The organism is Bacillus sp. ME78 (assembly GCF_903970865.1).
Classification (GTDB): Bacteria; Bacillota; Bacilli; order Bacillales; family Bacillaceae_G; genus Bacillus_A; species Bacillus_A cereus.
Window position 1 is genome coordinate 1 of sequence record NZ_CAJCKK010000002.1, and the last position, 57,671, is coordinate 57,671.

Sequence of the window (57,671 nt, forward strand, 5' to 3'; positions counted from 1 at the left end):
AGAAGAACAGAAGAAAGCAGAAGAACAGAAGAAAGCAGAAGAACAGAAGAAAGCAGAAGAACAGAAGAAAGCAGAAGAACAGAAGAAAGCAGAAGAACAGAAGAAAGCAGAAGAACAGAAGAAAGTAGAAGAACAGAAGAAAGTAGAAGAACAGAAGAAAGCAGAAGAACAAAAGAAAGTAGAAGAGCAGAAGAAAGTAGAAGAACAGAAGAAAGCAGAAGAACAAAAGAAAGTAGAAGAGCAGAAGAAAGCGGAGTAACTGCTTTAGTGAAACAGCCAGAAAACAAGAATGTGTTGTAAGAGAGTGTGAACGAATAAGCAAGACTAGTAATATTTATACGAGTGTGAGGGAAAGTTAGCCCTCACCTCTTTGTTTTGCTTTTTCTTATAGTATTAAATGATTTGAGTGTGAAAAAAGATATAAATTATCATTCTTTTTTCTGAAAAGTCTAAATAATATTGAGAAATAAAAATAACTGAAAATATTAATAAATATGTGTTGTGTTTATATAGGATTGTTCGTTATAATGAACATAAGGTTTTTAAAAAAGAACATATATTAGCTAAGCTAATATAGTTTTCTTTACATCTCTTATTGAAAAATAAGTGATAAAAATATAAAAAAAAGCTAGGGGGAATTGATTGTGAGTCTGAAAAAGAAATTAGGTATGGGAGTTGCATCAGCAGCATTGGGGTTAGCTTTAATTGGTGGAGGAACATTTGCATTCTTTAGCGATAAAGAAGTATCAAACAATACATTTGCAGCTGGGACGTTAGACCTTACATTAAACCCTAAGACGCTTGTAGATATTAAAGATTTAAAACCAGGGGATTCTGTTAAGAAAGAGTTCTTATTACAAAACAGCGGTTCGTTAACTATTAAAGACGTTAAATTAGCAACAAAGTATACTGTTAAAGATGCAAAAGGTGATAATGCTGGTGAAGACTTTGGTAAGCACGTTAAAGTAAAATTCCTTTGGAACTGGGATAAACAAAGTGAGCCTGTATACGAAACAACTTTAGCAGACTTACAAAATGTGGATCCAGATCTTTTAGCTAAAGACATCTTTGCTCCTGAGTGGGGAGAAAAGGGTGGATTAGCAGCTGGTACAGAGGATTATCTATGGGTGCAATTTGAATTTGTAGATGATGGAAAAGACCAAAATATCTTCCAAGGTGATACATTGAATTTAGAATGGACATTCAATGCTAACCAAGAAGCTGGGGAAGAAAAATAATAAAAAAGCGGGTATTCCCGCTTTTTTTTATAAAGAAAAAGAAGTGCTGGTTGTAAGCACTTCTTTCTATTATTATTTTTGATTTTGCTTCCACTTTGTAAATTCAAGAAATTCACGAAATTGTTCTTTGGAGACACCAGAGTTCATTGCATCTTTAACGAGTTGTGTCCATTCGGAGTCTAGGTTAGTTTCCTTTGTTGTTTCATCATGAAGTAAAGTATCAACTGGAATTTGTAGAACTGCTGCGATTTTTTCAAGAAACTGAATGGAAGGGTTTTTTTGTAAATTTCGTTCTATAGAACTAATGTAAGATTTAGCAACGCCAGCTTTTTCGGCAAGTTCAGTTAATGAAATCCCTTTTTGTAAACGAAGGCGTTTTATACGTTCTCCAATCATATTTGCGCACCTTTCTATCAATATGTAGTTGTCTTATGATGTCATTATTATAACATAAACTTCGTTAAAAAGAACAAACCTATTGAGCCTGACTGGACGGCTTCATACGTTGGAAAAATTGCTCAATGTCTTGCATGGCGATACCAGCATCTAGAGCTTCAAGTATTAAATCAATCCATTCTTGATCCAGTGCGTCTGTCTTATCTTTGTACAAATGTAATTCCTCCCTAATTATCGGTCATAATTGCTGCTACAGAATACATGATAATGCAATCGGATTTTGTGTTTTATATAGTGAATTATCAAATATTTTGTAGATGAAACAAAGATAAAATCCCCATTAAACTCCCTCTATGGAAATTATAAATTGTTCGATAAAAACTTTCAATATTTTCAGAAAACATTGTTGAATTGTGATATATTCGTATGCTAACTATGAAATTTTTACAAATATATTAAAAACATTACATAATATGACTAAATATTGAAAAAATATTGAATTTTTAATAAAATTCAATTTGTAATACATATTATTTATTAGGGGAGGAAATATGGGATGAACAAGAAACCGTTCAAAGTTTTGTCATCAATCGCTTTAACAGCTGTATTAGGCCTTTCATTCGGAGCTGGCACTCAATCTGCATATGCTGAAACACCTGTGAATAAGACAGCTACGAGCCCAGTCGATGATCATTTAATTCCAGAAGAACGTTTAGCAGATGCACTGAAAAAACGTGGGGTAATTGATTCTTCAGCTTCAGAGAAAGAAACAAAGAAAGCTGTTGAAAAGTATGTAGAGAACAAAAAGGGTGAAAATCCTGGGAAAGAAGCAACAAATGGGGATCAACTTACGAAAGAAGCATCTGACTTTTTAAAGAAAGTGAAAGATGCGAAAGCAGACACGAAAGAAAAACTAAATCAGCCAGCAACAGGGACACCTGCAGCGACAGGCCCAGTTAAGGGTGGTCTAAATGGTAAAGTACCAACTTCTCCAGCAAAGGGAAAAGAATATAACGGTGAAGTTCGTAAAGATAAAGTACTCGTTTTACTTGTAGAGTACGCTGACTTTAAACATAACAATATTGATAAAGAACCTGGTTATATGTATACTGACGATTTTAACAAAGAACATTATGAAAAAATGTTATTTGGTAATGAGCCATTCGCATTAGAGGATGGTAGCAAAATCGAAACGTTTAAACAATATTACGAAGAGCAATCCGGTGGTAGTTACACAGTGGATGGAACAGTTACAAAATGGTTAACAGTTCCTGGTAAAGCTGCTGATTACGGTGCAGATGCTGCTACAGGTCATGATAATAAAGGACCAAAAGGACCACGTGATCTAGTAAAAGATGCATTAAAGGCAGCTGTAGATAGCGGTCTTGATTTATCACAGTTTGATCAGTTCGATCAATACGATGTAAATGGTGATGGAAATCAAAATCAACCTGACGGTTTAATCGATCATTTAATGATTATTCATGCGGGTGTTGGACAAGAAGCTGGCGGTGGTAAATTAGGTGATGATGCAATTTGGTCACATCGCTGGACAGTTGGACCAAAACCATTCGCAATTGAAGGTACACAAGCGAAAGTTCCATATTGGGGCGGAAAGATGGCAGCATTCGACTACACAATTGAACCAGAAGATGGCGCAGTTGGTGTATTCGCGCATGAATATGGTCATGATTTAGGTCTTCCAGATGAGTATGATACAGACTATACGGGTCATGGTGAGCCAATTCAAGCTTGGTCTGTTATGAGTGGCGGCAGCTGGGCGGGTAAAATCGCTGGAACAACACCGACGAGTTTTTCACCACAAAATAAAGAGTTTTTCCAAAAAACAATCGGTGGTAACTGGGCAAATATCGTAGAAGTAGATTACGAGAAATTAAATAAAGGTATCGGTCTAGCAACATATTTAGATCAAAGTGTTACGAAATCTAACCGTCCAGGTATGATTCGTGTTAACTTACCAGATAAAGATGTAAAAACAATTGCACCAGCATTTGGTAAACAGTATTACTACAGTACAAAAGGTGACAATCTTCATACAACGTTAGAAACACCACTGTTCGATTTAACGAATGCAACGAATGCGAAATTTGATTTCAAATCGTTATATGAAATCGAAGCAGAGTATGATTTCCTTGAAGTACATGCTGTAACAGAAGATGGTCAAAAAACGTTAATTGAAAGACTTGGCGAGAAAGCAAATAATGGAAATGCAGATTCGACAAATGGAAAATGGATTGACAAATCATATGATTTAAGTCAATTCAAAGGTAAAAAAGTAAAATTAACGTTTGAGTACATTACGGATGGTGGTTTAGCATTAAATGGTTTCCTACTTGATAATGCTTCATTAACAGTGGATGGTAAAGTAGTATTCTCTGATGATGCAGAAGGTACACCACAATTAAAATTAGATGGTTTCGTTGTATCTAGCGGAACAGAGAAGAAAAAACATAATTACTACGTAGAGTGGAGAAACCATACTGGATCAGATAGCGCATTGAAATTTGCTCGCGGTCCAGAATATAACTCAGGTATGGTTGTATGGTATGCAGACTCAGCTTACGCAGATAACTGGGTTGGTTTACATCCAGGACATGGTTTCCTTGGTGTAGTTGATTCTCATCCAGAAGCAATTGTAGGGACTTTAAATGGTAAACCGACAATTGAAAGTAGTACACGATTCCAAATCGCTGATGCTGCATTCTCATTCGATAAAACGCCAGCTTGGAAAGTTGTATCTCCAACGCGTGGAACGTATACGTATGATGGCTTAGCGGGTGTACCGAAATTTGATGATTCGAAAACGTATATTAATCAACAGATTCCAGATGCAGGACGTATTTTACCGAAGCTTGGTCTGAAGTTTGAAGTAGTAGGACAAGCTGATGATAATTCTGCAGGTGCTGTTCGTTTATATCGTTAATACTGTGAAACTACCGAGAGATTTTCTTTCGGTAGTTTTTTTGTGAGCAATGAATTTTATATAGCTGAAAAAGTCATATATAATGTAACTTTAAGAATAGAAATTTGTTATATATGAAGTCTATATAAATAATGAAAGAATTGGATAAAAATAGTGGGAGAAGGTGAGTGAATGAGTATTACCTCTATTGTAAGTAGGCAAAAGGAATATTTTTTAAAAGGGCATACGAGAAGCATCGAAATGAGAAAGAATAATTTGAAGAAGCTTTATGAAGGCATTCAGCGTTTTGAAGAAGAAATATTTCAGGCATTGAAATTAGATTTAAATAAGTCAGTTCACGAGTCGTTTACAACGGAAGTTGGATATGTATTAAAAGAAATTTCCTTTCAATTGAAACATATGTCATCGTGGAGTAAACCGAAGCGAGTTCGAACAGCACTCACTCATTTTGGATCAAAAGGAAAAGTAGTGCCAGAGCCGTATGGTGTGACGCTTATTATTGCACCGTGGAACTATCCTTTTCAATTAGCAATTGCACCACTTGTAGGAGCACTTGCAGCTGGAAATACAATCGTTTTAAAGCCATCAGAGTTAACGCCAAGCGTTTCAAAAGTGCTTAAGAGAATGTTAGGTGAATTATTCCCAGAAGAGCTTGTAGCGGTAGTAGAAGGTGGCGTTGAAGAGAGTACATCTTTGCTGAGGGAACCAATTGATTATATTTTCTTTACTGGTAGTGTTGGCGTTGGAAAAGTTGTAATGGAAGCAGCAGCGAAACAGTTGACGCCGCTTACGTTAGAACTTGGCGGGAAAAGTCCTTGTATTGTACATAAAGATGCAAAGATAGAGATGACAGCAAGAAGAATTGTTTGGGGTAAGTTTTTAAATGCAGGGCAGACATGTGTAGCGCCTGATTATATGTACGTGCATTCTTCCGTGAAAGAACAGCTAGTTGAGGCACTGCGACATGAAATCACAGAGCAGTATAGTAAAGAACCTTTGCAAAATGAAAATTACGTGCGTATTGTAAGTGAGCGTCATTTTGAACGATTATGTGGATTTTTACAAGATGGTCAAGTCGTAATTGGTGGAAACTATAAGAAAGATACATTACATATTGAACCGACAGTGCTAGCGGATATTACATGGCAAGATGCTGTTATGGAAGATGAAATTTTTGGTCCGATTTTACCAATCATAGAGTACGACAATATAGAAGATGTAATTGGCACAATCCAGCAACATCCGAAGCCGTTAGCGTTATATGTATTTTCGGAAGATAAAGAAGTACAAAAGAAAGTGACGAGTAATATTTCATATGGTGGAGGCTGTATTAATGATGTTGTCTACCATCTTGCCACGCCATATTTACCTTTTGGGGGTGTTGGAAGTAGTGGATTAGGGGGTTATCATGGGGAAGAAAGTTTTCGGACTTTTTCACATTATAAAAGCATTTTAGCCCAATCTACAGCATTCGACATGAAAATTCGTTACTCTTCTACAAAAAGTGCTTTAAAATTCATACGAAAGTTGTTAAAATGATGATGGTGTTTATCAGTAGGCGTAGCCGTATGATAATAGCCCCTTCGCGATGGAAGGGGTTTTTCTGTTCGACGTTATGTATCATGCGAAAATGAATCAAACATACTACATAAAGAATAGAAACGAACGCTTGCTAAATAACCATTTTTGTTTGGATCGAAACAAAAAATAGTCTATAGAACATAAATATTTATTCATGAATATAAAAATTTAAAATTTAAGGTAGATAGGACGGGAAAATGAAAAAGATTATTAAAGTTGAAGCAGTTGAAAAACATTTTGGAAATCAAGTGATTATCCCACCTCTTTCTTTAGATATTAAAGAGGGAGAGTTTTTAACAATTTTAGGGCCGAGTGGCTGCGGGAAAACGACTTTACTTCGTATGATCGCAGGATTTGAAACTCCAACTAAAGGGAATCTTTTATTAGATGATGAAAGAATTAACGATTTGCCACCATATAAGCGTCATATGAACCTAGTGTTCCAACATTACGCACTATTCCCACATATGACAGTAGAGAAGAATATTTGTTTTGGTATGAAAATGCAGAAAGTATCAGCAGCAGAGCAGAAAGAGCGTGCTGAAGAGGCAATGCGTTTAACGCAGTTACTTGAGTTCCGTAATCGTAAACCTGCTAAGCTTTCTGGTGGACAACAGCAGCGTGTTGCAATTGCAAGAGCGATTGTAAATAATCCGCGTGTATTACTATTAGATGAGCCACTTGGAGCGCTTGACTTTAAGTTACGAAAAGACTTGCAACGTGAATTGAAAAACTTACAACGTAATTTAGGAATTACGTTTATATACGTAACGCACGATCAAGAAGAAGCAATGAGCATGAGCGATCGTATCGTCGTTATGAATAAAGGACATATCGAACAAATTGGAACGCCGAAAGAAATTTATAATAAGCCGAAAACATTGTTCGTTGCGACATTCATCGGTGAAAATAATATTGTGAAAAATGGGGAAGGCTATGTAGCAATTCGCCCTGAAAATGTGAAAGTACGTTCGGTTGAAGAACCAATTTTAAAAGAATACCATCTTGGACATATTGAAGATATCGAGTTTGTCGGAAATATGGAGAAGCTTTATGTACGTGATGAGAAAACATCAGAATTACTAATGGCATATCAAACTGCTGAAGAGGCAGCGCAGTGGAGCATTGGAGATAATGTATATGTAGGCTGGGAGCAAGAGGACGAGGTGACCTTAAATTGAAAAAAGGGAAATTACTCGCACTACCTACAGTCGCGTGGCTGTTAATTTTCTTCCTAATCCCGCTCGTATTCGTATTAGGATTTGCCTTCATGCAGCGCGGAGCTTACGGGACAGTAGAAATGCAATTTACGCTAGAGAATATATCCCGTGTGTTTGATCCATTGTACTTAGGAACGTTATGGGAAACTGTTAAGATTGCAGTTATTACTACAGTAATATGTTTATTAATTGGTTATCCATTTGCGTATACAATTACAATTGTTGACCGCAAATATCGTTCTATTCTTTTATTATTGGCAACGATCCCGTTTTGGATTAACTTTCTTGTTCGTTCATACGCATGGATTGTTATTTTACGTTCACAAGGTCTTGTGAATACGTTGTTATTAAAACTCGGCATTATTAGTGAACCGTTAAATTTATTATATAATACGCCTTCTGTAATACTCGGAATGGTCTATTCTTTATTACCATTTATGATTTTACCAGTGTATGCAGCAATTGAGCAGCTGGATAAGCGTAAGCTAGAAGCGGCTTATGATTTAGGAGCAACACCAATAAAGGCATTTTGGAATATAACAGTGCCGATGACAATGTCAGGAATTGCGACTGGTTCTATTTTAGTATTCGTTTCTTCTATCGGAATGTTTGTTGTATCAGACGTGATGGGCGGATCGAAAGTAGCATTAATCGGAAACGTTATTCAAAACCAATTCTTAGGTGCACGTGACTGGCCGTTTGGATCTGCGTTATCGATTATCGTTGTTCTATTCTCTGTTCTGTTAATTTACTTATATTATCGTGCAACGAAAGTATATAAATATAATGAGAACGGAGGGGAATAGGCAAAGATGAAGAAGTTTTTAGTTTCTTATTCTTGGTTAATTTTGTTATTCTTGTATTTTCCAATGATGGTTTTAATGGTCTATTCTTTCAACGACTCTCGCATTAATGCGGAGTGGGAAGGTTTTACATTCCATTGGTATACAGATTTATTTCAAAAACAAGATGTTATTGATGCATTTGTAAATAGTATTACGATTGCAGTTATAACAACGATTGTGACAACGGTACTTGGTGTATTCTTTGCGATTGCTTTACATCGTTATAAATATCGTTTCGAAGGGGCTATTAATGGCCTTGTATATTTACCAATTTTAATTCCTGATATTTTAATGGGATTATCTTTACTAATTCTTTTCAGTCAGCTAGGAATGGAACTTGGACAAACAACGATTATTATTGCACATATTACATTTAGTATTTCGTTTGTTGTTGTTATTTTAGCTGCGCGTCTTTCAAGTATGGGACGTGACTTAGAAGAAGCTGCAAATGATTTAGGAGCAACGCCTTGGCAAACGTTTCGTTTTGTAACGTTCCCAGCAATTGCACCGGGAGTTATTTCAGCAGCATTATTAACATTCACATTATCAATTGATGATTTTGTAATTAGTTTCTTCGTATCAGGACCAGGATCAACAACATTGCCATTATACATTTACAGTATGGTTAAGCGCGGAGTATCACCAGAAATTAATGCTCTTTCTACAATTTTAATTGTTGCTATCGTAGGATTAATGGTTCTATCTGAAATCTTCCGTAACAAAGGTGCAGATGGTGAAGAAAACTCTGGAGGACACCTTCCTTTATAATACGAACGATATAGAAAGTACGAGGGGGTAATAAACCGATGAAATTAATGAAAAGAATAGCTGGCGCAGCAATTAGCTTTAGCCTTGTTGCTGGTGTGCTTGCTGGTTGTGGTGAAAAGAAAGAAGAATTAAATATTTATAGCTGGGCTGACAATTTTGATGAGCAAGTGCTAAGAGATTTTGAAAAGAAGTATAATGTGAAAATTAACTATGATAAGTACGCAAGTAACGAAGAAATGCTTGCGAAATTACAAGCTGGTGGCGCAAAGTATGATTTAATTCAACCATCTGATTACATGGTTAAAACAATGGCAAAAATGGATTTATTAGCGCCGTTAGATAAAAAGAATATCCCAAATATCGAAAACATGGTTTCTAATTTCAAAACACCTGCGTTTGATCCAGATAATAAATATTCTTTAGTGTACACTTGGGGTGTAACAGGGATTGCATACAATAAAAAGTATGTGAAAGAAGCACCTACAAGCTGGGCTGACTTATGGAATGAGAAATATAAAGGACATGTAACGTTATTAAACGATTCTCGTGAAGTATTAGGAGTGGGTCTTAAGAAGCACGGGTTCTCAAACAGTACAAAAGAAGATGCAGAGTTAAAGACAGCAGCAGATGATTTAAAGAAGCTGCTTCCAAACTTATTAGCATTTGATACAGATAACATTAAACAAAAATTCATTACAGAAGATGCTTGGATCGGAACAGTTTGGTCTGGAGATGCAGCATTTATCGCAAAAGATAATAAAGATGTAGAATACGTTGTACCAAAAGAAGGCGGCACAATTTGGGCTGATACGTTAGCAATTCCAAAAGGTGCAAAACATAAAGAGCTTGCTGAGAAGTTTATGAACTACTTACTTGATGAAAAAGTAAGTGTGAAAAACTACGAGTCAATAGGTTACAGTAATCCAAATGAAAAAGCTCATCCTCTTCATAGTAAAGAATACCGTGATAATCACATGATTTTCTTAACGAAAGAAGAGTTAGATCGTACAGAATGGCTTGTTGATGTAGACGATAAGTTAAAAGACTATGATCGTTACTGGACAGAGCTAAAAACAAAAGGTAAATAAGTAAGAAAATGCGGTTTCTAAAGTAGAAATCGCATTTTTTCATAGTAGGAGGAAATCGTTTGAAGAAGAAGTTACATCAGTATGAGGTAATATGTATCGGTTTATTATTTGCTGTATTTAGTATTGTTGCTTGGCGCGTACATGCAGGTGGCGTTACAGTAATGGATACATATGTCCGCGGATTAGTAAAAGGGCTACAAACGGAAAGTTCCCTTACATTTTTCTCGTACTTTACAAAATTGGGGTCAGCAATTGGGATAGCTGCTACGCTCGTTATAAGTTTGCTTGTTTTTTGGAAGAAGCGTTATTATGCTGCGATGATTGTGTATCCAATGGGAATTTTAATAACCCATCTTGTGAATAAAGGGATAAAAGAGATTGTAAAGAGAGAACGTCCGTCATTAAATGAAGCGTTAGATGCACTTGGATATAGTTTTCCTAGTGGACATGCAATGCTATCGATTATGACATTTGGATTTCTTGCTTATATCATTGCTGCTAATTTGAAAAGCATAGCTGGGAAATGTGTCATAACGATTTTGATGGGTATAGTAATCCTATCGATTGGATTAAGTAGAGTCATTTTAGATGTACATTACCCAACTGATATTTTAGCTGGTTACTGCGTAGGTGGTATTTTGTTAGTTATCGCTATTTACTATCATCGTTTACTTACTGAGAGATTGGGGCTTAATAAAGAGAGATAGAAAAAACGCCTGGAAAAACTATCATTATAGTGTTCCTAGGCGTTTTTTGTTTGTATAAAGATATGATACAGTATAAGTGACAATTGAATTATTTAAAGTAGGTGAAAATGTGTGAAGACAAATGTTCATAAAGTTGATAAGTGGGGGAAGTTAGGAGCTTTTTTGTATCAATTTCGTTATACAGTAATTGTAGCGTTACTGTTGCTTGCAATCGCACTTGGGATTTTTGCTCCAAAGCTACCGGGAGTATTAGGTGGTGACGGTTTCCAAACGGAAGGAGACTATCAAAAAACAAAAGAAATTTTAGATAAAGATTTTAAGAAGTCTCAAGATACGCTTCTGCTCGTTTTTGAGAAAAATAAAGATGCTTCGCATGAGGAATTTAAAAAGCGAATAGATGAAATTGTAAAGAATGTTCAAGAGAAAGAGAACTATGAATCTTTCCATCACCCAATCCAAAATAAAGAAATGCTACAAGATGACATCGGTTATGCAACAATTTTATTTTCCGGGAAAACAAATAAAGAAAGAATGGAAAAGACATTACAATTTGCTAATGAGATTGAGAAAGAAAGTAATGTAGCATTAAAAGTAACACCTACAGGATTTCCGAAAATTAATCAAGAGATTAATGAAAGAACGCAAAATGATTTAAAAGTAGCAGAAATGATTGGATTACCAATTGCGTTTCTTGTATTACTATTTTCGTTTGGTAGCCTTTTGGCATCAATTTTACCGATTTTGAATGGAGCGCTTAGTGTTATTAGCACGATGGGTATATTGTATTTCATCGGTGTGGATAAAGAACTATCTATTTTCGTGTTAAACGTTGCACCGATGATTGGACTTGCACTATCTATTGATTTTGCGCTATTATTTGTGAACCGTTTTCGAGAGGAAGTTGCTAAACGAACGGTAAAAGAAGCGATAGCAATTACATATCAGACGGCAGGACGTGCAATTGTATTTTCAGGATTATGCGTATTTGTTGGGTTATCCGGTTTGTTTTTCTTTAAGATAGATTATATTCAATCTGTCGCAATTAGCGGAATGATTGTTGTGATTATGAGTATTTTATTCTCACTCACACTTCTTCCAGCGTTATTATCGTTAATCGGTAAAAAAATATTAAAAAAGAATCAAGTAGCACATACGCCGGCAAAAGCATGGCGTAAATTTGCACAATTTGTGATGAAACATCCAATTGCAATGATTGTTGTTGTTACAACATTTATTGTTATTTGCTTATTACCGTTACGTACAGCTAATTTGCAGTTCCCTAGTGTTGAAGCTTTACCTGAAAAGAGTGATACAAGGATTGCATATGAAAAGTATGAAGAAGCATTTAATAAAACTGTCAAAACACACGCTGATGTTACGTTAGTTGTAGAGACGAAAAAAGATATGAAAGAAAAAGAAAGTCTACAAAAGATAGAAGAAGTCGTTCAAAAGTTAAAAGATGATAAAAAAGTACATGAAGTAAGAAGTTTATACGACGGGTTAACTGGAATGAAAGCAGATCAAGTTGCTGGAATATTGCAGTCGCCAGAAGTAGCAAAACTAACTCCTGTATTTGAAGCATACACAAAAGGGAATAAGACGAAGATAGAAGCTTTTTTGAAAACAAAACCACGTACAGAGACTGCAAAACAGTGGGTGCGTGACTTTAAAAAGAACTATAAAGAAACAAATGTTACGTATTATCTAGGCGGAATGACGACGTTTCAACAAGAATTAGAAGATGAAATTAAAGATAAAGTTGTAATTGGTATGTCTGTTATATTTGGATCGACCTTTGTTATATTATTATTTGCATTCCGATCTATACTCATTCCAATTAAGGCAATTATTATGAATATACTTAGTTTGAGTGCAACCATTGGAATTGTTGTTTGGTTATTTGAAGGTGGTCATTTCGGTTTAGAAGCGAGTCCGGTTCTGTTTGTCTTACCAATCTTCATTTTTGGCCTCGTATTTGGGCTTAGTATGGATTATGAAGTATTTCTTATTTCACGTATTCACGAGCTCTATGAAGAAACAGGAGATAACGATCAAGCAACGTTAGAAGGGCTCGTTTCAACAAGTAGAATCATTACATCAGCTGCATTAATTATGATTGTTGTAACGGGTGCATTCGCATTTACTGATATTTTACCAGTAAAGCAGATGGGGCTTGGCGTGGCATTAGCAATATTTCTTGATGCAACAATTATTCGTCTTATGCTCGTTCCAAGCTTAATGAAGTTATTTGGAGACTGGAATTGGTGGTTACCATTTCGAAAAAAACGAGAAAAATCATCGTAAAAAAATGCTCATCATATTGATGAGCATTTTTTTATGAATAGCAAGACCTACATTTTGCAAATAGTATGTGATAAGAACATTACATACAAGTAGGTGAAGGCAATGTTTCGTTATTTTAAGTTTAAGTTAAATGATACAGTACAGTTTGCAGAAAACGATGGGCATATGTATCGCATTGTCGGTTATCGGTTAGAAAAGGGATTTTATCCAAAAGATGAATGGACTCATATCATTTATGAACTACTTAGAGAATTTGACGGGTATACGATGGATGCAGAGGAGGAAGAACTTGTAAAGGTCGTTCAAGTAGAGGATGAGTATTACAAAATACAAGAAGTATCAGGTTATCGTTATCCAGTAAAAATGAAACAAAAACAACAAGTGATGAAAATAGAAAGGATGGACGATTTATTAGATGCTTACAATGACTATAAAAGGTTGGCGGATTTCTTTAAAGATTTATCGTATGAACAAAAAGCTGAAGAAGTATTGTTAGAAATGAAAAGACTTAGAGCTTGAGGGGCAGTCTATTATAAGACTGTCCTCTATTTTTGACGGTGCACCAAAGTGTGTTTTCCGTTACAATGAGAGAATCAATAGAAATAAGGTGATAAACAGTATGGAAACAAAGAAAAAGGGCGAATGGTGTGAAATTACCGTTCCAACTAAATGGAATGGTATAAGTATTGAATCGGTATTAAAAGTAGAATGGGAAATACCGAAAAAGCTATTACATCAGCTTCGTATGGAAAAAGGTGTTACGGTTAACGGAGAACAAAGAAGATGGAATGAGCTTTTAAAAGAGAACGATAAGTTACAAGTTCATATGTTTGCGGAGGAAGAGTACGGTGTGGATCCAGAATATGGTGAATTGCATGTAGTATACGAAGATGATCACGTACTCATCGTAAATAAACCAGAGAAAATGGACACACATCCTGCTGAAAAAGGTGGAACCGGGACGCTTGCAAATCTTGTTGCTTTTCATTTTCAAATGCAAGGTTTAGAGACGAAGGTGCGTCATATTCATCGTTTAGATAAAGATACGACAGGTGGTGTCGTATTTGCTAAGCATAGAATTGCTGGTGCAATTATGGATCGTTTATTAATGGAACGAAAAATTAAAAGGACGTACGCAGCGCTCGTTGAAGGGACAGTAAAGAAGAAACAAGGAACGATTGATGCTGCTATTGGAAGGGATCGCCATCATGCTACAAGGCGTCGTATTTCTCCAAAAGGTGACCAAGCTATCACATATTATAAAGTAGAAAAGTATTTTAAGAAGCAAAACACGACTTTCGTAACGTTACAATTAGAAACGGGTAGAACGCATCAAATTCGTGTTCATATGAGCCATAATGGTAATCCACTAGTTGGGGATGTATTATATGGTGGACAAACAAAATATATGTCCAGTCAAGCATTGCATGCGATGAAGATAAATTTCTTGCATCCAATTACGAAAGAAGCGATTAAAGTTGATGTGCCGTTTCCTACAAAGTTAGATAATAAAATAAGAGAATTTCAAAAAGAAAATGCGTAAAGTATAAGTTTTAATTTGAAAAAAGTAGATTTTTGCAGGGATTTCTCTAAAAGGAGCGAAGCCGTTAAGAGAAAAGAGAGGTGAGAATCACTTGATCAAATATAAGTATGTACTTGGAATATTTTTCGCTTGTCTTTTAGTTACTCTATGTCTCTATCCCTATTTACCAACTCGTATGGCAGTACATTGGAATGTAAATGGTGAGCCAAACGAGTTTATGAGTAAACAAGTTGTTGTAGCATTTATTCCTTGTTTTATTATTTTTTCATATGGATTTTTGTATATTATTTCACATAATATATTTAAGTTTAATGAAAGAGAGCATGGTATTATAGACGGATTTATAAAGAAAATCACGTTATTTATGTTGTTTATTCATATGCTTATCCTCTTTATTAATTTTGAGGATTTGATATCCTTTCAAACAGGATTAACGATTGGGATTAGTATGTTTCTTTTTATGCTGAGTAAAGAATTTAAGAAAATAAAAGGCAAAGAAAAAGACCCAATTAAATTACAAAAAATTCGTTTAGTAAGTAGACGGATTTTTCAAGTGATGGCATGTGGCATATTGTTTTCATTGTTTTTGAACTTAGAGTGGGGATTTTATGTATTGCTTAGTGTAATAAGCTGTGGATCTATGCTATTTATGTTATATATTTTCTATTCATACATAATAGAAAGTTATGAAACTTAAAAAAGAGTCTTCTCATTATGAGAAGACTCTTTTAATCTATTTACTTTGTAATAAATTGTTGTGTCCAGTAGTTGCCGCTTTCTACATAACCAACACCGATGTGAGTGAAGCCGTTATTTAAGATGTTTGCACGGTGTCCAGCGCTGTTCATCCAAGCTTGTACCACTTCTTCAGGTGTACGTTGGCCTTGAGCGATGTTTTCACCTGCAGATGTATAAGAAATACCAAATTTCTTCATCATGTCAAACGGAGACCCGTATGTAGGGCTGTTATGATCAAAGTAGTTGTTTTTTTGCATGTCTTCAGACTTAATACGTGCTACTTTGCTTAATTCAGTATCGATTTTTAGTGCTGGTAAACCTTGTTTTGCACGCTCAGCGTTTGTTAATTCAACAACACGTTGTTCGAACTCGCTTAAAGATTTTGCTTCTTCAGCAGGCTTTTGCTCAGCTGGTTTTTGTTCAGCAGGTTTTTGCGTATTGTTGTTTTCAGCAGGCTTTTGAGCTTCTGGTTTTTGAACTTCTTCAGCAGGCTTTTGCTCGGCAGGTTTTTGCTCAGCAGGCTTTTGAGTTTCTGGCTTAGCTGTTGGTTGCTCAGTTACAACATTTTCAGTAGGTTGTTGACCAGGAATGAAGCAATTTGGTTGGAAGTTTCCTTGTTGCCATTGTGCTAATGATTCAACTCCCATAGATTGTAAGAATGCTTGTAGTTCTTGTTGGCTCATTTGCTTCATCATCACTTTTGAATGCTGAATATTTTGAACCTTTACGTTAGATGGTTGTACTGTTGCAGCTTGTGCATCTAGAGAAGATACTCCTAAAGTAAGAGCTGTTGCAGCAGCTACAGATAATAAAACACGCTTTTTCATGATGTGTGTCCCCCTATATAAAGTTTTAATTTGTTTTCACACGATTTGTTTTTGACAGCCTGTCTGACTGACAAATTCATCGTAGCATATAATTTGCGAGAAAAAAGATGGAAAAAAATTCATAGACTTTAAAATTACCTAATTTATCCTAAGAGAAGAAGGGAGCAAAAATAAGAGAAATATAGAGTATAAAAGGAATTTATAGTGTTTTTATACTTGGTTTTAAGAGGGGGTTTTTGGATAAAGTTACCTAAATAGAAAATGAAGAATCCTATTGTATCAATGGTTTGAGCGATTTTTTGAGGAATATAATGGATTGATTTTTACAAAACTGTAATGTTTCTGTTGTTCTTTTTTATAATAAAGTAACATATTTTTAATGTTGTAGCAGACAAAAAAGCGGCTATCTCTTTACATAGACGAAGGAGATAGCCGTTTTCCTATTATTACGTATGTTACGAGTTATTACGAGTTAGTTTCAATTGCTTCTAATAATAAATCCACAATGTGAATTCCTCTCATTTTATGAGAAAGCCCTTCTCGCTCAATGCCCAATTTCATTTGTAATAAACAACCTGGATTTGCAGTAACAATGGTTGCTGCGTCTGTTTCATGCACACGGTCCATTTTGTAATCTAGAAATTCCATTGATAACTCTGAATGAACAATATTGTAAATACCAGCAGAGCCACAGCAGCGGTCGGCATCTTTCATTTCTCGATATGTTGCACCTTGGATAGCCTCTAGTAACATACGAGGTTCAGAAGATGTGCGCATAACATTGCGTAAATGACAAGAGTCTTGATACGTAATAACTTGCGGTGTGAGTCGTAAGTCAGTTCGCTTATGGAAGTCTAGTTCTACTAGTATAGCAGTAATATCTTTAATTTTAGAAACAAACTGCTTAGCACGTTCAGCCCAATCCGGATCATCCTTTAAAAGATAATCATAGTCTACGAGATAAGCCCCGCAACCACCTGCATTCGTAATAATATAGTCGATATTTAAATCTTCGAATGCTTTTATATTTCGCTTTGCTAATTCTTTTGCGCCACTCTTTTCACCAGCATGTCCATGCAATGCACCGCAGCAACTTTGTGTTTTCGGAATAACGATATCACAACCAGCTAATTGAAGAAGTTTCATCGTTGCGTTATTTGTTTCTAAAAACATCGTATCCATTAAACAGCCTGTGAAGAATGCAACTTGTTTTTTCTTTGTACTTTCTGCAGGTAAAAATGAAGGACGATCTTTCATGGCTTTCATTTTAGGGACTTTTGGTAAAACGAGATCCATCGTTGCAAGTGTTTCAGGGAATAACTTCATAATACCTGTTTTATGTGTTAGCGTTTGTAAACCAGAACGTTGATAAAATCCAATTAGTCCGGTTAATGTTCGCATTCGATTTTGATGGGGGAATAATCCTTCAAAAACGACTTTTCGAACAGCTTTCACTGGCATTGAGAATTTTTTATTTTGATTAATAATATCTCGAGCCTCTTCTAATAAATGTCCATAATTTACACCAGATGGACAAACAGGCTCACAAGCACGGCAACCAAGACAAACGTTTAATGTATTTTCAACATCTTCATCTGGTTCGATTAAACCATCAACGACTGCTTTCATTAATGCGATACGTCCGCGCGGTGAATGTGACTCTTTATATCCGGATTGAATGTAGGTAGGACAAGTAGGTAAACAAAAACCGCATCGCATACAGTTAAGTAGCTCATCTTCACTTAATCGTTCTTTAAATTCTTTTTGAATATTTTCTTTATTTAATGTGGTCATCGCTCAACCACCACTCTTTTTCGAGTGTCTTTCGCGAACATTTTTCCAGGGTTCATAATGTTGTTTGGATCGAAAGCTTGCTTTATTCCTTGCATAGCTGCAATACCTTCTTTACCTAATTTCATTTCTAAATATGGAGCTTTCATTGCACCAACACCATGTTCACCAGTAATTGTGCCACCAAGTTCAATTGCTTTCGCAAATATTTCAGCAAAAGCTTGTTCAGCTCGGTGCATTTCTTCTGCATTACGAGCATCTGTCATACAAGTTGGATGTAAGTTACCATCACCAGCGTGTCCAAACGTACAAATAGGAATATTATATTTTTTTGCAATGGCATTAATAGCTTCAACCATTGGAGCGATTTGTGAACGTGGTACAGTCGCATCTTCTAATATTGTAGTAGGTTTTAATCGTGCGAGCGCTGATAGAGCACTACGGCGAGCAGTACGAAGCGCATCTGCTTCTGTTTCATCTTTTGCAATGCGAACATCAACTGCATTCATAGAGCGGCAAACGTTAGCCATGTTTTCAATATCTCGATTGACTACTTCGGGCGGGCCGTCTTGTTCGATTAATAAAATTGCTTTTACGTCAGTTGGTAAACCGATTTGTGCAAACTCTTCTACAACTTCAATTGTCGGTTGGTCTAAAAACTCAAGGGTTGCTGGAATAATTTTATTTGCAATAATAGAAGAAACAGCACGTGCAGCTTCATTAATATCTTCATATAATGCAAGCATTGTTTTCTTTGTTTCAGGCATAGGAACAAGTTTTAATATAGCTTCTGTTACCACGCCAAGTGTTCCTTCAGAACCGATAAATAAACGAGTTAAATCGTAACCAGCTACATCTTTTGCTAATTTACCACCAGTGCGAATAATATCGCCATTTGGTAAGACAAGTTCAAGCCCCATTACATAATCACGTGTTACGCCATATTTCAAACCGCGTAATCCACCTGAGTTTTCATTAATATTGCCGCCGATTGTAGAAATTTTCATCGAGCTTGGATCTGGTGGATAAAATAAACCTTTTTCTTCTACCGCTTTAATAATATCAAGTGTAATGACACCAGCTTGTACAGTAATTGTTAAGTTTTCTTCATCAATTTCTAAAATATTGTTCATATGGCGGAAAATAAGGACGATACCGCCTTCAAGTGGACATGTTCCTGCGCAAAGATTTGTTCCAGACCCGCGCACATACACAGGAATTTTGTGAGTGTTACATACTTTTAACACTTCAGCTACTTCATTTGTATTACGAGGAGCAATGACTGCATCAGGCATTGCTTGGAAGTTTGGAGTGGCATCATAACTATAAGTTAAACGCCCCATATTGGATGTATCTACATTATCTTCGCCAACAATAGATACGAATGAATGAATAATTTGTTTTTCTAACATTGGAAATCCCCCTCAAACTGTTAACGTGTTTAGTTATAATAAACAACGTGGTAACAGTGCTTTCATTATAATGATAAAAAAGTCGAGGGATTCTTTCTATGTATAATCATCTAAAGATTAATCTGTTTTATCGTTCTTTTTTGTATGATCATCTAATAGGAGGAGTGCGAAGTATAAAACGTTTAAGTCTTTGAATTGTTTTGGATCAAGTCCTGTATGTTCTTCAATCTTTTTTAGCCTGTAATGTAATGTGTTAATGTGTATATGTAATTGTTTAGCCGTCTGTTTATAAGATTGGTTATAATCGATAAATAAGCGCAAAGTATGCATAAGCTCAGGAAATGATAATAACTTTTCGATGGTACGCTCTAGAAATTGTTCACGCGTTTCGGCAGAAATATCTTGTAAACACATTTCTAAACGTAAATCTTCATTAAATACAATTTTTTTCGTTTCCAATGATACAGAAAGAGCGCGTAATGCTTGTTCGTAACATATGTTCATATTGTTTGAGGTAACTGTTTGTCCAATCCCGATATATAAAGGAATAGAAAATAAAGTTTCGCAGTCTTGTTTTAACCGTTTTAAAAATTGATAAGTTTGCTCTTTGGAGCTCGTTGCTGTAAATAAAATAAAACGATCATTTCCCCAACGAACAAATAGATGCTCTTTTGTTAAAATATTACGTATGTGTTGCCATATTTTACGCTGGAGCATCGTGTCATTTTTGCCAATAGAAAACAAAATAAGTTGTTTTTTCTTATATAAATCAATGCCAAGTGTTTTGGCGCGATCAAGAAAACTCGGGGACCACTCTGTATTTTGAAGCCAATCAAAGACGAAAGCTTCATAAGAACGGTGCTCAAGTTCTAGTTGCTCTAAAAAGTAGTTTTCATGAATTAATAATTCGGTCATCTTACGCAATATTTCGCCGTAGCGTGAAATATTTTCAGGTTCTCCTGTAATTCCAATGACACCAATTACTTCATCATGAAATAATAAAGGAAGATTCATCCCAGCCTTTACACCTTGCAATCGCCTTTCATCTTCTTTTGTAATGATGACGGTTTTCTTTTGTTTGGCGCAGCGGAGTGCACCTTCATGAAATTGACCAATTCTTTCTGTATCTGTACTTGCGATAATAACGCCTTCTATATTAATGATAATAATATTTTCTGTAATTAGTCTGCGTACTTCTCGTACAATTTTATTCGCTAAATCAGGAAATAGCATAATTGACACACCTCAAATTCTATTTGTTGTACATTATATATGTAAATTGAGTAAGAAAGGAAAATTTCACACTTTCCACACATTTATTTGTTATTTTACAATTATAACGAAATCATCCGAAGATGGAGGGAATCTTTTGAGAAAGTATGTTTTTCTTCTCTGTTTTTTATTTCTATTAGTAGGGTGTCAAGGAAGTTCGTATACACCAATTGCTAAAGATAAAAATGTTATTATAACAACGAATATAAAAGAAGGCAGTATTAGTTTTATTGATAAAAAAGATAAAAAGTTAATCACGACATGGGAACTAAATGAGCCAATGGCCGGAATCACACTGCTTCCAAATGGTGAGGAAATACTTGTATACGGTAAGCAATTAGAATATATGTATGTATATTCACTAACGGAAGGAAGGCAAGTGGGAAAATATAAAACTGGAAAGGGCATTGTAAATGTGGTCGTATCAGAAGATAAAAAACAATTATTTGCTGCCGATCAAAATGTTCAAAAGGTAAGGTTCTTTACGATAAATGGGAAAGAGACAGGAAATGTTTCAACAGGCAAAGGACCTATAACGATGGTAGAGTATCATAATCGGTTATCTGTATTAAACTTTTATGATACGAAACTAACGACAATTGATACGAAGAAAAAAGAGGTTGTTCAATCCTTTATGATTCCACCAGCATCAGCAGGAGCAACGATTAGTCCTGATGGGAAAGAAATATGGATTGGCGGACATGGTGATGGAAATCAAGTAAATGAGAAAGTGTTAGTATATTCTTTGCAGGATGGAGAAATGGTACGTTCTTTACATGCTCCATTTATGCCTGTGAATATAACGAAGGATAGTAAGTACGTATATGCATTAAGTCATGGGTCGAATACACTTAGAAAGTTTGATATTAGCACATATAAAGAAATAGCTTCTGTAGAAGTAGGATCAAATCCATTTGCATTTTTGGAGAGCGGAGCAGAAGGATATGTAGCAAGTTATGATAGTGATGAAGTGTGCGTTATGGATATGAAGAATTTGAAAATAAAACAAACAATTAAAGTCGGAAAAGGACCGTTTCAACTCATAGAGAGGGAAGGGAAGGACAATGAATAAATATAGAGTACTAGTTGTAGATGATGAAAGTGATATGAGGCAGCTTGTTGGAATGTATTTGGATAACTTTGGATATGAGTGGGGAGAAGCTGAGAATGGAAAAGAGGCTCTTAAAAAACTAGAAACGGATCATTATGATTTCGTTGTATTAGATATAATGATGCCAGAAATGGATGGACTTTCAGTTTGTAAAGAAATTAGAAAAACGTCAGATGTGCCGATTATATTTTTAACCGCAAAAGGTGAAGAGTGGAATAGGGTGAACGGCTTACGTATGGGAGCAGATGACTATATTGTAAAACCGTTTAGTCCTGGTGAATTAGTCGCCCGTATGGAAGCTGTGCTAAGAAGATATACAAAGCAAGAACAGCAAGAAGAGATTCAATTTGGACCAATTCTTATCAATGAAAAAAGTAGAAGAATCGAGGCGGATGGTGAGTCGATTTCTCTTACTGTAAAAGAGTTTGATTTACTATATTTTCTTTGCCAGCATACAGGACAAGTATTTAGCCGGGAGCAATTACTTGAAAAGGTATGGGGATATGATTATGCCGGAAGTACAAGAACAGTAGATACGCACGTGAAAACGATGCGCTTGAAGCTTGGAGAAAGTGGAAACTACATTCAAACTGTTTGGGGTGTAGGCTATAAATTCGAGGTGTAACGCATGTTTACAATGGTACAAAAACTTTGGCTTACAGTAGTATGTGCAGTATGTGTAACAGTGTCCTTTCTTTATTTCGTATCTTTATACTCGTATGAAAAACTATACGTTGATAATTTAAAAGGTTCATTAGTAATGGAAGGAAAAAATCTTGCTGCTCAATATGATAAGCACGAAGGAATATCAACTTTTGAAGAGAAAGTAAGATCGTTTGATCAAATATCTAGTTCAGACGTTATTTTCGTGTCTAATCCGCGTGATTTAAGTGCATGTTTGCCTTTTGATGTGCATCATCATTCCCTTATAAGTGAAGGAGATAGGCAAACGCTATTAGATGGGAAAACTGTGACAAAAATAGGATATGAAGAACATTTTGACCGTAATATTATGGGGGTTGTCATCCCTGTATTAGAAAATAAAAAATTAGTCGGAATTGTCTATTCGTATATTCCTTTAAAAAGTATAAAAGATTTAATCTATGATATGGGTCTTATTTTAGCACCGTTAGCAATTGCTATGATTTTAATTACTATATGGGTTGGAAGAAAAATTATAATTGCAATTACGAAGCCACTTTCGCAAATGGAACGGGTTGCAAATCATTTGGCTACGGGAGATTTCTCGGAGCGGATTACAGTTTCTTCAGAGGATGAGATTGGACGACTAGGAAAAGCATTTAATAAAATGGCCAATTCATTAGAAACAGAAGATGTAAAGCGTAAGGAATTTTTAGCAAATGTTTCGCATGAACTTAGAACACCACTTAGTTATATAAAAGGGTATAGCGAGGCTATTTTAGATGGCGTTGCCAAGGGACCGCAGCAGGAAAAAGTAACGCAGCTAATTCATAAAGAAGCAGGTCGTATGCAGCGTCTCGTTCATGACTTGTTAGACTTAGCACAATTAGAAGGTGAGCACTTTCCGTTAAAGAAGCAACCTATCGTTTTTTCACAGCTGATTGAAGACGTATTAGATACGTATGAGATTAAGTTTATAGAAAAGGAACTTCATATTTCAACCAATTTAAATCCAGAGATCATTGTCATGATTGATGAGGATCGTATGCAACAAGTGCTTCATAATGTGTTAGATAATGCGATACGGTATACAAATCAAAACGGAAATATCGTTATAACTTTAGAGCAAATCGATGATTACTGTGAATTGAAAATAAAAGATACAGGAATTGGCATTGATATAGAGCATTTGGAGAATCTTGGGGAACGCTTTTACCGAGTTGATAAAGCGAGAAGTCGTCAACACGGTGGAACAGGTTTAGGCCTTGCTATTGTGAAACAAATTGTTCATATACATGGTGGACATTGGAAAATTGAAAGTGAAAAAGATAAGGGAACAACGGTTATTATTAAACTGAATGTACAGGATGAGGGGGGCATGTTCTAATTTTTAGGACATGTTCTTTATATTGAAGAAAATATTTATCCCGCTATTTGCCGGACAGTAAGACCTTCACCTCAAAATTCAACGGAAGCAAAGAAGTTAGGTGGAGGCCCTGCTGTCCGTAAAAGCCCGATTGGTGAGGGCTAATAATCAGTGGGGGATGAACAAAACCCCTACTGATTAAAGTTTCACTTTATACGTAAAAATATAAATTAATATGTAATAAATATCGAAAATTTGACTATTTTATGAACAAAACATTTGTACTTCTTATCAATTCGGTCTAAAATAGTTATGATGCAAAGTTCTTATAAATCGTTTCAATTGTTGTTTGGAAGATACTGAGGTGATTTAACTGGAGTACAAATCTATTAAACCGAAAAAAATTTACGAAGAAGTATCTGAAGCTATTTTAACAATGATTAAAAATGGTACGTTAAAACCTGGTGACAAACTACTCCCTGTGCATCAATTAGCTGAGCAGTTTCAAGTTGGTAGATCTGCTGTTCGTGAAGCGCTAAGTGCGCTAAGAGCGATGGGCTTAATTGAGATGAAACAAGGAGAAGGTACATATGTGAAGAACTTCGATTCTTCTTCATTAACGAAATCATTAAACAATAGATTATTAATGAAGAAAGAAGATATTTTGAATTTATTAGAAGTACGAAAGGTGCTTGAAGTGGGGGCAGTTCGAGTAGCGGCGGCAAAACGTACGGAAGATAATTTACAAAATATGAAACATTGGTTAGATGAAATGGCAAAGAGCATTGGAGATGAAAAGGCTGGCGAAAAAGCCGATTTTCAATTTCATATGGGAATTGCAGAGTCTTCGCATAATAGCATTTTGCTTGAACTCATGAATCATGTTTCAGAGATGATTGCTGAAACGATTGGTGAATCAAGACGCATTATTTTATATGGTGAACAAACGACATCAGAACGACTTATAGAAGAGCATCAAGTTATATATGATGCGGTGTTAAAACAAGATGTAGAATTAGCGCAGCAAGCAATGCTAGATCATTTAACAAATGTAGAACATATTGTCACAGGTAAAAACGATATAAATTCGTAATTTAATCTTTTAAAAATTTAATTTTCTGATAAAATAGAGAAAGATTAAGTAAGCGTTTTCTTTAGAAGAGGGAGAGGATAGGCCATGGTTGAGCCTATTTCTTCTCTACTCAATCATCTGATGACCATATGTTTGTTGGCGAAGTTGTAAAAAGGGGGAGTAATAGTTATGAAAGTTACTTTATTTGTTACTTGTTTAGTCGATATGTTCGAAACAAATGTCGGCAAAGCAACAGTTGAAGTGTTGGAGCGTTTAGGTTGTGAAATTGAATTTCCAGAAGCACAAGTTTGTTGTGGCCAGCCTGCTTATAATAGTGGCCATGTAGAAGCAGCAAAAGAAGCGATGAAACATATGATTGAAACTTTCGAAGATGCAGAATATATCGTTACGCCATCTGGTTCGTGTGCGACAATGTTTCATGAGTATCCGCATGTTTTCAAAGATGATCCAAAGTGGGCTAAACGTGCACGAAAAGTTGCTGATAAAACCTATGAATTTACACAGTTTATTGTAGATGTTTTAAAAGTTACAGATGTTGGTGCAAGTTTACCAGGGATAGCTACTATTCATAAATCATGTCATATGACACGTATGCTCGGAATAAAAGAAGCACCAGGAATTTTATTATCAAATGTAAAAGGATTAACTGTGAGAGATTTACCAAACGTGCAAAATTGTTGCGGGTTTGGGGGAACGTTTTCAGTTAAGATGACTCCAATTTCTGAGCAAATGGTAGACGAAAAAGTAGATAGTGTAATGGAAACAGGTGCAGATTATTTAATCGGTGCAGATTGTGGGTGTTTGTTAAACATTGGCGGACGTATTGAGCGTTTAGGAAAAGAAGTAAAAGTAATGCATATTGCTGAGGTACTGAATAGTCGCTCATGAAGGGGGAACATAAGCTATGTCTATGAAAATCAGTGAGAAAAAATTTAATGATCGCGTTGGTGATGGAATTCAAGATTCGTTTATGCGCGGAGCAGTTTCTTCTGCACAAACGCGTTTATATACGAATCGCTTAAAAGCCGCAGATGAATTAGGAAACTGGGAAGAGTGGCGAGAACTAGGTGAACAAATTCGTCAACATACGTTAGAAAATCTTGATTATTATTTAATGCAGTTAAGTGAAAATGTATCAAAAAGAGGCGGACACGTGTACTTTGCGAAGACGAAAGAGGAAGCAGCAAAGTATATTCAAGACGTTGCCAAAAAGAAACAAGCGAAAAAAGTAGTAAAATCAAAGTCGATGGTAACAGAAGAAATCAGTATGAATCATGCGCTTGAAGAGATTGGCTGTGAAGTGTTAGAGAGTGACTTAGGAGAGTATATCTTGCAAGTAGATAACGATCCACCTTCACATATTATTGCACCTGCACTTCATAAAAATAGAACGCAAATTCGCGACGTATTTAAAGAAAAGCTAGGCTATGAAAATTCTGATGACCCGTATGAAATGACAAAGTTTGTTCGTAAACAACTTCGTGAGAAATTTATGGATGCAGAAATTGGTGTAACTGGTTGTAACTTTGCTGTTGCAAATACTGGCTCTCTTTGTTTAGTAACGAATGAAGGTAATGCAGATCTTGTTATGTCAATTCCTAAAACACAAATAGCGGTAATGGGTATGGAACGTATGGTTCCGACAATGGAAGAATTAGATGTTTTAGTTGGTTTACTATGTCGTAGTGCAGTAGGTCAAAAATTAACAAGTTATGTAACAGTAGCGGGGCCAATTCAAGAAGAGGAAGTTGATGGACCTGAAGAATTTCATTTAGTTGTTGTTGATAATGGTCGCTCTCAAATTCTTGGATCTGAATTCCGTTCAGTATTACAATGTATTCGTTGCGCTGCTTGTGTTAATGTATGTCCTGTATATCGTCACGTTGGTGGACATTCATATGGATCGATTTACTCAGGACCAATCGGTGCGGTATTAACACCGCTTCTAGGTGGATATGATGATTACAAAGAGCTTCCTTATGCATCTAGTTTATGCGGAGCATGTACAGAAGCTTGTCCAGTAAAAATTCCATTGCATGATTTATTATTAAAACATCGTCAAGTTATTGTTGAGCAAGAAGGTCGTGCACCACTTGCAGAAAAACTAGCGATGAAAATGTTTAGTATGGGTGCTTCTTCAGCTGCTTTATATAAAATGGGATCAAAAATGGCACCAGCGGCAATGAGTCCATTTACATCTGGTAATCGTGTATCAAAAGGTGTTGGACCACTTAAAAACTGGACGGATATTCGGGAATTCCCAGCTCCAAGTAAAGAGCGATTCCGTGATTGGTATAAAGATCATAAGAAAGGCGGGGATAAATAATGACAGGATTAATTCAAAACCGTGATGCCTTTCTAGATAACATTGCAAAAGAACTTGGGCGCGCGCGTAAAACAGAAGGTGTAGAGCGACCAGTATGGAAAAGTAATGTGAATATAGAAACGTTAAAAGATTGTTCACAAGAAGAATTACTAGAAGTGTTTAAAAAGCAATGTACAAACATTCATACAACTGTAGTAGAAACGACAAATGACCGATTAGGTGAAGACCTTCAAAAAGTAATCATGGAAAACGGCGGTGGACCTATTTTATTATCAGCAGATGAGCGTTTTGATGCATATGGTTTAACATCTTTATTTAAAGAAGAACTTCCAAAGCGAGACGTTGAAGTAAACGTATGGGATCCAGAGAGAAAAGACGAAAATATGCGTTTAGCTGAAAAAGCGAATATTGGTATTGCATTTAGTGATTATACATTAGCTGAATCTGGTACAATTGTTGTACAAAGTCATAAAGGGCAAGGACGTTCTTTACACTTTTTACCGACTGTATATTTTGCTATTATTCCACGTGAAACACTTGTGCCTCGTATTACACAAGCAGTTCAGGATATGAACTTACGCGTAGAAAATGGGGAGACAGCGGCATCTTGTATTAACTTTATTACAGGGCCAAGTAACTCGGCTGACATTGAGATGAATCTTGTTGTCGGAGTACATGGACCATTAAAAGCAGTATATTTTATCGTATAAAAGAGGGGAAAGCAGGCCAGAAAATGGCCTGCTTTTTAGTAGAATAAAGGATAATATGAAGTAGAAGTTCTCTCCTTTTTTTGCTATGTTTTTTGGGAAAGGAGAGGAAGGGATGTTCACTTATTTATATGCACTGTTAGCAGGGATGGTGTTTGGTTCTTTTTTTATGCTAGTTGCGATGAGGGTTCCATTAGGTGCGTCTATTATTACCCCGCGTTCACATTGTTATTATTGCAAATATGTGCTAAGGCCAAAAGAACTAATCCCCATCATTTCATTTTATATACAAAGAGGCTGTTGTACGAATTGTAAGAGGAAAATTCCAATTATGTATGTAGCATTTGAATGTATAACAGGAAGTATATTTCTTCTTACCGTGTATATGATTGGAATAGAACGAGAGCTTATTATCATTTTATCCCTTTTTTCGCTACTTCTTATTATTTCAGTTACAGATTACTTATATATGTTAATTCCTGATTGTATTTTAATTTCGTTTGCCGTTTTACTCATTCTTGAAAGTGTTTTTGTACAATTAGTTACTTGGACAGATAGTATAGTTGGTAGTGGTGTTATATTCATTTTGTTATATTGCATGCAAAAGATATATCCAGAAGGGCTTGGCGGAGGTGATATAAAACTACTTTCGTTACTTGGGTTTATAGTAGGAGTGAAAGGCGTTTTTATCATTTTATTTTTAGCATCTTGTTTCAGTCTTTGTTTCTTTGGGGTGGGTATCGTATTAAAACGTATAGAAGTACGAAAACCAATTCCATTTGGTCCTTTTATTAGTCTTGGGGCAATATGTTATGTATTGGCCGCATATTCAAATTAGAGAGGGAATAGAAAATGAACGTATATATGGATGATTAAAGAAGTTGCCCGTTCGGGTATGTGCCCGCAACTACAGTAGAATGTGCTTTGCAAATGGTTCGGGATTATGATGTGAATATTCTTTCCCTTGATTTTAATATGGGGTGGGGAGCAAAAAATGGACTGGATTTTGTAGAAGCTTTTTGTACAGAGGGGTTATATGTAAATGAAATTCACCTTCATACGAATGATGTCATCGGTATGCACAAGATGAAACAGAGAATGGATAAGGGAAAGGAAGAAGGAGAAATTAATCCTCACCTTGTTGTTAAATACGTGGGAAGCTAAAAACTCCAAAGTAAAACTTTGGAGTTTTTAATGTTTCATATGTGCTTGTAAAGGAATAATCTCTTCTTGTTGAGCTGCTGCGATTTCAGTTTCTTCCTGTTGAATTTCAGGTGTTTTTTTTGTTAAGTAGTGGTATACCATACCGACAAATACTGATCCGCCAATAATGTTACCGATTGTAACAGGAATTAAGTTATGAATAGCACCTGAAAAAGAAATTGTCTCAGGATGTGGTGAAACTAAAGATAAAGCAAAGAGTGACAAGTTTGCAATACTATGTTCGTAACCAGATAAGAAGAATGTGAAAACAAGTAGCATCATGACCATTATTTTTGCCGTGTCGCCTTTAACCTGAGATGGTAAGAAGCAAGCAAGACATACGAGCCAGTTACATAAAATGGCTTTAAAGAATAACTGCATTGTAGGTGTGTTCATCTTTCCTTCAACGACTTTATTCATTAAGTGACCGTGATCAATTGCTTCAAAAATTCCAGTTGCGTAAAATAGTAAGGCAAAGAATAACGCGCCGGCTAAGTTACCTGCATAACAAGCAACCCAGTTACGAAGTGTATCAGAAATCGTTGTTTCTTTTCTTAAAGTTGCTACAGTAAAGTACATTGTGTTTCCAGTAAACAATTCAGCACCGCCATATATAATAAGTACGAGAGCAATCCCGAAAAACATAGAAGTAGCTAAATAAGTTGCTGGTGAATCTGCAATGTGAAAAAAGTTACCTAATTTAAAACATAGTACAATAATAAAACCGATATAAATACCCGCAAGTGCAGCACGAATGAAATATTGCATTGGGTTTGTATCTAGCATTTTCTTTTTGCTTTTAGCCAGTTTGACAACATAATCTAGTCCTTGTTCTAGCATGAGTAATACGCTCCTTTAGTAAATCTTCTATAAATACTCCTTATATGAATAAAGTACATGGAATTGTTCTCACTTTCAATAAGTTTGTGCAATGTTTCACAAAAAGGACATACATACGTTAAGAAAACGTTTACAAAAGATAGTATAATGGAATTTTTTCTGGACATTGAGAGGAAGAAAGGAAAAAGAAAAAGCGCTGTAATTACAGCGCTTTTTCGTCTAAATTCTTTTCTACTTTTACTTCTACTTCTTTTGAGAAGAACCAACCACCAACTGCGATTCCGACTAATACAATCCAGAATGTAAGCTTCCACGGAGTGGATTCTGGGAATGAATGTGGAATTACATTTAATGCAGGGTGTGCTAATGTATAAACTGCTAGCTTCACACCAACCCAACCTACAATTAAGAATGCTGCAGTTTCAAGTCCTGGTTTACGTTTTAAGATTTGTACGAATGCAGTTGCTGCAAATCGCATAATGATTAATCCGATAAGTCCACCTACAAAGATAACAACGAATTGCCCAGTATCTAGACTACCAATTGTACCTAATCCTGTTTTTGGTAAAGTCATTGCTAGTGCAACCGCAGCTAAAATTGAATCAACTGCGAAGGCGATATCAGCAACTTCAACTTTAAATACAGTCCACCAGAAGTTCTCTTGTTTTTTCTTTGCTTCTTTTTCTTCTGTTTCTTCATCTGTATTCTTTTTAACATATGTTTTAAATAAGTGATTACCAGCGATAAACATAAGGTAGATGGCACCGATTGCTTGCACTTGCCATACATCGACTAAGAACGAAATCATAAATAACGATCCAAATCGGAAAACAAATGCCCCCGCTAATCCGTAAAATAGTGCTTTCTTTCGTTTTTCTTCTGGTAAATGTTTTACCATAATTGCAAGAACAAGAGCGTTATCAGCCGCTAAAATCCCTTCAAGTGCAATTAGGATGAGTAATACCCAACCATACTCCAATAATAATGATACATCCATGTACATTCTCCTCTCATCTCTATAAGTTCTAAATAAGTGAAGAATTTCCCCACTATTTAGTTTCCCCATACTCCTGCCTATTAACTTTGGAAGAATTTGGAAATGAATACAAAAAAGACCTCTGCCGTTAATAGGCAAAGGTCTTGCTAGACATATGTAATAAAAATGCCAACAAAGCCGGAAGAACTAAGTTCTACGTAATGACGACTTTGTTTCCAAGAAATATTCTTGGACGCTACTCCCCTTTGGAGATATGTTATTGTATTCTCATTATATGGATAATTGATACGGTTGTCAACCTGTTAAAATATCTTCATTAGGATATTTTATTTTCCGGTTCTTTTTACGAGCAAATGAAAAAGCCAATGTTAAAGGCCCCATTTTCCCAAAAAACATCATAAAGATAATAATAGCTTTTCCGATTATAGTTAAGTGGGGTGTTAAGTTCATACTGAGGCCAACAGTCCCGAATGCTGAAAATACTTCGAAAGCACTCATCAATAGAGGAACTCGCTCAGTAATACTCAAAATTAAAATAGCAAAAAAGATAAATGAAATGGAAATAATAGTAATGGTTAATGATTTGACAATGAGAGTATCTTTAATGGATTTTTTAAATACGACAATATCCTCTTGTTCTTGTAAAAATTTAAATACGCCAAAAAATATGATTAAAAATGTTGTTAACTTAATCCCACCACCCGTTGAAGCACTACCAGCACCAATAAACATAAGGAGCATCATTAATAGGAGGGAAGGTTTTGACAATGTAGAAATATCAACAGTATTAAACCCGGCAGTTCGTGTTGAAATTGCTTGAAAATAAGAGGCCATTCCTTCTTCAAATGGGGTAAAACCTCTCATAGAAAGGGAGTTATGGAACTCGAATATAAAAATAAAAAGGGTAGCAATAATGTTGACGATTAGAGTAGAAGTGAGCATAAGTTTTGAATGTAGTGTAAGGTTTTTAAAGTTTTTCTTTCTTTTTATGTCTACAATTACTGTAAAACCAATTCCACCTAAAATGATGAGAGAGGAAATGACGAAATTGACAAGAATGCTATGAGAATGGGACATTAAATTATCGCTCCACACAGAAAAACCAGCATTGTTAAAGGCTGAGATTGAATGGAAAAAACTATAATAGATCCCTTTGGCAACCCCATATTTGGGTACCCATTCAAAAGAAAGAATTAAAGTAGCGATACATTCGACTGTAAAAGAGAATAAAAATAATGCTTTGGCAAGACGGATAACGCCGCCGATATTCGTTTGATTTAATGCTTGTTGTAATAAAATACGGTTTTGAAGACCGATTTTTCTTCCGAGCATAATAGCAATTAAGACCGCAAAGCTCATAATGCCAAGCCCGCCAACTTGTATAAGCGTTAAAATGACACATTGTCCAAATAAAGTAAACACTTTTCCAGTATCCACAACACCAAGCCCAGTAACAGTACAAGCGGAAACGGTTGTAAATAAGGCATCGAGCCATGAAATGGACGTTGTCGTAGCAATTGGCAGTTTTAATAAGCATGTGCCGACAACTGATAATACAATAAAAGATAAAGTAAGAACGCGGGGAGGGCTCATGCTAATATTAATCCGTTTCATGTCACATATTGCTCCTTTCGTTTTGCTTTGATTAGTATGTGAAAAAGCACTATTATGTATGTTGAAAATAGAAAGAGGCAGATAATATCTGCCTCTAAGCCATATGTTATATAATTATCCACGTAATTGTTGTTGAGCTAAAGCAACAAGACGTTTTGTTACTTCACCGCCAACTGAACCGTTAGAACGAGATGCTGTATTAGAACCTAAGCTTACACCAAATTCTTGTGCAATTTCATATTTAAATTGTTCAAGCGCTTGTTCTGCACCTGGAACTAATAATTTGTTTGTTTTTACCATGTTGATACACATCCTTATGAGTAGTCCAGTTCAGCTAAGTTCTTATCTAAACTGGTAACGTTATTTTATGTGGAAATGACATACTCATACGCGGAAGTAATCGGTGCGATTAGAAGTTCTTGGATAGAAAAAAAGAGTAGCAACTTTGCTACTCTTTTTTTAGTATTGTCGCTGTTCCTTCCACGACAATATCATCTGATTGATTATATATGTTTGTTTGCAACGTAATGATTTTTTTATCGTCACGCTTCTTAATAACCTCTGCCACAACACGAAGTGTATCACCGATTTTGACAGGGGCACGGAATGAAACATTTTGGGATAAATAAATCGTATTTTTGCCTGGGAGTTTCGTTCCAAGGATAGTAGAAATAAAACTCGAAACGAGCATACCGTGAGCAATACGTTCTTTAAACATTGTCGTTTTTGCAAAAGAATCTAAAATGTGAATAGGATTCACATCTCCAGTCAATTTTGCAAAATTGATAACATCTTCATCTGTAATTGTTTTTGTAAGGGATGCTTGATCACCGACTTGAATCTCATCATAACGAAGCTCCGGAACAGTTTGTGCTTCTTGAAATGGATTCATTTTGTCCTCCTTCTTTTCCATATCGAAAAATGTTAGCCATCTTGATGTAGTAGGAGGAAGAAAGAGTTTTGTTTGTGCTGCAGTTAGCTCCCACATTTTTCTTACTTGATGGAAGTAAATAGATTTTTTGAGTTTTCCTCGAACTTTTTTGCGAGTTCCAACTGTTTTGACTTGAACTCTTCCAAAAAACCCTCTAACTGTTTTTGAGCCTCTTCACGTTGTAATTGTTGTTGCTCAATAAATTGTTTTGTTGTTTCTTCAAATTGACCGCTTGTTTGTGTCAGAATTGACAAAGATGTTTTTGTAGGAGAAACAGTAAGCTGATGCATATGAGCAGAAAGTTCTTTCCACTTGTCTTGCCACTCGTTAATTTGATCATTTAAGGAGTTACCAGTTAATTGTTTCACGTAATCTGTATATTGGTTATTGAACTGAGCAGTGATTTGTTGTAGTTCTTTTTCTAGTTCATCTACTCCTGATGTTAATTTATGCAAAGCATCTTGTTGTTGTTTTAATGTTTCTAAAGTAAGTTGCTCTAATTGTTTCCCAGCTGAAGAAAAAAGGGAAAGTGATTGAGACCAGTTTTTCCAAAATGCATCGACTAATTCGTATGGTTTAGTTTCCATTGTTTGACCCCCAAATGTTTTTTTGCATATTGTGAACGCAGATTACTCTGCTGTACCACCAGGTGAAGATGAAGAATCCTTTTCATCCTTTTCTGGAGAAGTAGAAAATGGAAAGAATGCATTGGTGTATAACGTGAAAAACGTCCGCAACATATTTTGATAATGTTCAAAAGAAGTCGCACATGTTGTTAAATATTGCTCTCCATATTCAGTTAAAGAATAAATTCTTTTTGCCGGCCCTCCATCGCTTGTATCCCAAGTAGAAGAAATAAGGTTTTCTTTTTCTAATTTGCGTAGTGTTCTATAAACATTACCTTGGTCAACAGAAGAAAAGCCGATATCCATTAGCATTTGAATAAGTTTGTAACCATGAAGACTCCAGTCTTTTAGACAGAGAAGTAAGAAGGGAACTAAGAAGTTTTTTGGCATGGAGTTTGGTTGTTTCGCTTGGTTGTTCTCCAAACTTTCGCGTTGTTCTGGTTCATTTTGTAGCATGATTGTGCATCACCTCATGAATCAGTTAGATGGAATTTTTTGCTTATAAGTGCAATTTACACCTATCTGTTTTTAAAGTCAACACATTTGTTAGAAAATAGAAAAAAATAAAATATAGACTTGAAGTTTTATTCAGAATATTAGAAAATAGTGAATAGGTTGAATTGTTTCAAAAAAGAAAAAGGGAGTGTAGGTAAAGTGATTGATCAAAAATTCGATCCACTACAAGCATGGAAAAATGCTTATGAACAAACCGAAACATTTTGGGGAAAAGCGCTCAATGAAACAATTAAAACAGAAGAATATTCTGCTTGGATGGGCAGCGTTCTAGATTTGAATTTGTTTTATCAAAAAGCATTAAATGATACGACAAAAAACTATTTAGAACAAGTAAATGTGCCGACGAAAGAGGATATCGCAAGAGTGGCTACGCTTGTTATTAACTTAGAAAATAAAGTAGATAACATTGAGGAGTTTCTAGAGGAGAAAGTAGATTCTTTAGGACAAGCTCCTACATTAAAGCGTGATGTGACAAAAGTGAAACAAGATATTCGTACGCTTGAAACAAAAGTAGATCAAATTTTAGAATTGCTAGAAAAGCAAAATGCAGTACTAGCTAAACTACAAGTACCTGTAAAAGAAGAGATAAAGCCTGCGAATAAGCCGGAAAATAAAAAATGATAAAAGCGCTTGTTTATAACAGGTAAAAGAGAGAGGGAGAATCTCTTTTCACATGTAAACAGCGAAACATAATTATATAGGGACTCTACAGTATGAGTACCAAAATGATTCATAACAATCGTTCACAAATTCATTTAAGGGGGAAAAGAAATGGTTCAATTAAATGGCAAAGTAGCAATCGTAACAGGTGGAGCAAAAGGGATTGGAAAAGCAATTACAGTAGCATTAGCACAAGAGGGAGCGAAAGTAGTTATTAACTATAATAGCAGTAAAGAAGCAGCTGAAAACTTAGTAAATGAACTAGGAAAAGACGGACATGACGTTTATGCAGTGCAAGCGGATGTTTCTAAAGTAGAAGATGCAAACCGACTTGTAGAAGAAGCTGTGAATCATTTTGGTAAAGTTGATATTCTTGTTAATAATGCTGGTATTACAAGAGATCGTACATTCAAAAAGTTAAATCGTGAAGATTGGGAGCGCGTAATTGACGTGAATTTAAGTAGCGTATTTAATACGACAAGTGCGGTTCTTCCATACATAACGGAAGCGGAAGAAGGAAGAATTATTAGCATTTCTTCTATTATTGGTCAAGCAGGTGGATTTGGCCAAACAAACTACTCAGCAGCAAAAGCGGGTATGTTAGGATTTACAAAATCATTAGCGTTAGAACTTGCAAAAACAAATGTCACTGTAAATGCAATTTGCCCAGGATTTATTGATACTGAAATGGTAGCAGAAGTGCCAGAAGAAGTACGTCAAAAAATCGTTGCAAAAATCCCGAAAAAACGTTTTGGTCAAGCTGATGAAATTGCAAAAGGTGTAGTATACCTATGCCGTGACGGTGCGTATATCACAGGTCAGCAATTAAACATTAACGGCGGATTATATATGTAATGAAGTAAGAAAAAAGTGCATATCCATAGCAGGAATGCACTTCTTTTTTTAAGAAGGAAATCGACCAAAAAGGAGATAAAAAAATGACTACATTCGCAACAGAATGGGAAAAGCAATTAGAGCTATACCCAGAAGAGTACCGAAAAGCATACCGCCGAGTGAAAAGGGCGAGTGAAATTTTATTACGTGAACCAGAGCCACAAGTAGGATTAACGCCGAAAGAGGTTATTTGGACGAAGAATAAGACGAAGCTTTATCGCTACATTCCAAAACAAGAAAAAACACAAAGAGTTCCAATTCTGTTAATATATGCTCTTATTAATAAACCATATATTATGGATTTAACTCCTGGAAATAGTTTAGTGGAATATCTAGTGGATCGTGGTTTTGATGTGTATATGCTTGATTGGGGCACATTTGGTTTAGAAGATAGTCATTTGAAATTTGATGATTTCGTGTTTGATTATATTGCAAAAGCAGTAAAAAAAGTAATGCGAACTGCAAAATCGGACGAGATTTCTTTACTTGGTTATTGCATGGGTGGAACGCTAACTTCTATTTATGCAGCACTTCATCCGCACATGCCAATTCGTAATTTAATTTTCATGACAAGTCCTTTTGATTTCTCTGAAACAGGATTGTATGGTCCTTTGTTAGATGAGAAATACTTCAATTTAGATAAAGCGGTTGATACATTTGGAAATATTCCGCCAGAAATGATTGATTTCGGAAACAAAATGTTAAAACCAATTACGAACTTTGTCGGTCCATATGTTGCTTTAGTAGATCGTTCAGAGAATGAGCGCTTCGTCGAAAGCTGGAGATTGGTTCAAAAGTGGGTTGGTGATGGTATTCCGTTCCCAGGTGAATCATACAGACAGTGGATTCGTGATTTTTATCAAAATAATAAACTGGTTAAGGGTGAACTCGTTATTCGCGGACAAAAGGTAGACCTTGCAAATATTAAGGCGAATGTCTTAAATATTTCCGGGAAACGTGATCATATCGCTTTGCCATGTCAAGTAGAAGCATTACTAGACCATATTTCTAGCACAGATAAACAATATGTATGTTTACCGACAGGGCATATGTCTATCGTTTACGGTGGAACGGCTGTAAAACAAACATATCCGACGATTGGAAATTGGCTTGAAGAGCGTTCTAATTAAAAATAAAAAATCCAACTAGCCTATGTTAGTTGGATTTTTTTATGGAAAATAACAAAACATAGAAAGGAGAAACTTATATTTTAGGAGTATAATTATGAAACTTATGAACGGTAAGTTGTTTTGGAATACAGGAGTTTCTGTACCTTGTTATCCACTGTTAGAAAATGATATGATATGTGATGTGCTCGTAGTCGGAAGCGGCGAAGCTGGTGCTCATATAGCGCATTCGTTAGCGAAAATTGGCATGAGTGTTACGCTTATTGAAAAAAGAGCAATTGGGTGTGGTAGCACAGCTGCTAATACAGGTTTACTACAATTCCTTCATGATAAATCGTTAACCTCCCTTATCCATACATTTGGTAAAGAAAAAGGGGTACGAGCATATAAGCTTTGTTATGAAGCGCTAAGAACAATGGAAGAGGTTATACCGACTTTTGATATTGATCCCCATTTTATTCCGCGAAATAGTTTATATTATGCAAGTAAAAGTGAGGATGTCTCATTTTTACAAGAGGAATATAATACGTTACAGAATTATGGATTTCCAGTTGAATATTTTACAGAAGCTGATATTAAGAAACGTTATTCTTTTGCAAAACAAGCAGCGTTATATACGCAAGGTGATGCTGAGGTGAATCCGTATTTATTAGCGCATAGTTTTTTGCATAAAGCAAACCAAATAGGAGCTAATATATATGAACATACAGAGGCAATACATATAAAAAAACGCCAAAATGATTTAATTTGTTACACGAAAACAGGAAATCAAATTGTAGCAAAGAATATTATTATGGCGACAGGTTATGAAGCGCTTTTTGGAAAGAAAGAAAAAAATACAACAGTAGAAACTTCTTATGCAATTGTAACAAATGAAATAGATCAGTTTGAAGGCTGGCATGAGCGATCGTTAATTTGGGAAACGGAACGGCCTTACTTATATTTTCGAACGTATCGAAACCGCATTATTGTAGGCGGATTAGATGAAGCGATGCAAATTCAAACAATCGGTGATACGAAATTATTGCATAAGCGTGATATCCTTATTAATATTGTAAAAGAGATGTTCCCGCAGTATAAAAATATACAGGCAGACTACTATTGGGCAGCCGCATTTGGTGGTACTCATGATGGTGTTCCCATTTTAAAAGAAGACGAAAAGATACATAATTTGTTTTACGCATTGCCGTATGGAGGTAATGGGACTGTATATGGAATGGTCTTTGCCAAATTATTTGAACAGTTATTTACAAATAAAGAAAGGGAAGATTTTTCTTTATTTAATCGATAGAAAAAAGGTAGCGAAGTGATGGAATGAGAGATATAAAAAAGTTTTTACAAAAATTACGTCCAGTACAACTCATTGTTTTATTTTATTTATTAGCAGTAGTTGTATCGGTAATCTTGCTTAGTTTACCGTTTGTTACGAAACCTGGTGTGAAATGGACATTTATAGATGCCCTTTTTACATCGGTTAGTGCGGTAAGTGTTACGGGGCTGTCTGTTATTACGATTTCAGATACGTTTACTACAGCAGGAATTATTGTTTTAGCCCTTATTTTACAATTAGGCGGCTTAGGAATTATGGCGCTTGGTACATTTGTTTGGATCATTACGGGGAAAAAGATTGGTTTGCAAAGAAGAAGATTAATTATGGCAGACCATAATCAAGGAAATTTATCGGGTCTTGTAGAATTGATGCGTTCTATTTTAATTGTAATTATTTCGATAGAACTTATTGGAGCAATCCTATTAGGTACAAGATTTTTACTTTACTTTCCGACTTGGCAAGAAGCTTATTTTCACGGTTTCTTTGCAGCAGTTAGTGCGACTACGAACGGTGGATTTGATTTAACAGGACAATCGTTAATTCCGTATAAAAAAGATTATATTGTTCAAATGATCCATATGTTACTAATTATTTTAGGAGCGATTGGTTTCCCTGTGCTAATGGAAGTGAAACAATTCCTTAGTAAAAGAGGACAACAATTATTTCGTTTTTCATTATTTACAAAATTGACGACAACAACATTTTTTGCACTCGTTGTTGTTGGTACAATTATGATTTTTTTACTGGAGAGAAATCACTTTTTAGTAGGAAAGTCATGGCATGAAACGGTATTTTATACATTATTCCAATCTGTGACGACGCGAAGTGGTGGACTTGCTACGATGGATATACGTGAATTGTCACAACCGACGCTTTTATTTATGAGTATATTAATGTTTATAGGGGCATCTCCCAGTTCGGTTGGGGGCGGAATACGTACAACTACATTTGCTGTTAGTATATTGTCACTATACACCTTTGCAAGGGGCGGTAGAACAGTTAGAGTCTTCAAACGTCAGCTACATGAAGAGGATGTACTAAAAGCATCTGTCGTTATGACGATGGGGATTTTGTTATGTGCTACTGCGCTATTCATTTTATCTATTACGGAAAATGTACCGCTTATGAGCTTAATTGTTGAAGTTTGTTCTGCTTTCGGAACGACGGGACTATCAACAGGTGTTACGCCTGATTTAACAACTGTTGGGAAACTTGTACTCATTGTGCTTATGTTTATCGGACGCGTTGGTATTTTAACATTTATTTTAGCTAGTGGTGGAAGGGAACAACCACCTCGCTATAAATACCCGAAAGAGCGGATTATTATTGGATAGTATGAAACCATTCTACCTACGTTAGGTAGAATGGTTTTTTAGTCGTTAATGCCAAATTGTGGATGCATAAAAGCTTCATTTTTATTATCCACTTCGTTTTTTAGTAACTCTTGATTTTCTTCTGAAATCCACCCAATATCATTTGTCGGATGGATCCACTCATCGCCAGCCATAATGGCAGGATCTACTTCATCACTCCAATTGTTAAGCGGACTGTTCTCGGAATTATATTTACTGTCTCCAATTACAACATTATATTGATTCACAAAAGGTTGTTGCATCGTTTTTCCTGTTCCTTTAAAAGATGGAAAATTCATTTGATGCGGGAGCGTTTCGTCTAAAATTGGTGATTGAATCTTTTCTTTTTTCTTCAAAATTATCGCTCCTTTTTATAATGATTTCTTCATATGTAGTATTTCCATCTAACGCCCCTTATGTACTTGTTAACACTTGCCAGTAATAATTATTTTAAGTTGTTTCAAACTAGAGTAGAAAGTGATTTCTTGAGAGCAGGTGAATGTATTGGTAAAAAGAAAAGTGAAACAAAATGCGGCAATCAATAATAATAAAACTCCGAAAGAAAGCTTACCAGATGCAGAATTTGCATTAGAGTATGAAGGAGAAAATAGCGCAAAGTATGCTAATCGTAATTCAAAAAAAGGGAAACAAAAATGAGGCGTTTTTTACAAACGCCTCATTTTTTTGTGGGATTATAAAGGTTTTTTTAATTATTTGTAAATTTAGTGTTTTCTATTAGCAGAAAAATGCGAAAAAACATAGAAGTAGCAACGTATTACACAAAAACAAACAACAAACAAAAGATTAATGTTGGTTTAATACTGCTTTTACACTAGTTGTTTATATTTGAGTTGTACATAAGATTTGTAAAAGGAGAGAGAAACAGTGAAAAAAACAATCTTTAAAGCTGTAGCGACTGGAATGGTATTTTCGTTATTAATGGGGTGTGGTGCAAAGAAGGAAGAAAGTGCTGGAGCGAAAGTGAAAGATGACAAATTATCTGGATCATTAACTGTTTACACAGCAATTGAAGAAGAGCTTGTACCAATTTATCTTGATTCCTTTAAAAAGAAATATCCTGATGTGAAATTGAACATTGTACGTGATTCAACAGGAGTTATTACTGCGAAATTGCTAGCTGAAGGGAAAAATACACAAGCAGATGTTGTATGGGGAACTGCGGCATCAAGTCTATTAGCTTTAGATAAAAAAGATATGTTAAAAGGATACTCTCCAAAAGGAGCAGATCGTGTTCTTCCACAATTTAAAGATGATAAGCAACCTGAAAAATGGGTAGGAAATACTGCATTTATGACGGGGATTGCTGTAAATAAAGAAGAGTTAAAGAAGAAAAATTTACCGATGCCAGAATCATATGAAGATTTAACGAAACCAGAGTATAAAGGAACACTTGTTATGCCACATCCAGCATCATCTGGAACAGGATTTTTAACAGTTTCTGCATGGCTACAAATCATGGGTGAAGATAAAGGCTGGGATTACATGAAGAAACTTCATGATAATATGGCAAGTTATACGCATTCAGGATCAAAACCAGCGAAATTAGCAGGAGCAGGTGAATATCCAGTCGGTGTATCAATGGTTTATAGTGCTTTAAAAGAGAAACAAAAAGGTGCACCAGTTGAAGTTGTACTGCCGAAAGAAGGATTAGGGTGGGAAGTAGAAGCGAACGCACTTATTAAGAAAGATAATGCGAAAAATGATAAATTAGCACAAGCATTTTTAGATTGGGCAATTACTGATGATGTAATGAAGTTATACTTTGAGAAAAATGGATTTGCGACAATTAAAAATGATTATAAACTTCCAGAGGGATTCCCGAAAGATGTTACTGAAAAATTATATAAAAAGAATGACTTTAAATGGGCAGCAGAAAATCGTGATAAAATTTTAGAAAAATGGGAAAAAGAGTTTGGCCAAAAAGCAGAACCGAAAAAGTAAGTGAGTGGGAGAGAGAAAAATGAGCGAATATTTATCAATTCAACACATTCAAAAACAGTTTGATGCATTTACAGCGTTAAAAGATATTTCTTTTACTGTGAACAAAAATGAGTTTGTTTGTTTATTAGGCCCGAGTGGCTGTGGGAAAACGACGTTGCTTCGCATTTTAGCGGGACTAGAGGAACCAACGACTGGCAGTATAGCTGTGAATGGAAAAGATATTACAGCATTGCCTCCTGGGAAGAGAAACTTCGGAATGGTTTTCCAATCGTATGCTTTATTTCCGAATTTAACAGCACTTGAAAATATTGAATACGGCTTAAAGACAAAAAAATATGGGAAAGCAGAAGTGAAAGAGAAAGCGCTAGATGCGTTAAAACTTGTAGATTTGCTGAATGTAAAAGATAAATATCCTGCTCAAATGTCTGGTGGACAACAGCAGCGAGTAGCACTTGCACGTGCGCTCGCTCTGTCTCCAGATATTTTGTTACTCGATGAGCCGTTATCAGCTTTAGATGCAAAAGTGCGTGAAAAATTACGTAGGGAAATGCGTGATTTGCAAGAGAAAATAGGAATAACGACGATTATGGTAACGCATGATCAAGAAGAGGCATTAACGATGGCTGATAAAATTGTTGTAATGAATCATGCGGAAATTATGCAGATTGGAACACCAGAGGAGATTTATCAAAGACCAGCCAATCCGTTTGTGGCAGATTTTATTGGTTCTATTAATTTCTTTTCGAAAAATAACGAAGAACATGCAATTCGTCCTGAACATGTAACAATTGTACAAAAGGACGGTATTAAAACAGTTGTGGAAAGTATGGAATTTCGCGGATCTGTATATCGGACGGAAGTGCGAGTCTTAGAAGAAAACACACACCTTTATAATGAGAAAATTGTAGTGGATATATTAGCATCAGAAGTAGAAGCAACGGCCATTAGAAAAGGAAAGCCGATTCAAATCTCTTTCTCAGAAAATCATATGTTGTCATATGGAAAGAAGGTCATTGTATAGATGGAGATGTTAGAAAACTATAAGGTAGAAAGTACGAAAAAAAAGATTAAGAGAAGTATAGGGAAAGAGGAATGGATCCAAAGGCTCGTAATTATCGGTATGATTCTTTCCTTTCTTATCATACTTGTATTACCACTATTACAACTATTTACACAAGCTTTTTATAATAAGGATGGAGTTTTCATTGGTTTAGCCAATTTCAGTAAATATTTCACAACACCAACTTTAGTTCAGTCTTTACAAAATACAGTATGGATTTCGGGCGTAACAACAATTATTTCAGTTGCAATCGCATTCGTTTACGCATATGCAATTGCCCGTACGAATGTTTTTGGAAAGCGCGTATTTCAGTATGTAGCGTTATTACCATTGTTCGCACCAACGATGATGCACGGTATAGCACTTACATATTTATTTGGTAATCAAGGGCTAGTAACGAAAGGAATGTTTGGTTTATTTGAAGGTATACAAATCCCTTTATATGGACCAGTAGGAATTGTAATAGCTGAAGTTATGTATACATTTCCGCAAGCCTTTCTCATATTGCTAATTGCCTTTCAAGGATCTGATTATCGTTTATATGAAGCTTCTAATATGTTAGGGGCGAGTAAAACGAAGCAATTTTTCACGGTTACTTTACCTAGTGTAAAGTACGGATTAATTAGTGCAATGTTTGTTGTGTTTACACTTAGTTTTACTGATTTTGGGGCACCCAAAATTGTTGGTGGGCAATATAATGTGCTTGCTACTGACGTATACAAACAAGTAATTGGACAGCAAAATATGCCGATGGGTGCAACTGTCGGAATGATTTTATTAATCCCAGCTATATTCGCATTTGTAGTTGATCGTATTACGCAAAGAAAGCAGGCGAATTTCTTATCTTCAAAAGCAGTACCATACAGAATAATAGCTAATAAGAAAAGAGATGTAATCTCATTCATATATTGTAGTGTGATTACCCTTATGATCATTCTATTATTTGTTGCAGTTGGTATTGCTGCAAGTGTGAAAGTATGGCCATATAATATGAGTTTTACATTTGAGCATTTTAATTTTTCAAGTTTAACAGGAGATGGACTTGAAGCATTTAAAAATAGCGTAATTGTTTCAGCAGTTACAGCAGTTATTGGGGCGATCTTAACATTTGTATTCGCATATGCAATTGAGAAAATAGACCAGCTACAATTTTTTAGAAAAACAGGTTACTTTTTCTCTATAGTGCCGTTAGCGATACCAGGTTTAGTACTCGGATTAGGATATGTCTTTTTCTTTAGTCAACCAACGATTCAAATTCTTGGACTATCAGTAACGAATCCGTTTCATTCTTTATACGGAACAATCGCTGTATTAGTACTAGTAAATATCATTCATTTTTATTCTGTAACATTTGTCACGGCAACGACTGCCTTAAAGAAATTAGACCGAGAGTTTGAGCTTGTTTCGCAGTCGATGGGTATTCCGTTTTATAAAACATTCTTCCGAGTAACAGTACCAATGTGTTTACCAGCAATTTTAGAAATGGTAATGTACTACTTCGTAAATTCAATGGTAACTGTATCGGCAGTTGTGTTCCTATATGCAGCTGATTTTAAACTAGCTGCCGTATCAATCGTAAATATGGATGATGCAGGGAATGTAGCGCCAGCAGCTGCAATGAGTGTACTTATTGTTGTTACAAATATTGTAGTGAGAGTTGTATATGAATGGGGAACGAAAGCACTTCGTAACCGAACTTCACAATGGCAAAAAAGATAAGTAAGAAGGGTGATGGACAGAATGAAAATTGAAGCAGTTATTTTTGATTGGGCAGGCACGACGGTTGATTACGGATGTTTTGCACCACTAGAAGTATTCATGAAGATTTTTCATAAACGCGGCGTTGAAATTACAGCAGAAGAAGCACGTAAGCCAATGGGATTATTAAAAATAGATCATGTAAGGGCACTAACAGAAATGCCTCGTATTGCGGATGAGTGGAAGCGTGTCTTTGGTCACTTACCAACAGAAGCAGACATTCATGAGATGTATGAAGAGTTTGAAGAAATTCTCTTTTCTATTTTGCCAAGTTATGCTAATCCGATTGATGGGGTAAAAGAAGTAATCGCTTCTTTACGTGAGAGAGGCATTAAAATCGGTTCAACAACTGGTTATACGAGAGAAATGATGGATATTGTAGCAAAGGAAGCAGCTTTACAAGGATATAAACCTGATTTTCTTGTTACGCCAGATGATGTTCCAGCAGGCCGCCCATACCCATGGATGTGCTATAAAAATGCAATGGAACTTGGTGTGTATCCGATGAACCATATGATAAAAGTAGGGGACACAGTATCAGATATGAAAGAAGGTAGAAATGCTGGAATGTGGACAGTTGGTGTAATTCTTGGAAGTAGTGAGCTCGGTTTAACGGAAGAGGAAGTGGAGAGTATGGATTCGGTAGAGCTTCGTGAAAAAATAGAAATAGTTCGTAATCGGTTTGTTGAAAATGGGGCTCATTTTACGATTGAAACGATGCAGGAGCTCGAAAACGTAATGGAACATATCGAGAAACAAGAACTTATTATTTCATAAAAGGGGTACGGGATCATGAATGAAAATCACTACTTATTATTAACACCAGGACCATTAACGACAACAAAATCAGTAAAAGAAGTTATGCTATACGATTGGTGTACGTGGGATGTTGAATATAATACGATGGTGCAAGAAGTAAGAGCTAAACTTGTATCGTTAGCGACGAAGGAAGAAGAGAAATATACAACAGTGTTAATGCAAGGAAGCGGTACGTTTTCAGTTGAAGCAGTAATTGGTTCTGTTATTCCGGGAAATGGGAAGCTTCTCGTTTGTACAAATGGTGCGTACGGTAAGCGCATTGTACAAATGGCAGAGATGTTACAGATTGATGTAGTGGTCAGCCAAACAGAAGAGTGGGAACCTACTAATATTGTAGAAGTAGAAAAGTTATTGCAAGAAGATAAAGAGATTACGCATATTGCAGTTGTTCATTGTGAAACAACGACAGGCATTATAAATCCAATTGTAGATGTATGTAGATTAGGAAAGCAGTATGGAAAGGTTACAATTGTTGATGCGATGAGTAGTTTCGGCGGGATTGAAATAGACATTGCTGATTTACAAATTGATTTTTTAATTAGTAGTGCGAATAAGTGTATTCAAGGGGTTCCTGGATTCGGATTTGTAATCGCAAAACGTGATGAATTATTGAAGTGTAAAGGGCAAGGACGATCTTTATCTCTTGATTTATATGATCAATGGGAAACGATGGAAAAACAAAATGGGAAATGGCGTTTTACTTCACCTACACATGTTGTACATGCTTTTTATCAAGCACTACTTGAACTAGAAAAAGAGGGTGGAGTAAGAGCGCGTTACAATCGATATTACAACAATCAAAAACTACTAGTGAATAGAATGGGAGAAATCGGATTTAAGCCACTAGTAGATGAGAAATATCAATCTCCTATTATTACATCTTTCATTTATCCAAAAGGGGAGTTCGAGTTTCAACAGTTATATAACGAATTAAAATGCTATGGATTTGTTATTTACCCTGGGAAAATTTCGAAAGTAGATACGTTCCGGATTGGAAATATAGGTGATGTACATGAAGAAGATATTAATCGCTTAGTTGATAGTATTGCTAAAGGAGCTGTTATTGGGTGAAAGTATTTTGTTTAGGTGGAGCAGGTAAAATTTGTCGTGAAGCTATTTTGGATTTAGTTCAATTTTCATCTTTTGAGACGATTACTGTAGCCGATTTTAACGAGGAAGAAGGCCGTAAAGTAGTAGAATGGCTCAACGATTCTCGTGTTGATTTTGTAAAAGTAGATGTAACGAATCACGAGGATACGGTTGCAAAAATGAAAGGTTATGACATTGTATTGGACGGTACGACGATAAAGCTAAACGGATTGTCGACTCGCTGTATTGCAGAAGCAGGCTGCCACGGTGTGAACTTAAATGGATTTGGTGAAGAAAATGAATCGCATGCTATATTTGTTCAAAATGAAAAAACATGTTTGCCTGGGTTTGGCATGACGCCAGGTGTAACGCAAATGATGGCAATGCATGCAGCAAATCAACTGGATACTGTAGAGTCTGTCCGCGTAAGTCACGCTTCGTATCGTCCGATTGCTTTTTCTGCTTCAATTACAGAGACAACGACATATGAATATGATCCACATTTACCATCGCGTACAGTGTATGAAGATGGTGAATTTAAACAAGTACTTCCGTTTGCGCGTCCGAGAGAAATAGAATTGCCAGCGCCTTATGGTAAGGAAACGCAGTATATCATTCCGCATTCTGAAACGATTACGTTAGCAAAGGCACTAGAAAATAAAGGTGTCAAACTGATAGAGACGAGAGGAACTTGGCCAAAGCAAAATATGCAACTTGTACGTGCTTTATATGATTACGGCATATTGCGTAATGATCAGATTGAAATAAACGGGAAAGAAATAGGCATTATGGATTGTATTTCGCAGTATTTATTGCAATCGAAAGAAGGACAAGAAACAGAGCTTTATGGTTATGCACTTCATGTAGAAGTAATAGGTATGAAAAATAATGAGAAGCAAAGACATGTGTTATATCATACACATCCGTTATCTGATGGTTCTGTTGTAGGATGGGAAAAATTAAGAGCGTATACGAGAAACGTCGGTATTCCATTTGGGATTGCCGCAGAGTTAATTGCAAATGGAAATGTAAATAGGGTGGGTGTTGTTACGCCTGAAGAAGCTTTTGAAAATCCACAATTAATTTTTGATGAGCTAGCAAAGCGCGGTATTCATATTCATGAAGAAGTTTCTACTTACAAAGAAAATTATAACTTTGTATAAGTAAGAAAGTTTATGAGGGAGATATAAATGAGGTGAAGCTATGTCTGTAGTAGGAGAAGAAAGAAAGCGAACCATTCTTGAAAAGGTAGAATTTAAAGGGAAAGTAAAGGTTTCAGAATTAGCGAGAGAATTTGCTGTATCAACAGAAACGATTCGTCGTTATTTAGAAGAATTAGATCGTGAAAAGAAGCTGAAAAAAGTGTATGGTGGAGCTGTTCAACTTCCAGGCGCTGGGGTAGAGGCACCGATGTTAGAAAGAGAAATGTTACATATAGAAGAGAAGAAAAGAATTGGTTATAAAGCAGCGACATTTGTAGAAGATGGTGATGTCATTGCAATTGATGATGGAAGTACACCGCTTCAAATGGTTCCATACCTTGTTCATCGTAAAAACTTAACGATTGTAACAAGTTCATTTCCAGTCGCAACACAATTAATTTCTTCTATTAATAAAAAGATGTTTCACGGTGAAGTTTTATTTATAGGTGGAAAAGTATCTCCAAAGCATTCGCGTGTATCAGGGTCTATTTCTCAGCAAGTAATACAGCAATTCCATTTTCATAAAGCGTTCGTTTCGATTGATGGGTTATTACCTAGTTTTGGAGTTTCCAGCTTTGAATTAGAGAAAGCGAAATTGTCAGAGGCGATGATGAAATTAGCTGAGAAGACATATATTTTATGTGATCATACGAAGGTAGGCGTGAAAGGGAATTATCGTATAGCAGCATTTTCACGTATTCAACATGTAATTTGTGATAAAAAAATGCCATATAGTTTTGAAGAAGAACTTATGAAGCATAATATTCAGTGGACAGTTTGTTAAATAAAGTGAAAGTACCTAAACTCCCGCCTAATTTTTAGGAGGGAGTTTTATTGTCTGCAAATCGTAAAATAAAAGATTTGCATTTATGCAAAAAGTGGACACATTTTCTCATCTCTTTCATATAATTTACCAATACAAAAAAAGTTGGTCGAAGGAAAGAAGGGAGAACATGTCAGAACGAATATATAATAAACTTGTATTGTACGCGAATATTTTGCAAAAAATTGGTATCATCAATGAGAAGGAAAAAAGTGAAATTCTTCATACGATAGGTAAAAAAGCCCTTTGAATAAAGGGCTTTTTATTTTTTATCTTTAAAAATATAAATTTAATGTAATATTCTCATTGACAATGATAATGAGATTCATTATCATTTATTTGTGGGTAATTGATAAGGGTTATCAATTATAAAAATTATATATGATAGGGGATATTATTTTGAAAAAAAATTATATGAAGGCGCTAGTAGTAGCGACAACATTAGCGATTCCATTTGCTACGTATTCTACTCCAGCATTAGCGGCATTAAAAGTTGAAGCAAATCAATCGGTAGCAGCAGCGAGTGATCGCACGTATGATACTGAAATTAAAATATATAAGGACCAAAAAGACGAGCCATCTATGGTTTCTCAATATATAAAAGATCCTAAAGTAACGATTGCAGCTGGCAAAAAAATTGTCACTGTAACAATGCAAGATAGCGATTATTTTCAATATCTTAGAATAGAAGATAGAAACCAGCCTGGTGTATTTCATGATGTGAAGGTTTTATCAGAAGATAAGAGGAAGAACGGAACGAAAGTAGTCCAATTTGAAATTGGCGAGTTTGAGAAGAAGCACAATATGCAAATGCATATACTTATTCCAGCTATTGGATATGATCACAAATATCAAGTTCAATTTGAAATTAAAGATCCAACTGTAGGTAACAAAGAAACAGAGAAACCAGATGATAACTCTAATTCAGGCAATAGGGAAACGGATAATCCAGTTGATAATCAAAATATGATAACAGATAACAAATTAAGAGAACTTGTGAATAAAAAAGTATTTAATAGAAAAGATTTAAATACACCAATTACGAAAGAAGAGTTATTACAAGTAAAGGATTTATTTTTAAATACAAATGAGATACTTGATTATAGTGCATTAAAATATATGCCAAATTTAAAATCTTTAACAGTTGCGAATGCGAAGATAAAAGACCCGTCGTTCTTTGCGAACTTAAAGCAATTAAATCATTTAGCTTTGCGTGGTAATGAATTTGCAGATGTAACGCCACTTGTTAAGATGGATAATTTAGAATCTCTTGATTTAAGTAATAATAAAATTACAAACGTTGCACCACTAACTGAAATGGAAAATGTAAAAAGTTTATATCTATCAGGCAACCAAATAGAAGATGTAACAGCATTAGCGAAAATGGAACAACTAGATTACTTGAATTTAGCAAATAATAAAATTACGAACGTTGCTCCATTAAGCGCTTTGAAAAATGTAACATACTTAACTTTAGCAGGTAATCAAATTGAAGATATTAAAGCGTTATATTCATTACCTTTAACAGATTTAGTATTAACACGTAATAAAGTTAAAGATTTATCCGGCATTGAGCAAATGAAGCAATTAGAAGAATTGTGGATCGGGAAAAATGAAATAAAAGATGTTACTCCTCTAAGTAAGATGACACAGTTAAAACAATTACACTTACCTAACAATGAGTTAAAGGATATTACGCCATTATCAAGTCTAGTAAACTTACAAAAGCTTGATTTAGAAGCGAATTATATTTCAGACTTATCATCAGTGAGCAATTTGAAAAAATTAGTATTTCTAAGTTTTGTTGCAAATGAAATCCGTGATGTCCGACCAGTTATAGAACTAAGTAAGACGGCTTATATTAATGTCCAAAATCAAAAAGTATTTTTAGAGGAAACAGAAGTAAATAAAGAAGTAAAAGTACCTATATATGAAAAAGATGGTGAGGTTTCTACGAAAATCCGTCTGAAGAGCGATAACGGTACGTATAGTAATGGTGTAGTGAAATGGAGTACACCAGGTGAGAAAGTATATGAATTTGGTGTGAAAGATCCATTCGCGGATACAGGAATCTTCTTTACAGGATCTGTTATTCAAAATGTAGTAGAAAGTAAAGACGGTAATACATCTAAAGAAGATGAGAAAACAGAAGTGGTAGAGTTTAAAGATGTGCCAAAAGGACATTGGTCAGAAGAAGCAATTAATTACTTAGCGAAAGAAAAGTTATTTATAGGCTATGGAAATGGTGAATTTGGATTTGGGGATAACATTACTCGTGGACAAGTAGCACTTCTAATACAAAGGTACTTAAAATTAGAAAATAATCTAAAACCAAAAACGACATTTACAGATACGAAAGGAAATATGTATGAAACGGCTATTGATGCAGTAGTTCAAGCTGGGATTATGACAGGGTATGGAAATGATACATTCCGTCCAGATGGAGTATTAACTCGATATGAAATGTCAGTAGTACTACAAAGAGTATTTCAGTTAAAAGAAAATGAAAATAGTGCAGAGAACTTTAAAGATATACCAAATGGCCATTGGGCGAAAGGATATGTGAAAGCTTTAGTAGATAATAAAATATCAAAAGGTGACGGGGAAGGGAACTTTTTAGGAGATAATTTCGTAACACGTGAACAATACGCACAGTTTTTGTATAATGCAATAAAGAAATAAAGTGAAACTTTAATCAGTGGGGGTCTTACTGCCCGGTAAATAGCGGGATAAAAAATGAGGAAAATACGCTATTCTTTAATTAAAGAATAGCGTATTTTTTTATGTGCAAAATGAAATAGGAAATAGATAGGAGTATAGACATATGAATAGCCTATTTTAAAGAAGAACCACGAAACTATATTGACAAAAAAGCGTTCTCATGTGATAATTCAATTAAATTTTTAGAATAATCAAAAAATATTCCTTTTACATAGAAAGGATTCGAACCTTATATGAATATTATGCCGGGGGTGACGAAATGTTATTTTTTCTGAAGAAATGGAATGAATTAAAAGATGTGAAATCTGAATTGGCACTTCGTGATTGGTTTTATGGTACCAAAATTAGTTTATCGCTATGTACGTCAAAAGAGCCGTTAACATTCTTAGTAAATGTTGAGGGAAGAGATAAAGGGCTATTTTCGGAAGAAGATTTTATTGTCGTAAATTGCATGTGCGAGTCAGTATTTGAAAATGAAGAAAAACCAGCTGCAGAGTCATTTATGCATGCAGATATTTATAAAAAAAGTAGTGCAGGATGTATTTTACAAGTGCAGACTGTAGATAGTCATTTAATATCAGAGTTATATGGAGAAGAAGGAGAAGTAACGTTCGATAAACGCAGTGTGGAGCGTGTTTTCGGAAAAGAAGGTATAACAGAAATGACAATTCCAATTGTAGAAGATGAAAAAAAATTCGCTGATTTATTAGAAAGTAATGTTCCGAATTTCATTGAAGGTGGGGGAGTAGTTCTTGTTCATAATTACGGCATGATTGTGTGGGGGAAAACGCCAGAAGAATCGAAAAAATGGCTAGAGGGTATAGAATATTTAATGAACTATCATGTAAAGTTATTAATGATTAAGGGCGCAAGGAGCTCTGTTATATAAAAATGTATGTGATATGGATACAAGTTAATAAATAAATGAAAGCGTTTTAAAAATAATTTCACTCATAAAATATAGGTCTCCTTATTATATATAGATTACATGTTGACATGTAAGGAGGAACATATTTTGCGAGTTAAATATCATTTTCTGCCAAAGCAGCAAGTAACATTTTGCAAAATAAATGATTCTGGTGAAGAGGCACTGCAAATGATGAACGAAACGGGATTTCGAGCCATCCCGGTATTAGCAGAAGATGAGAAGAAATTCACGGGGATTATTTATAAAGTAGATTTATTAGAAAAAAAATGCAATAGCGGATTAGATCATGTAAGTGCAGGAGATATGCTTGACAATTCCAATGCATTTATTTTTGAAAAGGATTCCTTCTTCAGAGCCTTTTATGTAATTCGTCGGCTTCCGTTTTTAGCCGTGCTAAATGATTATAATGAATTTGTCGGTATGTTAACGCATTCGAATATATTTGATGTTATTGAAGATTCATTTGGTATGCGAACAGGTGGTTATATATTAACAATTGCAACACAAGATTGTAAGGGGACGATTAAAGAGCTTGGGACATTGTTAAAAGCATATAATATCGGTGGTTTGTTTACACTCGATAACGGTGATCAATATATCCGTCGGGTTATTGTAAATATATCAGATGAGTTAGATGAAACAAGATTAAAGCAATTAATCGGAAAAATAGAGAAAAAAGGATTCAGAGTGAGTCATGTAGATTATATTTAAGTTAAAAAGAAAAGTACCTATCTGTTATATACAGATAGGTACTTTTTTGTCCCGTTATTTGTGGGCGGTAAGATCCCCACCTCAAAATTCAGTGAAAGCAATGGGGGGCTTCCCGTAAAAGCCCGATTGGTGAGGGCTGATTATATGTGAGCAATGAACTTTATTTTGAAACAGGAGGCGGGGATAATGCTAGATCAGATAAAAAAATAAAGTCTGCATGCTCACGAATTTTAGGGATAGAAGTTTCAATAACGCGTGATGTAATTTCACCTGGGGGGCCCACATGCCCGATAGCTACCATAATAGGCTTTTCTTGAATTTTTTTGATGAGTAATTGGGCTTGTTTTGAAATATGTCCTGCTGTATACACATCATCAAAAAATAGTTGGTTTTCAATAATAGGAACTCCTAATTCTTTTCCGATTTTTGGGACGACACTATTAGGATTCGTTTTACTATCTAAGTAAAATAAACCGTGTTTTTTACAAGCAGCAAGTATAAGGCGAACAATCCTTTCATCTGCTGTTACTTTTGACCCCATATGATTGTTCATTCCAATTGCATGCGGAACTTCTTGAATTGCTTGTTCAAGTCGGTTGTTTATTTCTTCATCGCTTAAATCGGTTGTAATTGCTTTTGGTCCAAGCCATTCTTTTTTACCTTTAATAGGTTCCATTGGCATATGTATAATAACTTCATGACCTTTCTTATGGGCAGCTATTGCATCTTCTTTTGTGGAAGGAAGAAAAGGCATAACAGCAACAGTTAGTGGAATTGGAAGTGACAACATTTGATTAGTCCCCTTCATATTATTGCCGAAATCATCAATGACAATAGCAACTTTATTCGTATGAGCAGTTGCTTGAATGGGAAATAAGAAGGACGGTAAAAACAAAACAATGATGAATAATGCAATCGTATATTTTCGCATATAAATATTTCCTTTCTATTGTTATCCCGCTATTTGTGGGTAGTAAGACTCCCACCTCAACATTGGGCTGGATAGGTGGGAGATTCACTGTCAATAAACGCCCGATTGGTGAATGCTAATAATCAGTGGGGCTGAACAAAAAACACTGATGAAAGTTTCACTTTATCAATCATCATTATGTTTTGCTTTTTTATATAAATTAAACAAAAAATGTCGAAGAAAAGTAGGTGGAAAATTAAGAATCCCCGGTTTACGTAGAATTTGTAAAAAAAGAAGATGAAAAAAATGTCTATTATTGCGAATGTATTTACAAAGATAGAATAATTTGTAATAATTCTCAAAGTGAGGGTAAAGATTTGTAAATTACAGGGAGAAAATGTTAAATTTTCTGATTCTTCAAATTTGCATATTATTAAGTAGTTAAAAAAGTCAATGGAGAAGTGAACTTGAGAGCATGGAAGTATAATAAGGGGGATATGGATGTTTACTGTAAAAAGGAAGTACACATTAGAAAAGCTTTCACGTGATATTCATATGAAACGTGAAGAAATGATTCAACTAGGATTAACAAGTGGGCTAAATAGTAAGGAGACAATTCAAGTTAGTCAAGAATTGGACAAGCTTATTTTACAATATCAGTGTTATAAAGAAAAACAAACACCGAAATGGTTTTCAATTATAAAAATACCTATTTTCCAAATCGGGTATGAAGGAAAATCAAATAATTTTTGGCGAATGCTTGTCGCTGGTTTTATGAAATAAGTATAATTACCCTTATAGGATAAGGATAATTATACTATGTGTAACGGAATTTCGATATGAACTGTCGTTCCTTCGTTTTCTGTACTGTCAATAAAAATATGCCCATTATACATCTCTACAATTCGTTTACATATGACAAGTCCAAGACCTGTTCCAGTATCTTTATTAGTAAAGAACGGATGAAAGAGGTGTTTTTGAATATGTTGTGGAATCCCTTTCCCAGTATCTATAATCTGCAATTGTGCGTGTGTTTCATTGTTTTTTACTACAATGGTTAGTGTATCACTAGAAGTCATAGCCTCAATTGCATTTTTTGTAATGTTTAAAACCACTTGTTTCATATGGTCTTTCGAACAACGGATATGAACAGGATGGTCTGGCAAATGTAAATGGAATACAATGTTATGTAAATTCGCCTCAGATTGAATAATTAATGCTACCTCATTTAGAATTGTTCTTACATCATACGTTTGTTCGATGATGGCGGTTGGCTTTCCGAGAATAAGAAATTCACTTACAATTTCATTGATTCGCTCTATTTCTTTTTCAATTACGGAAAAGTAGAACTGATCTTGCTCATCTTTATATTTCTCTTTTAATAGAGCGACGAGCCCTTTAATTCCAGTAAGAGGATTACGGATTTCGTGTGCTGTACTCGCTGCAAAAGTTCCAACTAATTCAATTTTCTGTAGTTCATTTTGTTGTCTTTCAAGTTTTGTTTGCCGTTTTAACAAAATATATTGAGCAAGTAAAAATAAAATAGACATTAAAAATAAAGTAGCTATACACTCTATTGTAACCCACTGGTATAAGGTTTTTTGATGAATAGGTAATGGAGAAACAGAGACCTTCCAATTTAATCTTTGGAGTGGGGTAGTAAGCATATTAGAATGCGTATCACTTGTGTCGTTATTATCATCGGTTAGAAAAACTACATCATGTTTATCAGTTACCTCAAAATGGTATTGTGGTTTAATGGCATTTAAAGAAGATGAAATGTAATCAAAGCGTAAACTAGCTAATAATAATCCTGAGAGCTCCTTCTGTTTATTAAATATGGGGGCAGCAATTATAATAGCTTTATGTCCAAGAACGCGATCAGTAATGACTGATGATACAGTGGTTTTTTTAGTTTGGAGCGCGTCTTGAATATATTTACGGTCTGAAACATCTATAGGCTTTGATTCATCTTCAGATGCGATTGTAATGACTCCTTCTGGTGTAGCGTAATATAAACCAGAAAAGCGTGCATCGTTTCCATCTGTATCATGTACAATTTGTTTAATCCCATTTATATTACCAGTCTCGGTGCCTACAACTTTTGCAAGCATGTCTAAAGCAGAAATTGCTTCACCAAGATGATGATCCAAATAATCTCTATATAAAAAGAGAACTGTATGAGCAGATAATTTGTTTTCCTGTTTCATTTTATATGTATGATACGAATAAAATGTAGCACCAATCCCTATTGTCGGTAGGATAACAAGCAATATATATATAATTATGCTTTGGAATTTGACTTTCAAATGTGGTACTCCTTCTTTTTTTATTATCATTATATATAAACTATGTTAAAATTGTCATGTTTTTATTCAAGAATGATTCTTAATATATTAGGGGAGAGGAAATGGATGAGTGAATGCTCATTCGGAATTCACATGAAGTATGAAGTGGCATTTTCTTTTTATTGCTGAGAATTTAAGTGAAGGGTTGAAAGTTGTATGACATCAAATAATGAACGAGAAGATATTTCTCAATCTTTAAAAGTATTTATTGCATTATCTCGTGTACATCGTTCTGTTATGGATACTACAAATAAATCTATACAAAGTAACGGGTTAAATCCAACTGAATTTGCTGTATTAGAACTGCTATATCATAAAGGCGGTCAACCACTCCAGCAAATTGGTGAGCGCATTTTAATAGCCAGTGGCAGCATTACATATGTTGTAGATAAGCTGGAGAAAAAGGGATTAGTAAAGAGAATCCCATGTCCGAATGATAGACGTGTTATTTACGCGCAATTAACTGAGTCTGGCGAGAACTTTATTGCTTCTATTTTTCCGGGGCATGAGAAAGTTATACATCAGTCTTTTGAAATGTTAACGAAAGATGAAAAAGATGAATTACTTGATCTATTAAAAAAAATTGGGAAGTATGAAAAATAATAATATGTTCCAAAGGAGCTTTGGATAAATAAATCCAGGGCTTTTTTATTTGCAATGAACTCAGAGTAGTCACTGCCGAATTTTGTTGAAAATTAAGAGGGAATTTGAGAATACGTATTGAATTATAATAAAGGTATGTAATGGAGAGGAGGCTCGTTCATGTCATTTAAAGACTATGAATATAAACGCCCAAATATTGAAGAGTTAAAAGAGAAATTTACTGTTGCTTTAGAGAAGTTTGATAACGCAAAAACTGTAGAAGAACAAAAACAAGTCATTCATTCAATTAATGAAATTCGCAACGATTTTGGTACAATGGGAAACCTTTGTTACATTCGCCATTCTGTTGATACGACGGATACTTTTTATAAGGAGGAGCAGGATTTCTTTGATGAATACTCTCCAGTTGTACAAGGATATGGTACAAAATATTATAAGGCACTTATTAATTCTCCATTTCGTGAAGAATTAGAGGCGTATTATGGAAAACAATTATTTGCTCTAGCAGAATGTGATTTAAAAACATATTCAGATGAAGTCGTGAAAGATTTACAATTAGAAAATAAATTATCGTCGCAATATACACAGTTATTAGCATCCGCAAAAATTGACTTTGCTGGAGAAGAAAGAACGTTATCGCAATTGATTCCGTTTATGCAAGGAAAAGAAAGAAGCGAACGTAAAGCAGCAAGTGAAGCATACTACGGATTTTTAGCTGGAAATGAGGA

The 57,671-nt window shown here is 35.3% G+C and carries 56 protein-coding genes, 1 pseudogene and 1 riboswitch (1 of these 58 running past the window's edge); of the genes and pseudogenes, 41 read left to right on the top strand and 16 right to left on the bottom strand.

Annotated elements, in window-relative coordinates:
* Together H6481_RS03610 and calY are read left to right on the top strand one after the other, a co-directional pair.
* A partial coding sequence (locus H6481_RS03610) for a hypothetical protein (protein ID WP_182811030.1) occupies positions 1 to 259 on the top strand: 259 nt, incomplete at its 5' end.
* Positions 260 to 644: 385 nt separating this feature from the next.
* The gene (gene calY, locus H6481_RS03615; protein ID WP_000053715.1) at positions 645 to 1,238 is read left to right on the top strand and encodes a biofilm matrix protein CalY; all 594 of its coding nucleotides are present in this window, start codon (positions 645 to 647) and stop codon (positions 1,236 to 1,238) included.
* A 72-nt stretch (positions 1,239 to 1,310) separates the two neighbouring features.
* Here the strand turns inward: calY and H6481_RS03620 are convergent, their stop codons facing one another.
* The gene (locus H6481_RS03620; RefSeq protein ID WP_000578885.1) at positions 1,311 to 1,634 is read right to left on the bottom strand and encodes a helix-turn-helix domain-containing protein; all 324 of its coding nucleotides are present in this window, start codon (positions 1,632 to 1,634) and stop codon (positions 1,311 to 1,313) included.
* Between the two features lie 79 nt (positions 1,635 to 1,713).
* Positions 1,714 to 1,848 (bottom strand): anti-repressor SinI family protein, encoded by a 135-nt coding sequence (locus H6481_RS03625; RefSeq protein WP_000276219.1) that lies wholly within the window; start codon positions 1,846 to 1,848, stop codon positions 1,714 to 1,716.
* A 342-nt stretch (positions 1,849 to 2,190) separates the two neighbouring features.
* On the opposite strand from H6481_RS03625, the gene inhA1 reads away from it, so the two are divergent.
* The 11 genes from inhA1 to H6481_RS03680 all read left to right on the top strand — a co-directional run bounded on the left by inhA1 (position 2,191) and on the right by H6481_RS03680 (position 15,331).
* The gene (gene inhA1, locus H6481_RS03630) at positions 2,191 to 4,578 is read left to right on the top strand and encodes a M6 family metalloprotease immune inhibitor InhA1 (protein ID WP_061660516.1); all 2,388 of its coding nucleotides are present in this window, start codon (positions 2,191 to 2,193) and stop codon (positions 4,576 to 4,578) included.
* 171 nt (positions 4,579 to 4,749) lie between these two features.
* Positions 4,750 to 6,117, top strand: a complete 1,368-nt coding sequence (locus H6481_RS03635; protein ID WP_069355257.1) for an aldehyde dehydrogenase — start codon at positions 4,750 to 4,752, stop codon at positions 6,115 to 6,117.
* A 239-nt stretch (positions 6,118 to 6,356) separates the two neighbouring features.
* Entirely contained in the window at positions 6,357 to 7,340 is a 984-nt protein-coding gene (gene potA, locus H6481_RS03640) for a spermidine/putrescine ABC transporter ATP-binding protein PotA (RefSeq protein WP_000720333.1), read from the top strand.
* A complete protein-coding gene (potB, locus tag H6481_RS03645; protein WP_000715500.1) occupies positions 7,337 to 8,185 on the top strand; it encodes a spermidine/putrescine ABC transporter permease PotB in 849 nt (282 codons plus the stop codon). The genes potA and potB overlap by 4 nt, the downstream gene beginning before the upstream one ends.
* Before the next feature lie 6 nt (positions 8,186 to 8,191).
* Positions 8,192 to 8,992 (top strand): spermidine/putrescine ABC transporter permease PotC, encoded by an 801-nt coding sequence (gene potC / locus H6481_RS03650; protein ID WP_000714190.1) that lies wholly within the window; start codon positions 8,192 to 8,194, stop codon positions 8,990 to 8,992.
* Between the two features lie 38 nt (positions 8,993 to 9,030).
* On the top strand, positions 9,031 to 10,080 hold the full coding sequence (potD, locus tag H6481_RS03655) for a spermidine/putrescine ABC transporter substrate-binding protein PotD (protein ID WP_182811032.1): 1,050 nt from the start codon (positions 9,031 to 9,033) through the stop codon (positions 10,078 to 10,080).
* Positions 10,081 to 10,139: 59 nt separating this feature from the next.
* Positions 10,140 to 10,787: a phosphatase PAP2 family protein gene (locus tag H6481_RS03660; protein ID WP_000727783.1), complete on the top strand. Its 648-nt coding sequence runs from the start codon at positions 10,140 to 10,142 to the stop codon at positions 10,785 to 10,787.
* A gap of 111 nt (positions 10,788 to 10,898) precedes the next feature.
* Positions 10,899 to 13,091 (top strand): MMPL family transporter, encoded by a 2,193-nt coding sequence (locus tag H6481_RS03665; RefSeq protein ID WP_182811034.1) that lies wholly within the window; start codon positions 10,899 to 10,901, stop codon positions 13,089 to 13,091.
* Positions 13,092 to 13,193: 102 nt separating this feature from the next.
* On the top strand, positions 13,194 to 13,610 hold the full coding sequence (locus tag H6481_RS03670; protein WP_000490302.1) for a hypothetical protein: 417 nt from the start codon (positions 13,194 to 13,196) through the stop codon (positions 13,608 to 13,610).
* Between the two features lie 100 nt (positions 13,611 to 13,710).
* Entirely contained in the window at positions 13,711 to 14,634 is a 924-nt protein-coding gene (locus H6481_RS03675; RefSeq protein ID WP_182811036.1) for an RluA family pseudouridine synthase, read from the top strand.
* Between the two features lie 91 nt (positions 14,635 to 14,725).
* On the top strand, positions 14,726 to 15,331 hold the full coding sequence (locus H6481_RS03680) for a DUF1648 domain-containing protein (protein ID WP_000599010.1): 606 nt from the start codon (positions 14,726 to 14,728) through the stop codon (positions 15,329 to 15,331).
* 40 nt (positions 15,332 to 15,371) lie between these two features.
* Here the strand turns inward: H6481_RS03680 and H6481_RS03685 are convergent, their stop codons facing one another.
* The 4 genes from H6481_RS03685 to H6481_RS03700 form a co-directional block, all read right to left on the bottom strand.
* Entirely contained in the window at positions 15,372 to 16,199 is an 828-nt protein-coding gene (locus tag H6481_RS03685) for a CAP domain-containing protein (RefSeq protein ID WP_095691196.1), read from the bottom strand.
* A gap of 465 nt (positions 16,200 to 16,664) precedes the next feature.
* Positions 16,665 to 17,993, bottom strand: a complete 1,329-nt coding sequence (locus H6481_RS03690; RefSeq protein WP_043936070.1) for a (Fe-S)-binding protein — start codon at positions 17,991 to 17,993, stop codon at positions 16,665 to 16,667.
* Positions 17,990 to 19,402, bottom strand: coding sequence for a glycolate oxidase subunit GlcD (gene glcD, locus H6481_RS03695; protein WP_000890756.1), 1,413 nt, complete (start codon positions 19,400 to 19,402; stop codon positions 17,990 to 17,992). The genes H6481_RS03690 and glcD overlap by 4 nt, the downstream gene beginning before the upstream one ends.
* A gap of 117 nt (positions 19,403 to 19,519) precedes the next feature.
* Positions 19,520 to 20,635 (bottom strand): sugar diacid recognition domain-containing protein, encoded by a 1,116-nt coding sequence (locus H6481_RS03700; protein ID WP_182811038.1) that lies wholly within the window; start codon positions 20,633 to 20,635, stop codon positions 19,520 to 19,522.
* A gap of 136 nt (positions 20,636 to 20,771) precedes the next feature.
* Between H6481_RS03700 and H6481_RS03705 the strand changes: the two genes are divergently transcribed.
* From H6481_RS03705 to H6481_RS03745, 9 genes and pseudogenes are all read left to right on the top strand, one after another.
* The gene (locus tag H6481_RS03705) at positions 20,772 to 21,746 is read left to right on the top strand and encodes a YncE family protein (RefSeq protein ID WP_182811040.1); all 975 of its coding nucleotides are present in this window, start codon (positions 20,772 to 20,774) and stop codon (positions 21,744 to 21,746) included.
* Positions 21,739 to 22,410, top strand: a complete 672-nt coding sequence (locus tag H6481_RS03710) for a response regulator transcription factor (protein ID WP_001046397.1) — start codon at positions 21,739 to 21,741, stop codon at positions 22,408 to 22,410. Before H6481_RS03705 ends, H6481_RS03710 begins: the two co-directional genes overlap by 8 nt.
* Positions 22,411 to 22,413: 3 nt before the next feature.
* On the top strand, positions 22,414 to 23,814 hold the full coding sequence (locus H6481_RS03715; protein WP_000494810.1) for an ATP-binding protein: 1,401 nt from the start codon (positions 22,414 to 22,416) through the stop codon (positions 23,812 to 23,814).
* 382 nt (positions 23,815 to 24,196) lie between these two features.
* Positions 24,197 to 24,886, top strand: coding sequence for a FadR/GntR family transcriptional regulator (locus H6481_RS03720; RefSeq protein ID WP_254904472.1), 690 nt, complete (start codon positions 24,197 to 24,199; stop codon positions 24,884 to 24,886).
* A 168-nt stretch (positions 24,887 to 25,054) separates the two neighbouring features.
* A complete protein-coding gene (locus H6481_RS03725; protein ID WP_182811042.1) occupies positions 25,055 to 25,774 on the top strand; it encodes a (Fe-S)-binding protein in 720 nt (239 codons plus the stop codon).
* Between the two features lie 16 nt (positions 25,775 to 25,790).
* Positions 25,791 to 27,212: a LutB/LldF family L-lactate oxidation iron-sulfur protein gene (locus tag H6481_RS03730; RefSeq protein ID WP_000061930.1), complete on the top strand. Its 1,422-nt coding sequence runs from the start codon at positions 25,791 to 25,793 to the stop codon at positions 27,210 to 27,212.
* A complete protein-coding gene (locus H6481_RS03735; RefSeq protein WP_000147182.1) occupies positions 27,212 to 27,922 on the top strand; it encodes a lactate utilization protein C in 711 nt (236 codons plus the stop codon). Before H6481_RS03730 ends, H6481_RS03735 begins: the two co-directional genes overlap by 1 nt.
* Positions 27,923 to 28,034: 112 nt before the next feature.
* Positions 28,035 to 28,757, top strand: a complete 723-nt coding sequence (locus H6481_RS03740; RefSeq protein WP_000495719.1) for an A24 family peptidase — start codon at positions 28,035 to 28,037, stop codon at positions 28,755 to 28,757.
* 14 nt (positions 28,758 to 28,771) lie between these two features.
* A pseudogene (locus H6481_RS03745) lies at positions 28,772 to 29,083 on the top strand (cyclic-phosphate processing receiver domain-containing protein).
* A 27-nt stretch (positions 29,084 to 29,110) separates the two neighbouring features.
* On the opposite strand, the gene H6481_RS03750 reads toward H6481_RS03745, so the two are convergent.
* The 7 genes from H6481_RS03750 to phaQ form a co-directional block, all read right to left on the bottom strand.
* Complete coding sequence (locus H6481_RS03750; protein ID WP_075718809.1) at positions 29,111 to 29,962, bottom strand: formate/nitrite transporter family protein; 852 nt, start codon at positions 29,960 to 29,962, stop codon at positions 29,111 to 29,113.
* Positions 29,963 to 30,164: 202 nt separating this feature from the next.
* Positions 30,165 to 30,959, bottom strand: coding sequence for a TerC family protein (locus tag H6481_RS03755; RefSeq protein WP_000383326.1), 795 nt, complete (start codon positions 30,957 to 30,959; stop codon positions 30,165 to 30,167).
* Between the two features lie 91 nt (positions 30,960 to 31,050).
* Positions 31,051 to 31,215: riboswitch (yybP-ykoY riboswitch) on the bottom strand.
* A gap of 38 nt (positions 31,216 to 31,253) precedes the next feature.
* Positions 31,254 to 32,573, bottom strand: a complete 1,320-nt coding sequence (locus H6481_RS03760; protein WP_000822356.1) for a TrkH family potassium uptake protein — start codon at positions 32,571 to 32,573, stop codon at positions 31,254 to 31,256.
* 114 nt (positions 32,574 to 32,687) lie between these two features.
* The gene (locus H6481_RS03765; protein ID WP_000241212.1) at positions 32,688 to 32,873 is read right to left on the bottom strand and encodes an alpha/beta-type small acid-soluble spore protein; all 186 of its coding nucleotides are present in this window, start codon (positions 32,871 to 32,873) and stop codon (positions 32,688 to 32,690) included.
* A gap of 148 nt (positions 32,874 to 33,021) precedes the next feature.
* Positions 33,022 to 33,465, bottom strand: a complete 444-nt coding sequence (locus tag H6481_RS03770) for a MaoC family dehydratase (RefSeq protein ID WP_001067916.1) — start codon at positions 33,463 to 33,465, stop codon at positions 33,022 to 33,024.
* A 101-nt stretch (positions 33,466 to 33,566) separates the two neighbouring features.
* Positions 33,567 to 34,091 (bottom strand): polyhydroxyalkanoic acid inclusion protein PhaP, encoded by a 525-nt coding sequence (gene phaP / locus H6481_RS03775; RefSeq protein ID WP_098852284.1) that lies wholly within the window; start codon positions 34,089 to 34,091, stop codon positions 33,567 to 33,569.
* A 42-nt stretch (positions 34,092 to 34,133) separates the two neighbouring features.
* Complete coding sequence (gene phaQ, locus H6481_RS03780) at positions 34,134 to 34,586, bottom strand: poly-beta-hydroxybutyrate-responsive repressor (RefSeq protein ID WP_000939954.1); 453 nt, start codon at positions 34,584 to 34,586, stop codon at positions 34,134 to 34,136.
* A 198-nt stretch (positions 34,587 to 34,784) separates the two neighbouring features.
* Here phaQ and phaR point away from each other — a divergent pair, with 198 nt between their 5' ends.
* The 5 genes from phaR to H6481_RS03805 all read left to right on the top strand — a co-directional run bounded on the left by phaR (position 34,785) and on the right by H6481_RS03805 (position 39,991).
* Complete coding sequence (phaR, locus tag H6481_RS03785) at positions 34,785 to 35,267, top strand: polyhydroxyalkanoic acid synthase subunit PhaR (protein ID WP_000566941.1); 483 nt, start codon at positions 34,785 to 34,787, stop codon at positions 35,265 to 35,267.
* 150 nt (positions 35,268 to 35,417) lie between these two features.
* Positions 35,418 to 36,161, top strand: coding sequence for an acetoacetyl-CoA reductase (locus H6481_RS03790; protein ID WP_000250407.1), 744 nt, complete (start codon positions 35,418 to 35,420; stop codon positions 36,159 to 36,161).
* 83 nt (positions 36,162 to 36,244) lie between these two features.
* On the top strand, positions 36,245 to 37,330 hold the full coding sequence (gene phaC / locus H6481_RS03795) for a class III poly(R)-hydroxyalkanoic acid synthase subunit PhaC (protein ID WP_000206336.1): 1,086 nt from the start codon (positions 36,245 to 36,247) through the stop codon (positions 37,328 to 37,330).
* A gap of 94 nt (positions 37,331 to 37,424) precedes the next feature.
* Complete coding sequence (locus H6481_RS03800; RefSeq protein ID WP_182811044.1) at positions 37,425 to 38,618, top strand: FAD-dependent oxidoreductase; 1,194 nt, start codon at positions 37,425 to 37,427, stop codon at positions 38,616 to 38,618.
* 23 nt (positions 38,619 to 38,641) lie between these two features.
* Complete coding sequence (locus H6481_RS03805; RefSeq protein WP_001204706.1) at positions 38,642 to 39,991, top strand: TrkH family potassium uptake protein; 1,350 nt, start codon at positions 38,642 to 38,644, stop codon at positions 39,989 to 39,991.
* 38 nt (positions 39,992 to 40,029) lie between these two features.
* On the opposite strand, the gene H6481_RS03810 is transcribed toward H6481_RS03805, so the two are convergent.
* The gene (locus H6481_RS03810; protein WP_000726028.1) at positions 40,030 to 40,365 is read right to left on the bottom strand and encodes a DUF3905 domain-containing protein; all 336 of its coding nucleotides are present in this window, start codon (positions 40,363 to 40,365) and stop codon (positions 40,030 to 40,032) included.
* A 148-nt stretch (positions 40,366 to 40,513) separates the two neighbouring features.
* Here H6481_RS03810 and H6481_RS03815 point away from each other — a divergent pair, with 148 nt between their 5' ends.
* The 11 genes from H6481_RS03815 (at position 40,514) to cbpA (ending at position 53,082) form a co-directional block, all read left to right on the top strand.
* On the top strand, positions 40,514 to 40,666 hold the full coding sequence (locus H6481_RS03815) for a hypothetical protein (RefSeq protein WP_000240799.1): 153 nt from the start codon (positions 40,514 to 40,516) through the stop codon (positions 40,664 to 40,666).
* A gap of 228 nt (positions 40,667 to 40,894) precedes the next feature.
* Positions 40,895 to 41,971, top strand: coding sequence for a putative 2-aminoethylphosphonate ABC transporter substrate-binding protein (locus H6481_RS03820; protein WP_000750893.1), 1,077 nt, complete (start codon positions 40,895 to 40,897; stop codon positions 41,969 to 41,971).
* Between the two features lie 19 nt (positions 41,972 to 41,990).
* Positions 41,991 to 42,992 carry a putative 2-aminoethylphosphonate ABC transporter ATP-binding protein gene (locus H6481_RS03825; protein WP_182811046.1) on the top strand — a complete coding sequence of 334 codons (1,002 nt, stop codon included), beginning with the start codon at positions 41,991 to 41,993 and terminating at the stop codon, positions 42,990 to 42,992.
* Positions 42,993 to 44,750 carry a putative 2-aminoethylphosphonate ABC transporter permease subunit gene (locus H6481_RS03830; protein WP_182811048.1) on the top strand — a complete coding sequence of 586 codons (1,758 nt, stop codon included), beginning with the start codon at positions 42,993 to 42,995 and terminating at the stop codon, positions 44,748 to 44,750.
* Between the two features lie 21 nt (positions 44,751 to 44,771).
* Positions 44,772 to 45,566 carry a phosphonoacetaldehyde hydrolase gene (gene phnX / locus H6481_RS03835; RefSeq protein ID WP_078993545.1) on the top strand — a complete coding sequence of 265 codons (795 nt, stop codon included), beginning with the start codon at positions 44,772 to 44,774 and terminating at the stop codon, positions 45,564 to 45,566.
* Positions 45,567 to 45,581: 15 nt separating this feature from the next.
* Positions 45,582 to 46,679 carry a 2-aminoethylphosphonate--pyruvate transaminase gene (phnW, locus tag H6481_RS03840; RefSeq protein WP_001004785.1) on the top strand — a complete coding sequence of 366 codons (1,098 nt, stop codon included), beginning with the start codon at positions 45,582 to 45,584 and terminating at the stop codon, positions 46,677 to 46,679.
* Positions 46,676 to 47,860, top strand: coding sequence for a saccharopine dehydrogenase C-terminal domain-containing protein (locus H6481_RS03845; RefSeq protein ID WP_182811050.1), 1,185 nt, complete (start codon positions 46,676 to 46,678; stop codon positions 47,858 to 47,860). Before phnW ends, H6481_RS03845 begins: the two co-directional genes overlap by 4 nt.
* A gap of 40 nt (positions 47,861 to 47,900) precedes the next feature.
* A complete protein-coding gene (locus H6481_RS03850) occupies positions 47,901 to 48,683 on the top strand; it encodes a DeoR/GlpR family DNA-binding transcription regulator (protein WP_000117666.1) in 783 nt (260 codons plus the stop codon).
* Between the two features lie 420 nt (positions 48,684 to 49,103).
* Complete coding sequence (locus H6481_RS03855) at positions 49,104 to 51,404, top strand: NEAT domain-containing leucine-rich repeat protein (protein ID WP_182811052.1); 2,301 nt, start codon at positions 49,104 to 49,106, stop codon at positions 51,402 to 51,404.
* A 298-nt stretch (positions 51,405 to 51,702) separates the two neighbouring features.
* On the top strand, positions 51,703 to 52,332 hold the full coding sequence (locus H6481_RS03860; RefSeq protein ID WP_053564937.1) for a class II aldolase/adducin family protein: 630 nt from the start codon (positions 51,703 to 51,705) through the stop codon (positions 52,330 to 52,332).
* A gap of 126 nt (positions 52,333 to 52,458) precedes the next feature.
* Positions 52,459 to 53,082 carry a cyclic di-AMP binding protein CbpA gene (gene cbpA, locus H6481_RS03865; RefSeq protein ID WP_053564936.1) on the top strand — a complete coding sequence of 208 codons (624 nt, stop codon included), beginning with the start codon at positions 52,459 to 52,461 and terminating at the stop codon, positions 53,080 to 53,082.
* 160 nt (positions 53,083 to 53,242) lie between these two features.
* Here the strand turns inward: cbpA and H6481_RS03870 are convergent, their stop codons facing one another.
* Entirely contained in the window at positions 53,243 to 54,013 is a 771-nt protein-coding gene (locus H6481_RS03870; RefSeq protein WP_001234112.1) for a divergent polysaccharide deacetylase family protein, read from the bottom strand.
* A 480-nt stretch (positions 54,014 to 54,493) separates the two neighbouring features.
* Here H6481_RS03870 and H6481_RS03875 point away from each other — a divergent pair, with 480 nt between their 5' ends.
* Positions 54,494 to 54,775 carry an aspartyl-phosphate phosphatase Spo0E family protein gene (locus tag H6481_RS03875; RefSeq protein ID WP_000495527.1) on the top strand — a complete coding sequence of 94 codons (282 nt, stop codon included), beginning with the start codon at positions 54,494 to 54,496 and terminating at the stop codon, positions 54,773 to 54,775.
* A 29-nt stretch (positions 54,776 to 54,804) separates the two neighbouring features.
* Here H6481_RS03875 and H6481_RS03880 read toward each other — a convergent pair whose 3' ends face one another.
* On the bottom strand, positions 54,805 to 56,301 hold the full coding sequence (locus H6481_RS03880) for a DUF3149 domain-containing protein (protein ID WP_182811054.1): 1,497 nt from the start codon (positions 56,299 to 56,301) through the stop codon (positions 54,805 to 54,807).
* 195 nt (positions 56,302 to 56,496) lie between these two features.
* Between H6481_RS03880 and H6481_RS03885 the strand changes: the two genes are divergently transcribed.
* Both H6481_RS03885 and H6481_RS03890 read left to right on the top strand, forming a co-directional pair.
* Entirely contained in the window at positions 56,497 to 56,943 is a 447-nt protein-coding gene (locus tag H6481_RS03885; protein WP_000203336.1) for a MarR family transcriptional regulator, read from the top strand.
* Between the two features lie 159 nt (positions 56,944 to 57,102).
* Positions 57,103 to 57,671 carry the beginning of a M3 family oligoendopeptidase gene (locus H6481_RS03890; protein WP_000008582.1) on the top strand. The gene runs 1,126 nt beyond the window's last position, so only the first 569 of its 1,695 coding nucleotides appear in the window; the start codon lies at positions 57,103 to 57,105; the stop codon falls past the right edge of the window.

Coding starts and splice junctions, on each gene's coding strand:
- H6481_RS03620 (WP_000578885.1), bottom strand. CDS start 1,634: ATGATTGGAGAACGTATAAAACGCCTTCGTTTACAAAAAGGGATTTCA.
- inhA1 (WP_061660516.1), top strand. CDS start 2,191: ATGAACAAGAAACCGTTCAAAGTTTTGTCATCAATCGCTTTAACAGCT.
- H6481_RS03635 (WP_069355257.1), top strand. CDS start 4,750: ATGAGTATTACCTCTATTGTAAGTAGGCAAAAGGAATATTTTTTAAAA.
- potA (WP_000720333.1), top strand. CDS start 6,357: ATGAAAAAGATTATTAAAGTTGAAGCAGTTGAAAAACATTTTGGAAAT.
- potC (WP_000714190.1), top strand. CDS start 8,192: ATGAAGAAGTTTTTAGTTTCTTATTCTTGGTTAATTTTGTTATTCTTG.
- potD (WP_182811032.1), top strand. CDS start 9,031: ATGAAATTAATGAAAAGAATAGCTGGCGCAGCAATTAGCTTTAGCCTT.
- H6481_RS03670 (WP_000490302.1), top strand. CDS start 13,194: ATGTTTCGTTATTTTAAGTTTAAGTTAAATGATACAGTACAGTTTGCA.
- H6481_RS03675 (WP_182811036.1), top strand. CDS start 13,711: ATGGAAACAAAGAAAAAGGGCGAATGGTGTGAAATTACCGTTCCAACT.
- H6481_RS03685 (WP_095691196.1), bottom strand. CDS start 16,199: ATGAAAAAGCGTGTTTTATTATCTGTAGCTGCTGCAACAGCTCTTACT.
- H6481_RS03690 (WP_043936070.1), bottom strand. CDS start 17,993: ATGACCACATTAAATAAAGAAAATATTCAAAAAGAATTTAAAGAACGA.
- glcD (WP_000890756.1), bottom strand. CDS start 19,402: ATGTTAGAAAAACAAATTATTCATTCATTCGTATCTATTGTTGGCGAA.
- H6481_RS03700 (WP_182811038.1), bottom strand. CDS start 20,635: ATGCTATTTCCTGATTTAGCGAATAAAATTGTACGAGAAGTACGCAGA.
- H6481_RS03710 (WP_001046397.1), top strand. CDS start 21,739: ATGAATAAATATAGAGTACTAGTTGTAGATGATGAAAGTGATATGAGG.
- H6481_RS03715 (WP_000494810.1), top strand. CDS start 22,414: ATGTTTACAATGGTACAAAAACTTTGGCTTACAGTAGTATGTGCAGTA.
- H6481_RS03725 (WP_182811042.1), top strand. CDS start 25,055: ATGAAAGTTACTTTATTTGTTACTTGTTTAGTCGATATGTTCGAAACA.
- H6481_RS03730 (WP_000061930.1), top strand. CDS start 25,791: ATGTCTATGAAAATCAGTGAGAAAAAATTTAATGATCGCGTTGGTGAT.
- H6481_RS03735 (WP_000147182.1), top strand. CDS start 27,212: ATGACAGGATTAATTCAAAACCGTGATGCCTTTCTAGATAACATTGCA.
- H6481_RS03740 (WP_000495719.1), top strand. CDS start 28,035: ATGTTCACTTATTTATATGCACTGTTAGCAGGGATGGTGTTTGGTTCT.
- H6481_RS03750 (WP_075718809.1), bottom strand. CDS start 29,962: ATGCTAGAACAAGGACTAGATTATGTTGTCAAACTGGCTAAAAGCAAA.
- H6481_RS03755 (WP_000383326.1), bottom strand. CDS start 30,959: ATGGATGTATCATTATTATTGGAGTATGGTTGGGTATTACTCATCCTA.
- H6481_RS03760 (WP_000822356.1), bottom strand. CDS start 32,573: ATGAAACGGATTAATATTAGCATGAGCCCTCCCCGCGTTCTTACTTTA.
- H6481_RS03765 (WP_000241212.1), bottom strand. CDS start 32,873: ATGGTAAAAACAAACAAATTATTAGTTCCAGGTGCAGAACAAGCGCTT.
- H6481_RS03770 (WP_001067916.1), bottom strand. CDS start 33,465: ATGAATCCATTTCAAGAAGCACAAACTGTTCCGGAGCTTCGTTATGAT.
- phaP (WP_098852284.1), bottom strand. CDS start 34,091: ATGGAAACTAAACCATACGAATTAGTCGATGCATTTTGGAAAAACTGG.
- phaQ (WP_000939954.1), bottom strand. CDS start 34,586: ATGCTACAAAATGAACCAGAACAACGCGAAAGTTTGGAGAACAACCAA.
- H6481_RS03790 (WP_000250407.1), top strand. CDS start 35,418: ATGGTTCAATTAAATGGCAAAGTAGCAATCGTAACAGGTGGAGCAAAA.
- phaC (WP_000206336.1), top strand. CDS start 36,245: ATGACTACATTCGCAACAGAATGGGAAAAGCAATTAGAGCTATACCCA.
- H6481_RS03800 (WP_182811044.1), top strand. CDS start 37,425: ATGAAACTTATGAACGGTAAGTTGTTTTGGAATACAGGAGTTTCTGTA.
- H6481_RS03805 (WP_001204706.1), top strand. CDS start 38,642: ATGAGAGATATAAAAAAGTTTTTACAAAAATTACGTCCAGTACAACTC.
- H6481_RS03825 (WP_182811046.1), top strand. CDS start 41,991: ATGAGCGAATATTTATCAATTCAACACATTCAAAAACAGTTTGATGCA.
- H6481_RS03830 (WP_182811048.1), top strand. CDS start 42,993: ATGGAGATGTTAGAAAACTATAAGGTAGAAAGTACGAAAAAAAAGATT.
- phnX (WP_078993545.1), top strand. CDS start 44,772: ATGAAAATTGAAGCAGTTATTTTTGATTGGGCAGGCACGACGGTTGAT.
- phnW (WP_001004785.1), top strand. CDS start 45,582: ATGAATGAAAATCACTACTTATTATTAACACCAGGACCATTAACGACA.
- H6481_RS03850 (WP_000117666.1), top strand. CDS start 47,901: ATGTCTGTAGTAGGAGAAGAAAGAAAGCGAACCATTCTTGAAAAGGTA.
- H6481_RS03855 (WP_182811052.1), top strand. CDS start 49,104: ATGATAGGGGATATTATTTTGAAAAAAAATTATATGAAGGCGCTAGTA.
- H6481_RS03860 (WP_053564937.1), top strand. CDS start 51,703: ATGTTATTTTTTCTGAAGAAATGGAATGAATTAAAAGATGTGAAATCT.
- H6481_RS03870 (WP_001234112.1), bottom strand. CDS start 54,013: ATGCGAAAATATACGATTGCATTATTCATCATTGTTTTGTTTTTACCG.
- H6481_RS03875 (WP_000495527.1), top strand. CDS start 54,494: ATGTTTACTGTAAAAAGGAAGTACACATTAGAAAAGCTTTCACGTGAT.
- H6481_RS03885 (WP_000203336.1), top strand. CDS start 56,497: ATGACATCAAATAATGAACGAGAAGATATTTCTCAATCTTTAAAAGTA.